At 30.9% G+C, this 56,516-nt stretch carries 64 protein-coding genes (2 of these 64 cut by a window edge); 30 read left to right on the forward strand and 34 right to left on the reverse strand.

Annotated features, from left to right (window positions below; genetic code table 11):
* The 3 genes in view from KCTC32516_RS08815 to KCTC32516_RS08825 are tightly spaced (at most 18 nt apart) and all read right to left on the reverse strand, a layout consistent with a single transcriptional unit that may run on beyond the window.
* On the reverse strand, positions 1-348 hold the 5' portion of the coding sequence (locus KCTC32516_RS08815; protein WP_301400047.1) for a hypothetical protein. 177 nt of this gene lie to the left of the window's left edge; the window shows 348 of its 525 coding nt (coding positions 1-348); the start codon lies at positions 346-348; its stop codon lies off the left edge, out of view.
* 18 nt (positions 349-366) lie between these two features.
* On the reverse strand, positions 367-645 hold the full coding sequence (locus KCTC32516_RS08820) for a hypothetical protein (RefSeq protein WP_301400048.1): 279 nt from the start codon (positions 643-645) through the stop codon (positions 367-369).
* 13 nt (positions 646-658) lie between these two features.
* On the reverse strand, positions 659-1,441 hold the full coding sequence (locus tag KCTC32516_RS08825; protein WP_301400049.1) for a carboxypeptidase-like regulatory domain-containing protein: 783 nt from the start codon (positions 1,439-1,441) through the stop codon (positions 659-661).
* Between the two features lie 136 nt (positions 1,442-1,577).
* Here KCTC32516_RS08825 and pepE point away from each other — a divergent pair, with 136 nt between their 5' ends.
* Complete coding sequence (gene pepE, locus KCTC32516_RS08830; protein WP_301400050.1) at positions 1,578-2,279, forward strand: dipeptidase PepE; 702 nt, start codon at positions 1,578-1,580, stop codon at positions 2,277-2,279.
* Between the two features lie 105 nt (positions 2,280-2,384).
* Here pepE and ribB read toward each other — a convergent pair whose 3' ends face one another.
* Genes ribB through tpx form a run of 6 tightly spaced genes read right to left on the reverse strand, consistent with a single transcriptional unit; the run spans position 2,385 to position 9,011 of the window.
* Positions 2,385-3,530 carry a 3,4-dihydroxy-2-butanone-4-phosphate synthase gene (gene ribB, locus KCTC32516_RS08835; protein ID WP_301400051.1) on the reverse strand — a complete coding sequence of 382 codons (1,146 nt, stop codon included), beginning with the start codon at positions 3,528-3,530 and terminating at the stop codon, positions 2,385-2,387.
* Entirely contained in the window at positions 3,530-4,963 is a 1,434-nt protein-coding gene (locus KCTC32516_RS08840) for an LptF/LptG family permease (RefSeq protein WP_301400052.1), read from the reverse strand. Before KCTC32516_RS08840 ends, ribB begins: the two co-directional genes overlap by 1 nt.
* Before the next feature lie 24 nt (positions 4,964-4,987).
* Positions 4,988-5,647: an outer membrane lipoprotein periplasmic chaperone LolA1 gene (lolA1, locus tag KCTC32516_RS08845; RefSeq protein ID WP_301400053.1), complete on the reverse strand. Its 660-nt coding sequence runs from the start codon at positions 5,645-5,647 to the stop codon at positions 4,988-4,990.
* A gap of 10 nt (positions 5,648-5,657) precedes the next feature.
* Positions 5,658-8,087, reverse strand: a complete 2,430-nt coding sequence (locus tag KCTC32516_RS08850) for an FtsK/SpoIIIE family DNA translocase (protein WP_301400054.1) — start codon at positions 8,085-8,087, stop codon at positions 5,658-5,660.
* A 42-nt stretch (positions 8,088-8,129) separates the two neighbouring features.
* Positions 8,130-8,510, reverse strand: coding sequence for a diacylglycerol kinase family protein (locus KCTC32516_RS08855; RefSeq protein ID WP_301400055.1), 381 nt, complete (start codon positions 8,508-8,510; stop codon positions 8,130-8,132).
* A gap of 3 nt (positions 8,511-8,513) precedes the next feature.
* Positions 8,514-9,011, reverse strand: coding sequence for a thiol peroxidase (gene tpx / locus KCTC32516_RS08860; RefSeq protein WP_301400056.1), 498 nt, complete (start codon positions 9,009-9,011; stop codon positions 8,514-8,516).
* 191 nt (positions 9,012-9,202) lie between these two features.
* Between tpx and KCTC32516_RS08865 the strand changes: the two genes are divergently transcribed.
* The 3 genes from KCTC32516_RS08865 (at position 9,203) to KCTC32516_RS08875 (ending at position 11,745) form a co-directional block, all read left to right on the forward strand.
* Positions 9,203-9,760, forward strand: a complete 558-nt coding sequence (locus KCTC32516_RS08865) for a fasciclin domain-containing protein (RefSeq protein WP_301400057.1) — start codon at positions 9,203-9,205, stop codon at positions 9,758-9,760.
* Between the two features lie 250 nt (positions 9,761-10,010).
* Entirely contained in the window at positions 10,011-11,390 is a 1,380-nt protein-coding gene (locus KCTC32516_RS08870) for an MATE family efflux transporter (protein ID WP_301400058.1), read from the forward strand.
* A 130-nt stretch (positions 11,391-11,520) separates the two neighbouring features.
* Positions 11,521-11,745, forward strand: coding sequence for a DUF8828 family protein (locus tag KCTC32516_RS08875; protein WP_301400059.1), 225 nt, complete (start codon positions 11,521-11,523; stop codon positions 11,743-11,745).
* A 39-nt stretch (positions 11,746-11,784) separates the two neighbouring features.
* Here KCTC32516_RS08875 and KCTC32516_RS08880 read toward each other — a convergent pair whose 3' ends face one another.
* The 3 genes from KCTC32516_RS08880 to KCTC32516_RS08890 all read right to left on the reverse strand — a co-directional run bounded on the left by KCTC32516_RS08880 (position 11,785) and on the right by KCTC32516_RS08890 (position 14,717).
* Positions 11,785-12,231: a KTSC domain-containing protein gene (locus KCTC32516_RS08880; protein ID WP_301400060.1), complete on the reverse strand. Its 447-nt coding sequence runs from the start codon at positions 12,229-12,231 to the stop codon at positions 11,785-11,787.
* Positions 12,232-12,381: 150 nt separating this feature from the next.
* On the reverse strand, positions 12,382-13,884 hold the full coding sequence (locus KCTC32516_RS08885) for a sodium/proline symporter (protein ID WP_301400061.1): 1,503 nt from the start codon (positions 13,882-13,884) through the stop codon (positions 12,382-12,384).
* Positions 13,885-13,991: 107 nt separating this feature from the next.
* Positions 13,992-14,717 carry a hypothetical protein gene (locus tag KCTC32516_RS08890; protein WP_301400062.1) on the reverse strand — a complete coding sequence of 242 codons (726 nt, stop codon included), beginning with the start codon at positions 14,715-14,717 and terminating at the stop codon, positions 13,992-13,994.
* Between the two features lie 375 nt (positions 14,718-15,092).
* On the opposite strand from KCTC32516_RS08890, the gene KCTC32516_RS08895 reads away from it, so the two are divergent.
* From KCTC32516_RS08895 to KCTC32516_RS08955, 13 genes are all read left to right on the forward strand, one after another.
* A complete protein-coding gene (locus KCTC32516_RS08895; RefSeq protein ID WP_301400063.1) occupies positions 15,093-15,275 on the forward strand; it encodes a hypothetical protein in 183 nt (60 codons plus the stop codon).
* A gap of 39 nt (positions 15,276-15,314) precedes the next feature.
* Positions 15,315-16,934, forward strand: coding sequence for a tetratricopeptide repeat-containing sensor histidine kinase (locus KCTC32516_RS08900; RefSeq protein WP_301400064.1), 1,620 nt, complete (start codon positions 15,315-15,317; stop codon positions 16,932-16,934).
* A 1-nt stretch (position 16,935) separates the two neighbouring features.
* Positions 16,936-17,601, forward strand: a complete 666-nt coding sequence (locus tag KCTC32516_RS08905; RefSeq protein ID WP_301400065.1) for a response regulator — start codon at positions 16,936-16,938, stop codon at positions 17,599-17,601.
* Positions 17,602-17,944: 343 nt separating this feature from the next.
* Positions 17,945-18,403, forward strand: a complete 459-nt coding sequence (locus tag KCTC32516_RS08910) for a PEGA domain-containing protein (protein WP_301400066.1) — start codon at positions 17,945-17,947, stop codon at positions 18,401-18,403.
* 98 nt (positions 18,404-18,501) lie between these two features.
* A complete protein-coding gene (locus KCTC32516_RS08915) occupies positions 18,502-18,804 on the forward strand; it encodes an HNH endonuclease signature motif containing protein (protein WP_301400067.1) in 303 nt (100 codons plus the stop codon).
* Between the two features lie 23 nt (positions 18,805-18,827).
* The gene (locus tag KCTC32516_RS08920) at positions 18,828-18,974 is read left to right on the forward strand and encodes a hypothetical protein (protein ID WP_301400068.1); all 147 of its coding nucleotides are present in this window, start codon (positions 18,828-18,830) and stop codon (positions 18,972-18,974) included.
* A 294-nt stretch (positions 18,975-19,268) separates the two neighbouring features.
* Positions 19,269-19,403, forward strand: coding sequence for a hypothetical protein (locus KCTC32516_RS08925; RefSeq protein WP_301400069.1), 135 nt, complete (start codon positions 19,269-19,271; stop codon positions 19,401-19,403).
* A gap of 6 nt (positions 19,404-19,409) precedes the next feature.
* On the forward strand, positions 19,410-19,787 hold the full coding sequence (locus KCTC32516_RS08930; protein WP_301400070.1) for a DUF4236 domain-containing protein: 378 nt from the start codon (positions 19,410-19,412) through the stop codon (positions 19,785-19,787).
* A 3-nt stretch (positions 19,788-19,790) separates the two neighbouring features.
* Positions 19,791-20,159 (forward strand): DUF6804 family protein, encoded by a 369-nt coding sequence (locus KCTC32516_RS08935; RefSeq protein WP_301400071.1) that lies wholly within the window; start codon positions 19,791-19,793, stop codon positions 20,157-20,159.
* Between the two features lie 4 nt (positions 20,160-20,163).
* Complete coding sequence (locus tag KCTC32516_RS08940) at positions 20,164-20,577, forward strand: hypothetical protein (RefSeq protein ID WP_301400072.1); 414 nt, start codon at positions 20,164-20,166, stop codon at positions 20,575-20,577.
* Between the two features lie 30 nt (positions 20,578-20,607).
* Entirely contained in the window at positions 20,608-21,852 is a 1,245-nt protein-coding gene (locus KCTC32516_RS08945; RefSeq protein ID WP_301400073.1) for an MFS transporter, read from the forward strand.
* 2 nt (positions 21,853-21,854) lie between these two features.
* Complete coding sequence (locus KCTC32516_RS08950; protein ID WP_301400074.1) at positions 21,855-22,784, forward strand: hypothetical protein; 930 nt, start codon at positions 21,855-21,857, stop codon at positions 22,782-22,784.
* 5 nt (positions 22,785-22,789) lie between these two features.
* Positions 22,790-23,137, forward strand: a complete 348-nt coding sequence (locus KCTC32516_RS08955) for a hypothetical protein (protein WP_301400075.1) — start codon at positions 22,790-22,792, stop codon at positions 23,135-23,137.
* Between the two features lie 5 nt (positions 23,138-23,142).
* Here the strand turns inward: KCTC32516_RS08955 and KCTC32516_RS08960 are convergent, their stop codons facing one another.
* Positions 23,143-25,377, reverse strand: a complete 2,235-nt coding sequence (locus KCTC32516_RS08960) for an endonuclease MutS2 (RefSeq protein WP_301400076.1) — start codon at positions 25,375-25,377, stop codon at positions 23,143-23,145.
* A 100-nt stretch (positions 25,378-25,477) separates the two neighbouring features.
* On the opposite strand from KCTC32516_RS08960, the gene KCTC32516_RS08965 reads away from it, so the two are divergent.
* Complete coding sequence (locus tag KCTC32516_RS08965; RefSeq protein WP_301400077.1) at positions 25,478-26,149, forward strand: uracil-DNA glycosylase; 672 nt, start codon at positions 25,478-25,480, stop codon at positions 26,147-26,149.
* 297 nt (positions 26,150-26,446) lie between these two features.
* On the opposite strand, the gene KCTC32516_RS08970 is transcribed toward KCTC32516_RS08965, so the two are convergent.
* The 10 genes from KCTC32516_RS08970 to rlmD form a co-directional block, all read right to left on the reverse strand.
* On the reverse strand, positions 26,447-26,611 hold the full coding sequence (locus KCTC32516_RS08970) for a hypothetical protein (protein WP_301400078.1): 165 nt from the start codon (positions 26,609-26,611) through the stop codon (positions 26,447-26,449).
* Between the two features lie 21 nt (positions 26,612-26,632).
* Positions 26,633-27,493: a substrate-binding domain-containing protein gene (locus KCTC32516_RS08975; protein ID WP_301400079.1), complete on the reverse strand. Its 861-nt coding sequence runs from the start codon at positions 27,491-27,493 to the stop codon at positions 26,633-26,635.
* Positions 27,494-28,360: a nucleoside phosphorylase gene (locus KCTC32516_RS08980; protein ID WP_301400080.1), complete on the reverse strand. Its 867-nt coding sequence runs from the start codon at positions 28,358-28,360 to the stop codon at positions 27,494-27,496.
* A complete protein-coding gene (locus tag KCTC32516_RS08985) occupies positions 28,357-29,304 on the reverse strand; it encodes a DUF1835 domain-containing protein (RefSeq protein WP_301400081.1) in 948 nt (315 codons plus the stop codon). The genes KCTC32516_RS08980 and KCTC32516_RS08985 overlap by 4 nt, the downstream gene beginning before the upstream one ends.
* A 60-nt stretch (positions 29,305-29,364) precedes the next feature.
* A complete protein-coding gene (locus KCTC32516_RS08990) occupies positions 29,365-29,688 on the reverse strand; it encodes a translation initiation factor (RefSeq protein ID WP_301400082.1) in 324 nt (107 codons plus the stop codon).
* A gap of 62 nt (positions 29,689-29,750) precedes the next feature.
* Positions 29,751-30,698, reverse strand: a complete 948-nt coding sequence (locus KCTC32516_RS08995; protein WP_301400083.1) for an isopenicillin N synthase family dioxygenase — start codon at positions 30,696-30,698, stop codon at positions 29,751-29,753.
* A gap of 59 nt (positions 30,699-30,757) precedes the next feature.
* Positions 30,758-31,444: a DUF6048 family protein gene (locus tag KCTC32516_RS09000; RefSeq protein ID WP_301400084.1), complete on the reverse strand. Its 687-nt coding sequence runs from the start codon at positions 31,442-31,444 to the stop codon at positions 30,758-30,760.
* The gene (locus tag KCTC32516_RS09005; protein WP_301400085.1) at positions 31,425-31,907 is read right to left on the reverse strand and encodes a DUF6452 family protein; all 483 of its coding nucleotides are present in this window, start codon (positions 31,905-31,907) and stop codon (positions 31,425-31,427) included. Before KCTC32516_RS09005 ends, KCTC32516_RS09000 begins: the two co-directional genes overlap by 20 nt.
* Positions 31,908-31,959: 52 nt before the next feature.
* Positions 31,960-32,322 (reverse strand): four helix bundle protein, encoded by a 363-nt coding sequence (locus KCTC32516_RS09010; RefSeq protein WP_301400086.1) that lies wholly within the window; start codon positions 32,320-32,322, stop codon positions 31,960-31,962.
* A gap of 65 nt (positions 32,323-32,387) precedes the next feature.
* The gene (rlmD, locus tag KCTC32516_RS09015; RefSeq protein ID WP_301400087.1) at positions 32,388-33,842 is read right to left on the reverse strand and encodes a 23S rRNA (uracil(1939)-C(5))-methyltransferase RlmD; all 1,455 of its coding nucleotides are present in this window, start codon (positions 33,840-33,842) and stop codon (positions 32,388-32,390) included.
* A gap of 326 nt (positions 33,843-34,168) precedes the next feature.
* Here rlmD and KCTC32516_RS09020 point away from each other — a divergent pair, with 326 nt between their 5' ends.
* The 4 genes from KCTC32516_RS09020 to KCTC32516_RS09035 all read left to right on the forward strand — a co-directional run bounded on the left by KCTC32516_RS09020 (position 34,169) and on the right by KCTC32516_RS09035 (position 37,019).
* Entirely contained in the window at positions 34,169-34,732 is a 564-nt protein-coding gene (locus tag KCTC32516_RS09020; RefSeq protein ID WP_301400088.1) for an RNA polymerase sigma factor, read from the forward strand.
* On the forward strand, positions 34,722-35,099 hold the full coding sequence (locus KCTC32516_RS09025) for a DUF6768 family protein (RefSeq protein ID WP_301400089.1): 378 nt from the start codon (positions 34,722-34,724) through the stop codon (positions 35,097-35,099). Before KCTC32516_RS09020 ends, KCTC32516_RS09025 begins: the two co-directional genes overlap by 11 nt.
* Before the next feature lie 216 nt (positions 35,100-35,315).
* Positions 35,316-36,560: an ornithine--oxo-acid transaminase gene (gene rocD, locus KCTC32516_RS09030; protein WP_301400090.1), complete on the forward strand. Its 1,245-nt coding sequence runs from the start codon at positions 35,316-35,318 to the stop codon at positions 36,558-36,560.
* A gap of 6 nt (positions 36,561-36,566) precedes the next feature.
* Positions 36,567-37,019: a DUF5362 family protein gene (locus KCTC32516_RS09035; RefSeq protein ID WP_301400091.1), complete on the forward strand. Its 453-nt coding sequence runs from the start codon at positions 36,567-36,569 to the stop codon at positions 37,017-37,019.
* 52 nt (positions 37,020-37,071) lie between these two features.
* Here the strand turns inward: KCTC32516_RS09035 and KCTC32516_RS09040 are convergent, their stop codons facing one another.
* From KCTC32516_RS09040 to KCTC32516_RS09050, 3 genes are read right to left on the reverse strand one after another with little or no spacing between them, the layout of a single operon-like run.
* Positions 37,072-37,395, reverse strand: a complete 324-nt coding sequence (locus KCTC32516_RS09040; RefSeq protein WP_301400092.1) for a CCC motif membrane protein — start codon at positions 37,393-37,395, stop codon at positions 37,072-37,074.
* A gap of 14 nt (positions 37,396-37,409) precedes the next feature.
* The gene (locus KCTC32516_RS09045; RefSeq protein ID WP_301400093.1) at positions 37,410-37,703 is read right to left on the reverse strand and encodes a DUF2752 domain-containing protein; all 294 of its coding nucleotides are present in this window, start codon (positions 37,701-37,703) and stop codon (positions 37,410-37,412) included.
* Entirely contained in the window at positions 37,664-37,990 is a 327-nt protein-coding gene (locus KCTC32516_RS09050) for a YbaB/EbfC family nucleoid-associated protein (protein ID WP_301400094.1), read from the reverse strand. The genes KCTC32516_RS09045 and KCTC32516_RS09050 overlap by 40 nt, the downstream gene beginning before the upstream one ends.
* A gap of 106 nt (positions 37,991-38,096) precedes the next feature.
* Here KCTC32516_RS09050 and KCTC32516_RS09055 point away from each other — a divergent pair, with 106 nt between their 5' ends.
* The 4 genes from KCTC32516_RS09055 (at position 38,097) to KCTC32516_RS09070 (ending at position 43,796) form a co-directional block, all read left to right on the forward strand.
* Positions 38,097-40,262, forward strand: coding sequence for a S9 family peptidase (locus tag KCTC32516_RS09055; protein WP_436410099.1), 2,166 nt, complete (start codon positions 38,097-38,099; stop codon positions 40,260-40,262).
* The gene (gene capA, locus KCTC32516_RS09060) at positions 40,262-41,260 is read left to right on the forward strand and encodes a cysteate synthase (RefSeq protein WP_301400096.1); all 999 of its coding nucleotides are present in this window, start codon (positions 40,262-40,264) and stop codon (positions 41,258-41,260) included. The genes KCTC32516_RS09055 and capA overlap by 1 nt, the downstream gene beginning before the upstream one ends.
* A gap of 84 nt (positions 41,261-41,344) precedes the next feature.
* Complete coding sequence (gene capB / locus KCTC32516_RS09065) at positions 41,345-42,598, forward strand: cysteate-C-fatty acyltransferase (RefSeq protein WP_301400097.1); 1,254 nt, start codon at positions 41,345-41,347, stop codon at positions 42,596-42,598.
* Between the two features lie 187 nt (positions 42,599-42,785).
* The gene (locus KCTC32516_RS09070; RefSeq protein WP_301400098.1) at positions 42,786-43,796 is read left to right on the forward strand and encodes a hypothetical protein; all 1,011 of its coding nucleotides are present in this window, start codon (positions 42,786-42,788) and stop codon (positions 43,794-43,796) included.
* A 132-nt stretch (positions 43,797-43,928) separates the two neighbouring features.
* Here the strand turns inward: KCTC32516_RS09070 and KCTC32516_RS09075 are convergent, their stop codons facing one another.
* From KCTC32516_RS09075 to KCTC32516_RS09090, 4 genes are all read right to left on the reverse strand, one after another.
* A complete protein-coding gene (locus tag KCTC32516_RS09075; protein WP_301400099.1) occupies positions 43,929-44,435 on the reverse strand; it encodes a hypothetical protein in 507 nt (168 codons plus the stop codon).
* A gap of 153 nt (positions 44,436-44,588) precedes the next feature.
* The gene (locus KCTC32516_RS09080) at positions 44,589-45,602 is read right to left on the reverse strand and encodes a hypothetical protein (protein ID WP_301400100.1); all 1,014 of its coding nucleotides are present in this window, start codon (positions 45,600-45,602) and stop codon (positions 44,589-44,591) included.
* A gap of 188 nt (positions 45,603-45,790) precedes the next feature.
* Positions 45,791-47,644, reverse strand: coding sequence for a DEAD/DEAH box helicase (locus KCTC32516_RS09085; protein WP_301400101.1), 1,854 nt, complete (start codon positions 47,642-47,644; stop codon positions 45,791-45,793).
* A gap of 167 nt (positions 47,645-47,811) precedes the next feature.
* Positions 47,812-49,200, reverse strand: coding sequence for a TlpA family protein disulfide reductase (locus KCTC32516_RS09090; protein WP_301400102.1), 1,389 nt, complete (start codon positions 49,198-49,200; stop codon positions 47,812-47,814).
* A gap of 218 nt (positions 49,201-49,418) precedes the next feature.
* Between KCTC32516_RS09090 and KCTC32516_RS09095 the strand changes: the two genes are divergently transcribed.
* Positions 49,419-51,038, forward strand: a complete 1,620-nt coding sequence (locus KCTC32516_RS09095; RefSeq protein ID WP_301400103.1) for an ABC-F family ATP-binding cassette domain-containing protein — start codon at positions 49,419-49,421, stop codon at positions 51,036-51,038.
* 121 nt (positions 51,039-51,159) lie between these two features.
* On the opposite strand, the gene KCTC32516_RS09100 is transcribed toward KCTC32516_RS09095, so the two are convergent.
* Positions 51,160-52,101: a hydrogen peroxide-inducible genes activator gene (locus tag KCTC32516_RS09100; protein WP_301400104.1), complete on the reverse strand. Its 942-nt coding sequence runs from the start codon at positions 52,099-52,101 to the stop codon at positions 51,160-51,162.
* A gap of 104 nt (positions 52,102-52,205) precedes the next feature.
* On the opposite strand from KCTC32516_RS09100, the gene KCTC32516_RS09105 reads away from it, so the two are divergent.
* Complete coding sequence (locus tag KCTC32516_RS09105) at positions 52,206-52,679, forward strand: Dps family protein (RefSeq protein ID WP_301400105.1); 474 nt, start codon at positions 52,206-52,208, stop codon at positions 52,677-52,679.
* 56 nt (positions 52,680-52,735) lie between these two features.
* On the opposite strand, the gene KCTC32516_RS09110 is transcribed toward KCTC32516_RS09105, so the two are convergent.
* From KCTC32516_RS09110 to KCTC32516_RS09120, 3 genes are all read right to left on the reverse strand, one after another.
* A complete protein-coding gene (locus tag KCTC32516_RS09110; RefSeq protein WP_301400106.1) occupies positions 52,736-53,551 on the reverse strand; it encodes a lysophospholipid acyltransferase family protein in 816 nt (271 codons plus the stop codon).
* A 64-nt stretch (positions 53,552-53,615) separates the two neighbouring features.
* Positions 53,616-54,242: an NUDIX hydrolase gene (locus tag KCTC32516_RS09115; RefSeq protein ID WP_301400107.1), complete on the reverse strand. Its 627-nt coding sequence runs from the start codon at positions 54,240-54,242 to the stop codon at positions 53,616-53,618.
* Positions 54,242-54,553, reverse strand: coding sequence for a DUF6787 family protein (locus tag KCTC32516_RS09120; RefSeq protein ID WP_301400108.1), 312 nt, complete (start codon positions 54,551-54,553; stop codon positions 54,242-54,244). The genes KCTC32516_RS09115 and KCTC32516_RS09120 overlap by 1 nt, the downstream gene beginning before the upstream one ends.
* Positions 54,554-54,695: 142 nt before the next feature.
* On the opposite strand from KCTC32516_RS09120, the gene KCTC32516_RS09125 reads away from it, so the two are divergent.
* Both KCTC32516_RS09125 and KCTC32516_RS09130 read left to right on the forward strand, forming a co-directional pair.
* Positions 54,696-56,003: a dicarboxylate/amino acid:cation symporter gene (locus KCTC32516_RS09125; RefSeq protein ID WP_301400109.1), complete on the forward strand. Its 1,308-nt coding sequence runs from the start codon at positions 54,696-54,698 to the stop codon at positions 56,001-56,003.
* Between the two features lie 32 nt (positions 56,004-56,035).
* On the forward strand, positions 56,036-56,516 hold the 5' portion of the coding sequence (locus tag KCTC32516_RS09130; RefSeq protein ID WP_301400110.1) for a sulfurtransferase. Its footprint extends 368 nt past the window's final position; the window shows 481 of its 849 coding nt (coding positions 1-481); the start codon lies at positions 56,036-56,038; its stop codon lies off the right edge, out of view.

The raw sequence follows: 56,516 nt of genomic DNA on the forward strand, positions 1-56,516 counted from the left end.
GTCAAACAGGTTTTTAAGTTTTTCAGGAAATTGTTCTTTAAAGTTTATTTTTTTCCTGTTTGCTCTTTTCTTTATTGATGATTTGTCTGGAATGGCAACACTTAAAATAGTTGTTGCAACATTTTTCATAGTTGGATCTGTAAGGTAAGTAGCATCTCCTTTTTCTTTTATTTTTTTTGCTTGTTTTATAGCATTATCATAGGCGGTAAAATCCATTTTTGAAAAATCGTAAAAGGCTTTATCTATTTTTGGAATCGTATCTTTTGGCTTATCAATTCTATCAAAACGTAAAAAACCGGTCATCTTTTTTTTAATTTCAACTTCATCTAATAAATTGATTATTGGCAAAAGAAAAACACGTAAAAATTATTCTTTTCTAACATCTTCAGTAATTCTAATTTTTTTACTTTGATATTGAATGTTTGTTATTTGCAACCAATCTCCTTTTTGTACTCTAATTGCAAATGAGCCATCATTGTTAGAAATTGTTCCTCTTTTTGTAGATAAATTTAAAATATTCGAATTTCTAATTGCTTTTGATGATGGATTTATAACAACGCCATTGATTTCAACTCTTTTTTCTTGAGAAAAAGAACTTTGAAAGATAAGGTAAAAGAAAAAAAATGAGAGTAGTTTTTTTTTCATTCAGTAAAGTAAATTAATTTTTGGTTAGTAAAGTTTCTTCATTTATTTTTTTAAGAGGAAACACTTTACTTTCTCGTATTAAAATTTCTGTTAGTTTAAGGTGATTTCCTTTTTTAAAATTTGATATGATATTTTTTGACGCACAAAAATTTAGAAATTGATTGATATACGATTTTTGAATTCCAAGTTGTTTTTCAAAAAAGAAATCTGACAGTTTTTCTCTAATTTTTAAAAGATCAGCATCTACTAATTTTATTTTTTTTAACTCTTTTGTTTTTTTAGTTTTTCCGTTAAAAAAGCTAATTAGATTGTCTAAATCTACAGAAATACTTGTTAAAGTTAATTTAGTTATGCGCTTATCTTTTTTAGCAATTGTATTTGCAAAGGGTAATTTTAATGTTGTTGCGTTTACCATATAAGCGGGCATTATTTGCGGATCTAAATAAAAAATACTTCTTCTTTTTTTAAGAACAACCTCCTCTAAAAGAGTTGCTGTTGCTTTACTATTGAATGCTATTTTTTTTGATGCATAGATTTCTTTTGTAATTGTTATTTCTTTATGATCAATAGTTATATGTGAAACAAAAAGGGTATCGGATTTAGAAACCCTAATTTTAAATTCTCCTTTTGCATTTGTAATTACACCTTTTGATGTATTTTTATTTATTACATGTGCATTTTCTAACGGAATTGAATCCAAAGAAATGATTCCATAAATTTCAATTGATTTTTTCTCTTGAGAATTGATCATATTAGAGATTCCAATAAAGAAGAAAAGTAAAGTCAGGTTTTTCATTGTCACAAAGAAAACCGACATCATTCTTAAAACTCTATTAAAGCATTTGTAAATTTTTGTTAAAGAGAAATATAGAAAATGCAAAGTTGTTACTTGTTTTTTGATGCAATAACTTTAGTTTCATTATTTTTGAAACATGAAAAAACTCATTATCGCCAGTACTTCAACCATTCATGGCAACGGATATTTAGAATATCTTTTACCAATACTTTCTGCTCATTTTAAAAATGTTAAAACTTTGCTATTTATTCCGTACGCAAGACCAAGCGGAATTTCATATGACGATTATACAGCAAAAGCAAAAGCGGCTTTTAGCACAATTTATATTGATGTAAAAGGGATTCATGAGTTTAAAAACCCAAAGGAAGCAATTTTAAATGCTGAAGCCATTTTTATCGGAGGAGGAAACACTTTTGAGTTGGTACATCAGCTTTACAAACAAGTCATTTTTGATCTTTTAAAAGAAGTTGTAGAAAACGGAACGCCGTATTTAGGAACCAGCGCAGGAAGTAATATTTGTGGTGTAAATATGATGAACACCAATGATATGCCAATTGTGTATCCGTCGAGTTTTAAAACCTTAGAATTTATTCCGTTTAACATCAATGCGCATTATTTAGATCCTGTTGAAGGCTCAACACACATGGGAGAAACAAGAGCAACACGAATTAAAGAATTTCATGTGTATAATGATATTTCAGTAGTTGGATTGCGAGAAGGAAGTTGGTTAGAAGTTCTTGGAAATTCGGTTACTTTAAAAGGAAATTTATCAGCACGGATTTTTAAAAAAAATGAAATTCCTTTTGAGCTAGAAAGTGGAAGTGAAGTGATTTTTTAAGTTTAAAAGTTTAAAAGTTTAAAAGTTTGAAAGTCTGAAAGTTAGAAAGTTGCAAAGGTTCAAAGGTTTAGAGTTTTGTTGTTTGATTAAAAATTTTCCTAATTCCTAATACTTCACGTAATCAACAATTTCTAAACCATAACCAATCATACCAACACGTTTTTCTTGTGTTGTATTAGAAACTAAACGGATTTTATGAATGTTTAAATCGTGTAAGATTTGAGCGCCAATTCCAAAATCTTTGCTGTCCATTTTTATTTGTGGCGCTTTCATTTCTCCTCTAGATTGCAATTCTTTTAAAATGGCTAAACGGTTTAATAAATTTTGAGATTCATTTTGCTGATTGATAAATAAAATTGCTCCTTTACCAGCATCGGTAATGGTTTTAAACATATCATCTAGCTTTTTATCAGCATTATTTGTGAGCGTTCCTAAAATATCGTTATTTACTAAAGTGGAGTTTACTCTTGTAATTACGGGTTCATTTTCTTTCCAAGAACCTTGTGTTAACGCCAAATGAACTTGTCCATTATTTGTTTGTTGATACGCTCTTAATCTAAAAATCCCAAAACGAGTTTCAATATCAAAATCATCTTTCTTTTCAATTAAAGAATCGTGTTCCATTCTGTATGCCACTAAATCTTCAATAGAAACAATTTTTAAATCGAATTTTTTAGCAACTTTTAACAATTGTGGCAAACGCGCCATGGTTCCATCTTCATTCATTATTTCTACAATAACTCCTGCAGATTCAAAGCCAGCTAAACGTGCAAAATCAATGGCAGCTTCTGTGTGCCCGGTTCTACGTAAAACGCCGCCTTCTTTTGCTTTTAAAGGAAAAATGTGTCCTGGTCTTGCCAAGTCAAAAGGTTTTGTATTTGGATTGATGATAGATTTTACAGTTAAAGCTCTGTCTTTTGCAGAAATTCCGGTGGTAACACCATTTCCTTTTAAATCTACAGAAACGGTAAAAGCAGTTTCCATAGGGTCGGTATTGTTGTTTACCATCATTCCTAACTGCAATTCTTTGCTGCGTTGTTCTGTAATCGGAGCACAAATTAATCCACGACCATGTGTTGCCATAAAATTAATCATCTCTGGAGTTACTTTTTCTGCGGCAGCAACAAAATCTCCTTCGTTTTCTCTGTCTTCGTCATCTACAACAATAATTACTTTTCCGTTTCTAATATCTTCAATAGCTTCTGCAATTGAATTTAGTTGAATCTTGTTTGTCACTTTCGTTTGCTTCATTAGATGTTGTTGTCTTTTTTAGACGTTAATTTTTTAAAAAAAGCTGTAATTGGCTGCAAAAATACATCAATATTAAAGATTCCCATATCTTTTGTAGCTCTTCTTGTTAATAATATGGCAATTGGTATCATTAATAGTGCAGAAATCCAAGAACCCAAAAATGTAGTTATGGAACTTTCTTCTGCTAGATTTCTTCCAAAAGTATTTGCAAAAAAGTACAATACATAAATAGAGATTGCCAAAATCATTGGCAAACCAAAACCTCCTTTTCTAATGATAGAACCTAATGGTGCGCCAATAAAAAATAAAATTAAACAAGACAAAGAAAAGGCAACTCTATTGTAATATTCTGTTTCGTACAAATTCAATAATTTTCTTTTAAATTTAAAAGAACTTTTTTTGTTTTTTATAATGTCTAAAGCAGTTTTGTTTTTTTCTATTGAAGAATTTATCAAACGTAATTGTGTGCTTTCATCAAAATTATTTAAAACTTCTGCTTTTAATTTATTTAAAATAGTATCTTTTTTAGTTGGAATTAATTTTTGTCCATCAGCATTTAAATAAAAGTTTTTTGCTCTTCCTTTTATGTATCCTTTAAAATTCGTATTAAAATAGGGTAATGTATCTTTTAATTGCGTTAAACTTAACATGTGGTAACTCTTTAAGTCTTCTTTATCAGATATATCAGTAGAAAAAGAAGAAAGATCTATAATGATAGAATACTCTTTAAAACTTGCGGTAGAAGCCGGCATGTTTTTTTCCGTTTTTGGACTGATATATTCTTCAAAAAACTGACCGTCGTACAAGACTAATGTCATGTATTTACTTCCTTCTTCATTGATTATTTTTCCCCTTTTGGCTGTAATAATTTTTTTATTCCATTTTTTTTCGGATAAATCATAAATCATTACGTTTTTTAATAAGTTGTCATTTTCTCCATATTTTTCATCAAACTTAATGTGGTAATTTGGAATTTCGGTGTTAAATCCGCCAGGAATTAAAGCCAATGCAGGTTTTTGTTTTTTGATATTTACATACAAGTTTTTTTGTTTAAACATTGCATACGGATACACATTGTTTAAAAATAAAAAATTAACGAAACTTAAAACAATTGTTAAGAGTATTAAAGGTCTTATTAAGCGTTGTAAAGAGATTCCGGCTGATTTGGTTGCGGCAAATTCGTAATTTTCAGAAAAATTACCCAACGCCATAATTGAAGAAAGTAATACGCCAATTGGCAATGCTTGTGGCGTAACAATTAATGCGGTGTAAAAAAGAAATTTAAAAATAAAAATAAGATCGATTCCTTTACCAGCAATATCTTCAAAAGCCAACCATAAAGTTTGCATTACCAAAACAAATAAGACAATTAAAAAAGTAGCCACAAATGGCTTTATAAAACTTTTTAATATGTATTTGTCTAGTAATTTCATAAAAAGTTTGTTATAAAAATAGTATTAATCAATACTATAATTCTTTTTTAAATAGGCTTTTTTATTAAAAACAAAAGTGTCTTTTGGTAGTTTTTGATTGCTTTGTAACGAAGTGATTGTAAACGTAGTTTTAGAAGAGTTTGCTCCAGTCTGAACTAACTTGTAAATGTGTTTTGTTTTAAGCTCGATTCCTAATTCTACTTTTACAATATCAGAATCGCTATCAATTGGCGTTAATTCTACAAACTGAATTTCTTTTCCGTTTACAGTTGCTGTTTTTCCTAATTTAAACGTGTAGCCATCTTGATAAAAGGTTAATAGTTTTGACGGATAAATAAATCCGTCTTCAGTATCAAAATCACCATCATTTATAGCAATTTCTTTTTCATCATGATTAATTACATACAGTTTTTCACCATCAAAGATAAAGTTATTTCCTATGTAATTTAAATTGTATTTCTCTCCTTCTAGAATGATGTTTCCTTTCATTGGTGGTTCATCACCTTCTTTAATTCCGGCAGCTTCATTGCTTAAACTCGAGGTAAATGCAATTTCCATATTTGTATATGAAGTCATGGTGCTAGAAACTTCATCCAGGAGTTTTTTTGCCTCATTATCTTGTGCAAAATTGCTTGTTGAAATCCCTATAAAAAGAAATAAAAAATAGATGGTTATGTTTTTCATAAATTGAATTCTAATTTTGTTCGTTTGCTAATAATTGATCTAAAGCAACTAAATCAGTTACTAAAACTTGTCTGGCTTTACTTCCTTCAAATCCGCCAACAATTCCTGCAGCTTCTAATTGATCAATTAATCTACCTGCTCTATTGTATCCTAATTTTAATTTTCGTTGTAATAAAGAAGCAGAACCTTGTTGTGCGGTAACAATTATTTCTGCGGCTTCTCTAAATAATTTATCTCTGTCTGCAATATCTATATCAAGAGATGTGCCAGCTTCTTCGCCAACATATTCGGGTAATAAATACGCTTCTGGATACGCTCTTTGCGAACCAATAAAGTCCGTGATTTTTTCAACTTCTGGCGTGTCTACAAAGGCACATTGAATTCTGTTTATTTCGTTTCCTGCGGTATATAATAAATCTCCACGACCAATTAATTGATCTGCTCCGCCAGCATCTAAAATAGTTCTAGAATCTATTTTTGAGGTAACTCTAAAGGCAATTCTTGCTGGAAAATTTGCTTTGATAATTCCTGTAATTACGTTAACAGACGGACGCTGAGTTGCTACAATTAAATGAATTCCGATGGCACGCGCTAATTGAGCCAAACGTGCAATAGGCGTTTCTACTTCTTTACCAGCAGTCATTATTAAATCTGCAAATTCATCAATAACCAAAACGATGTACGGCAAAAATTGATGTCCGTCATTCGGATTTAATTTTCGCGCTTTAAACTTTACATTGTATTCTTTTATGTTACGAACCATTGCAGATTTAAGCAAATCATAACGATTGTCCATTTCTATACACAAAGAATTTAGTGTGTTAATTACTTTGGTGGTGTCGGTAATAATTGCTTCTTCGCTGTCTGGTAATTTTGCTAAATAATGACGCTCAATTTTATTAAACAACGTTAATTCTACTTTCTTCGGATCCACCAAAACAAACTTTACTTCTGCAGGATGTTTTTTGTACAATAACGATGTTAAAACAGCATTTAATCCAACAGATTTCCCTTGCCCTGTTGCTCCAGCCATTAATAAATGTGGCATTTTTGCCAAATCGATGACAAAAGTTTCGTTAGAAATTGTTTTTCCTAAAGCAATGGGTAATTCCATTGGTGATTCTTGAAACTTCTTTGAAGAAATCACAGAATGCATCGAAACAATGGTTGCTTTTTTATTGGGAACTTCAATTCCGATGGTTCCTTTTCCTGGAATAGGAGCGATGATACGAATTCCTAATGCCGATAAAGACAACGCAATATCGTCTTCTAAATTTTTAATTTTAGAAATCCGAATTCCAGCTTCAGGAACAATTTCATACAAAGTAATCGTTGGACCAACAGTTGCTTTAATTTTTGCAATTTCGATTTTATAATTCTTAAGCGTTTCTAAAATTCTATTTTTATTTGCCTCTAATTCTTCAGGATCAATAGAAATGCTTTCGTTGTATTGTTTTAATAAATTAAAAGTGGGAAATTTAAAGTTTCCTAACTCTAAAGTTGGATCAAATTCTCCAAAATCTTTGACTAATTTTTCTGATAAATTTTCAGTAGAATGTTCTTCTTCTTCAATTTTATCGATATCTATTTGAACTTCTTTTTCTGTAATTTTTTCCTCACCTTCATTTGTTTCATTTTGTAAAACTACGTCTAATAAACTATCTTCATCTTTATTCGTTGTAGTATGTACATCCGAAAAACGACTAATTGTTGGTTGTAAATTTGTTACAGATTTTTCAAATTCAGATTCTTTTTCGGTAGTGTTTTCAAATTCAAATTCGTTCTCAATAATAGCTTCTTCAATCGATTTATCAATGGTGTCGTCTTCGGTTTTTTCTTTTTTCTTTGATCTAAATTTAGACAAAACACTTTCTGGAGTTACTTTAAAACGGATAACGATATAGGTTAAAAATAAAAAGCTTAACACAATTATCAATCCGGTTTTGCCTAAAAATGTTTGTAAATATTCATTAATTTCTACACCGATAATTCCTGCTAAAACAGCAAATTTACCTGGAACAAATCCTAGGGTAATTGAAAACCAAAGCATAATAAGTAACCCTAAATTCCAAGTTTTAACAACTCTTCTAAAAGGCATTTTAAACAACCAATACAAACCGCTTACAAAAAGTAATATCGGAATGATAAATGCTGCAATTCCAAATCCGTCATAAATAAAAAAATGACTTAAGTTAGCACCAACTTTACCCAAAAGGTTTTTTGTTTCAACCGTTTTATCAGCAAATTGAGTTAATGTACTTTGGTCTGCTTGCCAAGAAAAGAAAAATGAGAAAAAAGCAATGATTAAAAAGAGTGAAAACAAAGCTAAAAACAATCCAAAAACAGTATGAGTTTGTCTATTGTTAAAAAATGCTTTTGCTTTTTGAAACCTAGGTTTTCTCACTGTTTTTTGCTTTGTTGTTTTTGCTTTTTTAGCCATTAATTAATTGTAGATTGTAAAAGTGTAAATATAAGTATTTGCTTAGAATAACTCTAGTATTTTAGGAATGTATATAATTCCGACAACAATTAGCGCAAATATGGCTGCAAAACTTGGTGCTCCAGCAGCAATGTCTTTAATGAATCCTATTTTTTTATGAAATTCTGGATGCACAAAATCAGCCATTTTTTCTATTGCAGTATTACATGCTTCTGCAACTAAAACTAAAGCGATTACGATTAATTGCAACATCCATTCTGTTGCAGAAATATCAAAATAAAAACCAATAAAGAATGAAATAAGACCTATAAAAAACTGTGCTTTTATACTATCTTCTGTTGTTATTAATAACCACATTCCTTTTAAAGCAAACCTCATGCTTCGTAGTCTCCCTTTTAAAAAACCATCATTTGGATTTTTCATGTTCTAGATTGATTTTAATGCGGCTTCATAATTTGGCTCGTCAACAATTTCTGAAACTTGTTCTGTATAAATTACATTTCCGTTTTCATAAACAATAACAATTGCTCTTGAATTTAGATTTGCTAAAGGACCATTTGTAATTTCTAATTGATAATCTTTTCCGAATTTTCCAGTAGCAAAATCTGATAACATAATCACATTTTCAATGCCTTCTGCACCACAAAAACGAGCCTGGGCAAAAGGTAAATCTCTAGAAATACAAGCAACAATAGTGTTTTCTAAATTGGCTGCTTTTTTATTAAATTCTCTAACTGATGCAGCGCAAGTTCCGGTGTCAATACTCGGAAAAATGTTTAAAATTACTTTTTTTCCAGAAAAATCTGATAATTTTTTAGAAGATAAATCGACTGTTGTTAAATTGAAGTTTGGAGCTTTTTCTCCTACTTTTGGTAAATCTCCGATGGTGTTTATTGCATTTCCTTTTAAAGTGATATTTGCCATTTTAGTGTTTTTTTAGAATTTCAAAAATAAGAATAATTAAATTATTTTGGGTAGTTATAAATCTTTAAAACCTAATAATTATTTGATCATATTCTAGGATTAATAAATTTTTTATGATAAAAAAAACCGCAACTTAATTAATTGCGTAAGTATGGTTGAAACAATATTATTAATCAATTAATTTATTTATTATGAAAAATTCAAATTATTTTAAAGCTTCCGTATTCATTTTTACATTATTACTAGGGCAAACTATTTTTGCTCAAAAAACCAAAATGGTTGGCGGTGCAGAAATGTATCCAACTAAAAACATTATTGAGAATGCTGTGAATTCTAAAGATCACACAACACTAGTTGCTGCAGTAAAAGCTGCTGATTTAGTGGGCGTTTTATCTAGCGATGGACCTTTTACGGTTTTTGCACCAACAAATAAAGCTTTTAGTATGTTGCCAAAAGGTACAGTAGAGACTTTATTAAAACCAGAAAATAAGATGAAGTTACAATCAATTTTAAAGTATCATGTTGTTGCAGGGAAATGGAATGCAAAAGATATTATAAAAATAATAAAAAAACATAACGGTAAAGCAGTTATTAAAACAGTTAGTGGTGGTGAAATTACTGCTTGGATGAAAGGGGAAAATGTTTATATCTCTGATGAAAATGGTAGAAAAGCTAAAGTTACTATTGCAGATGTAAATCAGTCTAATGGAGTTATCCACGTAATTGACGCTGTTTTATTACCAAAGTAATCAATGTTGTAATTATTTGAATATGTAACACGCTAAATAGCGTTACAGAAAAAAGCTGCTTTTTTAAAAGCAGTTTTTTTTGTTTAACTTTTTTATATAATACCAATTTTAGTAGTTATAAATGATCATTAAAATTATAAAGTGTTATGTAACATTTCAATAGGGTATTTTACGTGTTTTTTAAATTAAAATATCTCGATGTAGAACTTCAAATTTGTATTTTCGCATTCTGAAAATAGTGAATTTTAGCGTGAACTTATCTTTATACACATCAGAATTTAAATACAATTGGAAACTTGCAGCACCTGTAATGTTAGGGATGTTGGGGCATACTTTTGTGAGTTTTGTAGATAATATAATGGTTGGGCAATTAGGAACAGCAGAATTAGCAGCGGTTTCTTTAGGAAACAGTTTCATGTTTATTGCCATGTCTTTAGGAATTGGATTTTCTACAGCAATAACTCCTTTAATTGCAGAAGCCGATTCGGCAAATAATTTTGATAAAGCAAAATCTACTTTTAAACACGGATTGTTTTTATGTACTGTTTTAGGAATTGCATTGTTCTTATTGGTGTTTTTTGCAAAACCATTAATGTATTTAATGAAACAGCCAACAGAAGTGGTTGAGTTGGCAATTCCGTATTTAGATTTGGTGGCTTTTTCGTTAATTCCGTTAGTTATTTTTCAAGCATTAAAACAATTTAGTGATGGACTATCCATGACTAAATATCCTATGTATGCTACATTACTTGCCAATGTTTTAAATGTTTTGTTAAACTATTTATTGATTTTTGGAAAGTTTGGTTTTCCTGAAATGGGAATGGTTGGTGCAGCTTACGGAACATTGCTTTCTCGTGCAGTAATGGTTGTCTATTTATGGTGGTTATTGTCAAAAAAAGAACGTTCAAAACGCTTGATTGCCAATCTAAAATTCTTTATGCTTGATAAATTGATGATTCGGAAACTCATTAATTTAGGAGCACCAAGTGCAATGCAAATGTTTTTTGAAGTGGCTATTTTTACAGCAGCAATTTGGTTGAGTGGTTTGTTGGGGAAAAATCCACAAGCAGCAAATCAAATCGCATTAAATTTATCTTCAATGACTTTTATGGTTGCCATGGGATTAAGTGTTGCATCAATGATTAGAGTAGGAAATCAAAAAGGATTACACAATTATAAAGAACTTAGAAGAATCGCATTTTCTATCTTTTTTATGGCAATTTTATTATCTGTTTTCTTTGCGATTATCTTCTTTTTATTCCACCAATATTTACCAAGAATTTACGTAGATTTTGATGACTCTGTTAATTTTGTTGATAATATGGAAGTTGTTTCTATAGCATCACAACTGTTAATTGCAGCAGCAATTTTTCAAATTTCAGATGGAATTCAAGTAGTAGTTTTAGGTGCTTTGCGTGGTTTACAAGATGTAAAGATCCCGACAATTCTTACCTTTATTTCGTACTGGTTAATTGGCTTTCCGGTAAGTTATTATTTCGGAAAAGAAGAACATTTAGGCAGTTTCGGAATTTGGCTTGGTTTATTAGCCGGATTATCAACCGCAGCCATTTTATTATATATTCGTTTTAATTATTTAACTTTAAAACTTATTAGAGAGAAAGAAAACTAATGTCTCTTTGAGCGAAGTCGAGAGGTTCTAGGTTAGCAGTTCTTGATACAATTTTCTTATTCTCGACTTCGCTCGAATTGACAGAAAATCACTCGAACTGACAGTACAACATAAAAGAAAAAAAGAAAACATGGAGTTACCAAAATTTTTATTAGCAGACAACAGCAATTTCCCAGATGATATTTTTGTATTACACACAGAATATCCTCGTTTTTTAATCAATTTAAAAGACGACGATGTAGAATGGTTTGAAGATTTGTCTGGAGAAAACGAAGAAGATATTGCTACTGAATTAGCAGATTTAATGGATAAAGCTGGCGAATTTTACGATACAGAAATGAAGCAATTTGAATAATCTGGTGAATTTTTAGAAAAAATCCACCAAATTATATATTTAAGCCATTACAGCTGCTTTCTTTGATTTTCTGTAAATAAAAGAATTGAAAATATTTCTTTTTCCGAAGTTATTCATAGATTTTGCATTTACAAACTTTCCAAAAAGAATACGACTCACACCAAAGTATTCGTAGGTGTTTCCATCCGTAAAAGTAACTTCTAACAACATGCTTTTATGATGCCAATCTGCTACTTGAAATTCTGTAATAGTAGTTTTGTAATCTTCTAAATTTGCAGCTTTCGTTTCTGGAGCAATGCTCACTAAAAAATGATAGCCATCAATAATTTTAGTACTTTCTATTTCTGCAATTTCTTTTTTGTCTTCTTCTAAAAATTTATCGGGATGCCATTGTTTTACCAAATTTCTGTAGGTAGTTTTTAGCTCTTTTAAATCGACAGTTCCTTCAACATTAAATAACTTTTTATATTGGCTGATTCTTTTCATTTTCGTGTTTTCAAATTGGAGTGCAAAACTATTGATATTTAATGGATTAAAAGCGAATTATTCTGCCTTTTTTATATGCACTTTTTTGAAGGTAAAATAGTGATTTTTAAGAAAGTATTTCCCGCTGTTTTATTGCTGTAAAGATGTTTGTTATAGTGAAACTTCTTTTGTATTGTTTTTAGGCGGAAATAGTTTTGAAACAATAAATCCAACCAACATCGCCAAGGCAAAAGAAGGCGCAAGCACATCTAATTCTACAAAATACGCACCAACACTTTCAAGATTTGAAATCACAAACTTGAATATGATTACAGATAAAAAACCAGTAATCATAGATGCAATCGCTCCTTTTTCAGAATAGCCTTTCCAAAAAAGAGAAAGGATAATTACAGGACAAAAAGTAGCTGCGATTCCAGACCAACCAAAAATCATAATCCAAAAAACCTGTCGATCAGGATACAAATTGTATAAAAGAATGGCAATTCCAAGTGCCGCTAATGCCATGGCAACTGTTACGAATCTCGAAAACTTTGTCAAGTCTTCATCTTTTAAATCGGGTCTCAATATTTTCTGATAAAAATCACGTGTAATTGCACTAGAAGCAAGAATTAACAAAGAATCAATGGTAGACATAATTGCAGAAAGTACAATGGCAATAAAGATTGCTACCAGAATTGTTGGTAAAAATTCGTTGGTAATCATGCTTAAAACATTTTCGCCACCGTTTCCTAAAATTGCTTCCGGATCTTGCCCTTCTGATGTAAAATAAATTCGTGCTAAAATTCCAATGGTTACTGCTGCTGCATCTGTCAACAGCGTAAAAAGTAGTGCAACCCATTTCCCTTTATCAATTTCATTTTCGCTTTTAATCGACATAAAACGAACATATACTTGTGGTGATCCTAAAAAACCCAAACCAATCATTGAGAAACCAAGAATGGTAAAAAGGTTCATCAACCAATCGTCGCTTCTTCCCATTATTTGTGTTAACGTTGGATCAATTGCGTTCAATCCAAGAGTAATTCCTGCTCCATGATCCATAGAAAACCACACAACAATTGGCAGTAAAACCAATCCAAAAAACATTAAAATTCCTTGAAACATATCAGACCAAACTGCAGCTACGAACCCTCCAATAAAAATATAAACTAAAACAATGCAAAAGCCAATTAGTGCGCCAATTCGATAATCAATATTAAGCATCGATTCAAATGCAATTCCGGTTACATCCATTTGTGATGCCACATAAATAACGACAAAAATGACCAATGCAGAAGCCGAAATAATTCGCAATGTATTTGTAGATGATTTAAAGTGACTTTGTAAATAATCTGGAATTGTGATTGCTTTAAATTTGTCAGAGCGTCTTTTAAAGCGTTTTGCCATAAATTGCCAAGAAATAAAAACGCCGAGTAATTCTCCAAATACCACCCAATAACCAGAATAACCAGCCATTGCGCCCATCCCTGTTAAACCGATTAAAAGCCAACCAGATTCTCCAGTTGCTCTTGCAGAAAATGCAATTGCCCAAAACCCCATTTTTTTTCCGCCCACATAATAATCACTCATGCTTTTAACTCTCCTCGAAGCTAAAATTCCGATGAAGAATAAAATAGAAACATAAATTGCTAGGACGATAAGTTTTGTAATCATAGAGTTTTTTTTAATTGAATCGTTGAAGTTACAATTTTTCTAATAGAAGGGGATTATAGGATTAGTTAGGTATGTAAACTCTTTAGAAGCTGTGTTAAGCATTTATATTAATCACTACAAATATATTTGCTAACCATATAACCACTTATTGGCTTCAATGTTTTTCCAGTAGTTGGATGTAGACCAAAACTCGTATACAATTCTATTTCATTATTATTTTTTTTCCAGTACCAAACAATGGCTTCTCCTTTCGCATTAAATAGTTTTGTGTTGCAGTCTGGAGCGTTAATTTTCTTAAATTTTAAAATTCGTTCTTTTTTGTAAATTTTTAATTGATCTAGATTATATTTTTCTAAATCAAACTTGACTTCAACATAATGATCTTTTTCCCAAACCATCCAGCGTTGCTTATCAATTGATATTTTTGTTAAGAAAAAAATAACTACCAGTAAACTAAAAACAATCACAATTTTGTTCTTCTTTACCCAAAAACTAATTGATTTCTTTTTGCTTTCTCTTTCCCCAGTTTGGGGAACTGGATTTTCATTTAAACTAGCAATAAAATCTTCATAATCTTTAAATCCTAAATATTTACATAATCCATAGACCACTCTAAGTTGACTAATATTTATATCAATTTCATCATCAATAATTTTTTTTGCTTCAGAATGATAAACTCTATAAGTTTTCTCATTGAGTTTTAAAGTAGTCAATTCATCTATATAGTCAGAAATATCTTCAGATAAACTTACTGTTGATGGCTTGTTGTCTCCAAGTTTTTTACGAGTTTCTTTTGCTTTTTTATAGGCTAAAAGGATTAGTTTTTTATGCATTTAAGTTTGATTGTTGGTGCATTAAATATATAACTATTTAGTGGAATGCATTTGGAAATCAATTGGAAATCTACTTTCCTTAAAGCTTCCAAAAAGCTTCCGTTCTATTTCCAAGTATTATTTCAGATTCTGTATTCTTTTGTGTCAGAATTAATCGATAACGTACTTAAAATCAGACATACAGAGTCGATAAATTCTGCCGAGAGTAGTTTTGTAAAACTGTATAACTAAGGGAAGTTTTATATGATTTTACAACTGCTCTCTAACTTCCCAAAAAGAGAGGCCTCTCTTTAAAATTTTATGGGTTTGCCCTGCAATAATAACAAATTCGAGAAAATCTCGAACGAGACAACTCATGCTAAAATTTAAAGCAAAATGAAACGAATATTTTTAATAATACTTACGGTTTTCCTCAATTTAGGATTATTTTCATGTACATCTTTAGATGACGAGGATGAATTCCAGCAACAACAAGTAGAAACACAAGATTGTTGTGGTGAAGGAGAGATTCCACCACCACCGCCACCACCACCGACAGGTGGAGGAACAGGAGGATAATATATTCTCATAAATAGTTAGTACTTTAGAGGAATGAAATTGAAAAAAATTGCATTCCTCTTTTTATATGCATTAGTTTTATTTACTAATGATATATTTTCACAACATGGTATTGATAGTTTAAACTATTATTCTAGGCTTGTTGTAAATCCTAATAACACAGATGATTTAGCAAAATCATATATCTTTTTTATAAAAGATAAAGAAATCAATTTATCTAATAAAGATATCTCAAGAGCTGTAAATGATCTTTGGTATTTAGCAAGTATAGAATACAAATTGGGAGCTTATTATTATAGCGAAAACTCAGCCGTTGAAGGTTTGAAACTCCTAGATACTCAAATAAAAACAGATTATAATAATCAACTTAGAATTGGTTTATTGAATAAATTAGGGATTATTAAAAGAAATTTAAGAGCTTATAATGAAGCAATAGAATATTATAGAAAAGCAATAAAATTGACTAAAAGTAAATCCGGGATGGCTACTTTGCATAATAATATTGGAAATGCATATTATTATTTAAATAATATTAAGTCAGCTAGATTAGAACTTGAAAAATCATATTCAATTAGTTTAGAAACAGGAGATAGTTCAGTTATTGCTAGGTCATTGGATAATTTAGGGCTTGTTCAGTCCAAATTTAATAACCCCGAAGCATTAGTAAATATGTTAAAAGCATTAAGCATAAGAATAAATAATAATGACTATGATATTTATTCTAGTTATAAAAATTTAACTAATTACTATGGAAGTAAAAAGGAGTTTAAAAAAACATTTTTTTATGCAAAAAAAGGATATGAAGAAGCTAAGGAGTTTAATAGTCTTCCTTATAAAAAGGATGCTTTAGAAAAACTTATTAATTTGGAGCAAGGAAATTACTCTAAAGAATATGTAAAGGTTATTAAAGAGATTGATTCAATTAAGTCTAATAATGAAAACAAGTACGTTGCTGTAAAGTATAATATCACTAGTGAGCAGAAAAAAACAAAAAAAGAAAAATCTGAAAGAATCATCTATCAATTTTTTGGAGTATTAGTATTGTTAAGCTCATTTTTTATATTCTTTATCCTCAAATCCCGCCATAAAAAAGCAAAACTGAAAGAACGTTTTGATGCTGAGCGTCAGTTTTCCAAAAAACTGCATGACGATGTAGGAAACGGATTGTTTCACTTAATGTCTAAACAACAAAACAAACCAAATCCAGATATTGAATTGATTGACGATTTGGAGAAAGCTTATCTTAAAACAAGAGATATTTCTAAAACAAATGCAGTATTGGCTATTTCTGAAAATTTTGATCAAGATTTAAAAGATTTAGTTCTGAATTATAAAATAAATACTGTAAATATATTTACAAGAAATGTTTCTCAAATGCCTTGGGATAATTTGTCTTTGTTGAAGAAGGAAACTATATACAGAGTATTGCAAGAATTAATGACAAATATGCGTAAGCATAGTAAAGCTTCTATTGTCACAATCAAATTTGAAAATGAGCAACGGAAAATAGCAATTCAGTATGTAGATAATGGTGTTGGTTGTGATTTGAAAAAAAGCAATGGTTTACAAAATGTGGAAAACCGTATCAAAGATATTGGTGCAACAATTACTTTTGAATCAGAAATCAACAAAGGTTTCCAAGTAAAAATAATTGTATAATATGTTTCAAAAAGTTTTAATTGTAGATGACCATGCTCTAACCAATGATGGTGTTAGCCTTACCCTTGCTGCTTTAGGAATTAATAATATCCACAAAGCACTGTATTGTGATGATGCCTATTTAAAAGTGAAAAGAGCTGAGTTTGACAAGCAACCTTTTGATTTAATTATTACAGATTTATCTTTTAATAAAGATCATAGAGAAAGAGAGATAACTTCTGGAGAAGAATTGGTTAAAAAAATTCGCTTAGAGAATGATCGTGTTTCTATTATTGTGTATTCACAAGAAGACCATTTTCAAATTGTCAGAGCATTAATTCAAAAGTGTGGAGCTAACGGATTTGTTTGTAAAGGAAGAGAGAGTAATAAAGAATTAGAAAAAGCAATACAGGCAGTATATAATGGAAACCTCTTTTTATCTAGACAAGTTGAAAGAGCATTACAGCAAAAAGAAGATATAGAAATTACGGATTATGATATTGAGTTGGTTAAGCAATTATCACTTGGATTATTACAAGATGAAATTAGTGAGTACTTTAAAGCAAATAATATTTCCCCCTCTAGTGTTAGTACAATAGAAAAGAGACTGAACAAACTTAAAGATCAGTTTAGCGCCAACAACTCTATACATTTAGTGACACTAATGAAAGATGCCAAACTAATTTAATTTTCAATTTATTTTTATCGAATGCGGTTTTCCGTAAGGAAACCAATAAGGCAAGTTTTAATTTTGAGGTATTATTAACCTTAAAATTTAAAATTATGGCGGTTAAACACATACCAACAAATGAAATTCACAAAGGAGTAAAAGGAGGAACAACAGGTTGCGGTACTAATACTAATAAGCATTCAAGTCATTGGGAGAATACTAGTGGGAAAATTACTTGTGAAAAATATGGTTGTAAAGACTAGTTGAACTTATTATTGAAAAAGAAAAAGACCTTACGGATATCCGTAAGGTTTTGTTTTATAATGGTTTTAGGTTTGTACTTAATCATAAAACTTAAAAAATGAATAATTTAAAACTATTTGCACTTTCTGGAATTCTTTTATTGTCTACAAGCTGCGCTTCAATTCTTACTGGTTCAAAAAGAAAAGTTCTTTTTGAAACGAATCCATCAGGGGCTAAAGTCTTTGTAAATGGTTTTGAAAAAGGAAAAACACCTACCACTATTAAAGTAAGAGCTGATGACAGAATAGATTTTAGACTAGAAGGTTATAGAGAAAGAGTTGTTGTTATGGATAGTAAGTTTAACCTAGTTAGTATAATAAATGGCATTAGTATAATAGGTTGGGGTATAGATGCATTAACTGGCTCATTAAAAAGAGTTGATACTAAATATGTAAAAGTAACTCTTGAGCCTTCAAAAAAAACAGCTTTTATAAAGTTTATGAAAGCAGGGAAAATTAAAGAGATTAATATTGATAAAAAAAATAAGATAATCGAGACTATTGTTGTGTTGAATTAATTTTTTTAGTAAAAAGCAGCCTTACGGATTTCCGTAAGGTTTTGTTTTGTAATGGTTTTAGGTTTGGAGTATTATTAATCTTAAAAATTTAAAAAATTATGGCAAGAGGTTCGAATACAAATAGAGCAGGAGGAGGTTGGAACGAAAATGAGAAATTAGCAGTTTGGGATAAAGGAAAAATAATTCCAAATTATTCTCCAGAAACCTGGAGATGGGATAAGTGTGGTAAGCCGATTAAATGGATTGAATATGGAAATAGAAAATCAAATAATGGATGGGAAATAGATCATATAAATCCAGTTTCTAATGGAGGCAGTGACCACATTTCTAATTTACAACCTTTACAATGGGAAAATAATGCAGAAAAATCTGATAGCCTTAATTGGAGTTGTCCAAAATAGTGATTAATTAAAAAACAAAAATTATGTTAGGATTTACATCAATACTAATAGCACTCATTCTTTTCGCGGTAGTGATTTTAATAATGAGATTGTTTGGAGCATGGATGCTTAGAATAAATGAAGTTATTAAAATTCAAAAAGAAACCTTAGAAGAGCTGAGAAAGAAATAATACGTTAAGTTAAAATTATTTTCACCATTGCGTTTTTCCGTAAGGTTTTTTTTGTTATGGATTTAAGTTTGAATAATTATTAATCCTAAAAAATATAAAATATGGGACAAGCAAAATTCGAAATTAAAAAAAGTAGCAATGAGAAATTCTTTTTCAATTTAAAGCAGGAAATGGCGAACCGATTCTAACGAGTGAAATGAAATTTTCAAAATTAAAATAAGGCCTTACGGATTTCCGTAAGGCTATATTATGTAATGGTTATAGGTTTGTAACTAAACTTGTAAAATTATCATTATGGCAAAATCAGTACCAGTAAAACCGCATCGCAGAAGTAAGCCTTCTCCAACACCAAGACCTAATCCAAACAAACCAAAACCTGGACCCAAAACGGTTCCTGTAAAACCTCATAAAAGAAATCCACCAAAATAATTTATCATGGGATTTAGATATCAAAAAAGAGTAAAACTAGGAAAAGGTTTCGGATTGAATGTTAGTAAATCAGGTATCAGACCTAGTTATCGATCAAAAAGTGGTTCAGTAAGTTCTAAAGGTTATAGTGTTAGAACTGGAATTCCAGGTTTAACCTATAAAAAATCATTCTCTAAAGGAGGTTGTATGCTCGTTTTTGTAGTAGGACTTTTTATGTTAACAACAATGACGTATATATCATGTACTACAGACACTGAAGAAGATGAATGGGCATGTGGGACTTATAATAGTAAAACACTATATACTGGACCAAAAGGTGGTTGCTACTATTACACTAGTAATAAGAACAAGACTTATGTTGAAAGGAGCGAATGTAATTGTTAAGCAATGAAAGAATCTACTTATATCTTTAGAACTGTGTCTGTAATTTGTGCATTAGCTCTTTTTATTGCCACACTGAATTTACCAATAGTATATTATTTGCCTTTACGAGTTATTGTTTTTATAGGAGCATTATTATTTGCTATTACTAATTACAAGCACTTATTTATATTAATGACATTCTGTTTAATTGCAGTATTATTCAATCCGATATATCCAATTTATTTATATGTAAAATTATATTGGATTCCCATAGATCTTATTACAGGAATACTATTCTTATTGGCAGCATTTTATAATAGCACAAAAATGGAGGGAAAACAATCAACAACGACTAAAAATAATAAAACATACTCAAGAGATAAAATCTATTAGCCTTATGATACCTAAAGAAAATATTACGATTTCTATTCAATTAAAAAGTCATTTTCTAAGGCTCTATCAAATTGCATTATCAGACGAAAATTTTGACTATTTAGAAATGCAATTACTATATAGATTTGCAGAAGAAAGAGGCGTCTCAAAAATAGAATTAGATGCAATTTTAACTGGTCATGCTGGTGAAATTCATATTCCAATAAATTTAGAAGACAGGATTAGTTATCTGTATGATTTTGCTCAAATGATTTGGGCAGATGAAATCATTACAGATGACGAGAGAGTTGCTTTGAAAAAGTACATTCAAAAGTTTGAATTTAAGGATGAAAATAATGATGCGTTATCTGAATACTTATTAAAAAGTGCTCAGCAAGGAAAAACAAGAGAAGTTATATTGAAAGAACTTAAAGAATAGAAGATGACTATATTAAGAAAATTAGCAGAGTTGACTTCTAAAAGTCAAAATGGTAACGTAACAGTTTCTGAATTAGAAACTCAAGAAAAAATTGAAGTTCCTTCTTTTCACGACCAAGGATATAACATGTCTAAATCATGTACTGGAAATCCGCAAAACTTGCACGCTTCGCTAGATGCTTTATATCAGTCTTTTGAAAGAAGATGTAAAGAAAATTTGAATGAGCAACATCAATTAAAACAACCTTATATAACCGAACAAAAAGGAAAAAAAACAGCTTTGTTAAATAAGGAAGAAGAGTTTCTTCGGCTAGAAAAGAAGGTAGTTGAAACTAATAATGAGATTGAAGAATTAAAGAAAGATTGTAGAAAAATAAGAACAAATCCAGAAGATTATGTAAATGTAGATACGAAAGCAAGTGCAAAATTTTGGATTGGATTAAGTTTTTTAATTCCATTGACCATTTATATTTTCATTTTTTATATTTCAACTTCTTTCTCAGCTTTTTTTAGAGAGTTTGATCCCGGCATTAGTCTGTTTCAAGGAATGTTTGATCCACAAGCATTATCAAAAGCTTATGAAGCGAGTCTTTTAGAACTAGGTTTTGTATTGTTCATTCCTTTCATATTTTTTGCATTGGGCTATTTGATTCATATGTTTCAAGAAAAAAAAGGCATTGCAAATGCCTTAAAGATTGCAGCCTTATTTATCATTACTTTTCTGTTCGACGCTATTTTAGCATATCTAATTGATCAGAAATTATACAATTTAAATAAAACATTTGAGAGTGAGGAATTTGGGGTTTCAGTGGCATTTCAAAGCGTCGGTTTCTGGGTTATCATTTTTGCTGGATTTGTAGCTTATATTGTTTGGGGATTGGTTTTTGATTTTGTCATGAAGGAAAATGCTGATAGAGATAAAATTAAAAAATTCCTCAAAGAGAAAAAAGAAGAAATAGTAGAAAAAGAGTGGAAACTAGTCAAACTTAAAGATGATATATTAACCGTAGAAGAGGTTATTTCAACGATTAAAGTTAGAGTGAGTGAATTGCAAAATATCATTGATGGTTTTATTTTACCAGTAATGAACTACAAAGCTTTGTCAACAGTTTACCTGCAAGGTTGGCAAAAGTACATTGGATCTGAATTAACTGGTGATGAAACAAAAAGAGATGCTCAATTATTGGCATGTAGAAAAATATATGATAAGCACATTAGTGATTTAGATATCAATACGGATACGTATCAGAATAAATTATATACAAAAACACATTAGTTATGAAGAAAGAAAAAAAATTTTCTAAAATAATTATGTTATTCTTTTTAACCTTTTTATTACAAAGTTGTTCTTCTGAAGAGAAGAAAGAAATAGTAGTAAAAGAGGGTTCATCTGGACAAAATTCAAAATGCCCAAAACACATTTTAGAGAATAAGGATCAAAATTTGAATATCAGTATACTTTTAGACCTTTCTGATAGAATTGAACAACCGAAAATAATAAGCAAAGATTCTGCCTACTTATCAAGTTTGTCCAAAGCATTGATTAATCATGTAAAACATAAAAAACTGATTATGTTGGAAGATAAAATGCAATTATTTTTTAATCCTGAACCTAAAGACAGTAAAGTAAATGAAATTGCTAAAAAGTTAAAACTCTCTTTTACTAGAGAAACATCAAAAGCAAGTTTAGAAGATGGAATTTCATTGTACTCAGATTACCCATCACAATTGTACTCACTTTCAAAAGAAGATGCAAAAAAATCTAAAGGATATCCAGGATCTGATATATGGCGTTTTTTTAAAGATCATGTAGAAGATTATTGCATGGATGATTGTCATAGAAATATTCTTGTAGTATTAACAGATGGTTATATGTACCACTATAATACAGTCATGAAATCAGAAAATTTTACCTCATATTTAACACAAAAAAGCCTTAAAAAGCTTAAACTAAATAAAAGTACTTGGAAAAAAGAAATTGAGAAAAGAAAATTAGGGTTTATTCCAGTAGGCAAAGATTTAAAGAACCTTGAAGTACTAGTTATCGGAATAGAAAACCATAATACACGAAACCCTTACGCAAAAGATATTATAGAAAAGTATTGGAGCGATTGGTTTGATTCTATGAATATTAAGAACTATAAGATTAAAAGTGCTGATATTCCTTCAAGTATAGAAAAAGTAATTTTTGACTTTATCAATAAGTAAATGATATGAAATCACTAAAAATTATATTACTATTTATAACAATAATCATCACAGGTAATGTCTCAGCACAAACCAATGTTTTTATTACAAATCAAGGAAAAAGTTACCATAAAAAAGACTGTCGGTTATTGCCAGAGAAACACATCAAAACAACTATCAAGAAGGCAAAGACAAAAGGGTACCTAGCTTGTAAAGTATGTGTGCCAAAAGTAAAAGGAGAACAAAGAAAGGTTGTGTCTAAAAAGGTAACAAAGAAAAATATAGCAACAAGATGTATAGCTACAACACAAAAAGGAACACAATGTAAACGAAGAACAAAAAATACTTCAGGAAGATGTTGGCAACATAATTAAGGCAACTATTTCTTCACTTTTTCAACCAATTCTAATTGCTCTACTTTTGCTTTGGTGGTAAAAATTCCATAATTGATAAAGATGTTGTTTTTCTCAATTTTATCAACTGTTCCAACAGCATTTCCATCAATCAAACGAACACGGTCGTTAATTTTAAAGATATAAGCAGCTTTTTCTTTGGCAATTTTGGAAGCTTCTATTTTCTTTTCTTTACGTACTTCAACTACTTTTTGCAAGACTTCTTTTTCAATTTGTTTTACAACTTCTTTCTTTTTGAAGACTTCTCTTTTCTCTTTTCTTTTTTCTTCTTTTGTCTTTTCTTTTTGCGGATTTCTCTTTAAGTGTTTTGTTTTTTCTGTTTCAATCCATTTTTGTAGTTCGGCATTGAATTGCTTTTTATTATTGGTTTGTAAATAGTGATTTAACAACTCGTTTACTTTTCTTCCAATCGTTAACATTTTTTGATTGCTATCATACAACTCTTGAAAATCGGCTAGTTTATCTTGTACTTTTTGTTCTTTTTCTTGCAAACTATCAACATGTTCTTTTCCTTTAGAAACTTGTTTTTCTAAATTATCTGAATTTTTTTGCAAGCGATTGCGTTCTTTTTGTAGCTTAGAAATGGTTTTATCCAAACGGATTTTTTCCGTTTCTACACGTTTTTTTGCTTGATTGATTAAACTAAACGGAATGCCATTTTTCTGTGCAACTTCAAACGTAAAAGAACTTCCTGCTTGCCCAACATACAGTTTATATAAAGGTTCTAAAGTACGTTCGTTAAACTGCATATTTGCGTTCGTTACATTTTCCAATTCGTTTGCCAACACTTTTAAATTGGAATAATGTGTGGTGATAATTCCGAATGCTTTTTTACTATAAAATTCTTCCAAGAAAATTTCTGCCAATGCACCACCTAATTCAGGATCAGAACCAGTACCAAATTCATCAATTAAAAACAAGGTGTTTTTATTACATTTTCGTAAAAAATTACGCATGTTTTTTAGTCGATAACTATACGTACTTAACTGATTTTCTATAGATTGATTGTCTCCAATATCTGTAAGAATTGTATTAAAAATATAAGTTTCGCTGCGTTCATCAACCGGAATTAACAAGCCGCTTTGCAACATCACTTGTAACAAACCAATGGTTTTTAGCGTGATGCTTTTTCCACCAGCATTTGGACCAGAAATAACAATGATTTGCTGTTTTTCATTTAAAATGATAGACTGCGGAACGGTTTCTATATTTTTCTCTTGATTTTTTTTCCAAAGAATAGGATGGTATGCTTTTTTAAAATCAATTTTCTTTTCTGAAGTTATTTTTGGTAAAACTGCATCTAAACTTTTGCCATATATTGCTTTTGCAGCAATGGCATCTAAATGTGTTAAATACTGTAAATACAAGTGTAACAACGGAACAAAAGGTTTGATTTCTGCCGCTAATTTTTTTAGTATTTTGGTAACCTCTTGTTGTTCTTCGTAGCTTAAATTTTGTAATTCTCTGTCGTAATTTAAAGTAGCTTGTGGTGCAATATAAACGATGTTTCCAGATTTAGAAGATCCTAAAAAATTTCCTTTCACTTTACGTCTGTGCATTGCCATGACAGCCAAAACTCTATGATTGTCAACAACCGACTCTCTAATATCATCTAGAAATCCAGCTGCTGCATACTTGCTTAAATCTCTGGTGAAACTCTCACCAATTTTACCACGGATTTTAGCGATTTCTTTTCTAATTTCTTTTAATTGTGGCGATGCCGTATTGGCAACTTCTCCATACGAAGTAATAATTTTATTGATGGTATTTATAATGACAGGTGTGTACTCAATATCTTGGCTAATTCTTTGTATGGTAGTAAAATAAGTTTCAAATTTTGTAAAGAATTTCAGCAATTCATTTACCGTTTCAGAAACGGTAGCAATTTTTAAAAAAGCACTTGCTTCTAAAAAACTATTTTCAATATTTAGCGTAAATATTTCTTTAGAAATATCTTCAAATCCATGATTTGGAACTTTATTCTCACTAATAAATGAAGATAAATATTCATTTACTAAATTTAATTCTTGCTGCAATAATTCAGCATCTTCAATAGGTTTGATGTTTAGAACATTGGCTTTCCCTAATTCAGAAATACAATATTCTGCTACATGTTGTAAAACTGTAGGGAACTCTAAATCTTGCACCGTTTTTTCTGAAATATTCTTAGCCAAACTATTATCTTTGATTTTCGCTGTCATTCCGACTAAAATGGAGGAATCTGATACTACAGATCTCTCGACTCCGCTCGAGATGACATTTAATTAAATGAACAAACAACGAAAGCAAAAATAAGAAAGTATGCATCTAAACATATCGGATTCTTGGAAAAATATTTTACAAACAGAATTTGAGAAACCGTATTTTAAAAGCTTAACCAGTTTTGTAAAATCAGAATATCAAAATTCTACCTGTTATCCTGATGAAAAGGACATTTTTGCAGCTTTTAATGCGTGTTCTTTTGATGCTTTAAAAGTGGTAATTATTGGTCAAGATCCATATCACGGAACCGGACAAGCAAATGGTTTGTGTTTTTCTGTTAAAGAAGGAATAAAACATCCACCATCATTACAAAATATTTTTAAAGAATTAGAAGCAGATTTACAAATTCCAATTCCAATTCCGATTTCTGGAGATTTATCTCGTTGGGCAGCACAAGGAGTTTTGTTGTTAAATGCTACATTAACAGTTAGAACTCACGAAGCTGGAAGTCATCAAAAACAAGGTTGGGAAACATTTACAGACGCTGTGATTTCAAGAATATCCGAAGAAAAGGAAAATGTTGTTTTTTTGCTTTGGGGCGGGTTTGCACACAAAAAAGGAAAGAATATTGACACAAAAAAACATCATGTGTTTACTTCTGGTCATCCATCGCCATTAAGTGCAAATCGTGGTTATTGGTTTGGTAACAAGCACTTTTCTAAAACAAATGAAATCTTAAAAAGCTTAAGAAAATCAATTATTGAATGGTAATTTGTTTTGCTAATTATTTATGTGTAAAACACTAGATAATCTCGTTCTTTTGTGTTTTCCAATAAAAATAACATCAACCTATTAACATAGGTTAATAGATTTTAGGATAAAGAGATGTATATTTGAATTATAGACAATCCCCTAAATGTCTAATAATTCATCCTCGAATTAATTTAGTTAAAAAAAGACTTCCCAGAAAAGGCAAGTCTTTTTTGTTTATAGGCTTATAAGTGGCATTTTTTAGAAACAAAAACCCGCTATAAAAACGGATTTATTGAATTTGAATAAGACAGTCAACTACTTAACCGTTGCTTTTGTTACAATGGTTGTTTGTTGAAATTTTTGTTGAGTTTGTTTCGTTGATGTGTTTTCTGCTAAGCCACAGCTAGCAGATGTGCTTCTACATGAAGTACTACTCAGAATTCCTACTGTACAAACTGCAATAAATACTACTTTTTTCATTTTGGACTAAAATTTAAAAGTTTAAATGTACATATTTTTAATGAGTTTTTGAGCATTTGCCTTCGAGTCTATGACGCTCAATGCTATCATTTTATTTTGTATTTCAGTAATTAATTCTTTAGAAATTGAATTTTCGCTTTCCCATGTTGTAATCGACAACCACTTTTGAACATCTTCTAGCTTTTGTTGATAGCGTTTAGACAGAATTATATCAATATTTTCTATATTTTTAAAAGTCGCAGTTTTGGTGTTGATGATATTTAAAATCGCTTTTATTTCTTCTGGATGATGCTCTAACACTTCATTTCTAACAGCAATAACAAAACAGGGCCAAGGAGTAGGGCAGTTTCCAATTCTTCGAAAAGTGCTATCGTCAACGAAAGGTTTTGTGGTAAAATGTTCCCACATAAAATAACCTGCTTCTCCATTTTTAAGCGCTTCAATTCCGCCTTCTAAATCACCAACCACTTTAAACTGTAATTTGTTGATGTCCCAACCATTATTATACGCGTTTACAATAGCCATTAAATGCGAACCAGAACCAAATCTACTGATTGCAATAATTGCGTGTTCTAAATCAGAAACGTACTGAAAAGAAGAATTGTTAGCTACATGAATTCCCCAAACTAACGGACTTTTAACATAGGTTTGTACAATTTTAGACGGATTTCCATCGCCAATGTCTTTAATGATTCCTTCTGTTAAAATAATGGCAATATCTATTTCAGAATTTCGAAGAGCAGTATTCATTTCTCCTGTTCCACCAGGAAAATCTTTCCAACGTAAATTGATGTTGTGTTTTGCGAATTCTTTGTTTTTTAGCGCTACGTACCAAGGATAATTAAAATGCTCTGGAACACCGCCAATTGTAAGGTTAATCATTTATTCAGCCAGTTTATCCAAGGTATACAGAATTAAATCATCAACAACTTTTCCGTAATCTTTACTAAAAGTTCCGTTTGCTCTGTTTGCAATAATTGCATTCATAGAACAGGCGTGATGCCCTAATAATTTAGACAATCCATAAATTGCAGATGTTTCCATTTCTAAATTGGTAACTCGTGTTCCGTTAAAATTAAAACTATCAATTTTAGAATTTAAATCAGCATCTTGTAGCGCCAAACGCAACACACGTCCTTGCGGTCCGTAAAATCCACCAGCCGTTGCTGTCATTCCTTTGAAAACTTTTTCTGAAGAGATTTTAGCTTCTAATTCTTTACTATTTTCAACAATAATTGGATGGCATTTTTTAGCGCTCCAATTGGTGTGTTTCACAAAAGCATTTTCTATTGCTGGATGAGAAATTTCATCAACTTGATAAGAAAGTAACATTCCGTTTAAATCTAAGCTAAAAGTGCTCATTAAAAAGCTATCAACAGGAATGTCGTTTTGTAAAGAGCCAGAAGTACCAACTCTTACAATATTTAAAGCTGTGTGAGTTGGTTTTATAGTTCTCGTTTCTAAATCAATATTTACCAAAGCGTCTAATTCATTGATAACAATATCAATATTATCTGGTCCAATTCCGGTTGAAATAACAGAGATTCGCTTGCCTTTATACAAACCAGTTGACGTTTTAAACTCTCGTTTTTGAGTGGTAAATTCTACAGAATCAAAATGTTTTGTAATTTTATCTACGCGATCTTGATCTCCAACAAAAATAATATCTGTGGCAATATTTTCTGGACGTAAATTTAAATGATAAATGCTTCCGTCGGAGTTTAAAATCAGTTCTGATTCTTGTATCATAAAGAGGTAATTTTTAATAACTTTTGAGTGGAGTTATCGTATAAGAAATTGTATTTTTTTGCGCCACCTAAAAACGAAAAATCATCTCGCATATTGGCGTAGGTATTTAATATTTGCTGTTGCACTTTTACACCAGTTTTATTTAATTTTACAGGAGAAAATGACGAAAAATAATCTTTTAAATCGGTTACTTGTTTTCTGTATTGAAGATCGCCAAAACCATATTGATTTTCTTGTTGCAAAATTGCACTGACTAATTCCTCTTGCGAATTTAATTTAGAGTTTACAGCAATATCTAGAACGCTATTCTCTATTTTATTGAGTCCGTTTGAAATTGAAGGAAAACGTTGTAAATGTGCTAACAAGCTATCAATTAAATAAGTAAAAGTGGTGTTTTGTTGATATTGATAAACGTTTTGTAATTTTATTGGATCGTTAGAACAGTACAATTGCCACACATAATCTGCATATGCAATGTCGTCAATTGTTAATTCTATTTTGTTTTTATAATGTTCTTTAAGTTGCTTTGCAGATAATTCTGACAAGCCAAGTAATTTGTTACTTCCTTTAACTTTCCCGCTACAAACCAACGAGATTTTTCTTCCCTTTCTGTATTTTTTTAACCAGCTGATCACAGCAATCATATTTATTTGACAAAACAAATCATACTCGAACCACAACACAATTTCTTCTTGTGATTTTTGATTACATAAATTCCGATATTCTTTTAGTGTTAAATCTATAAATTGCTTTTTGGTAACTTTATATGATTGCTTTAGAAATTCGAATCTGGCTTTCCAAAAATGTTCACTACCAACGTGGACATTTGTTTTTCCTTCACATAACATCTCTCTCCACGTAATAAAATCTCCCTGAATGTTTAGTTTTTTTAAATAATTGGTAGTGCTATCGCCATTGGTGATGTGTAAAATTGAAGTTTTCATAATTAAAAAACGAAGCTAAGTTTTATTTATTTTTTAGTTGCTATACTTTAACGTTTTGTGTTAACCACCAACGCGTTTTACATTAAATCCTTTTTCTTTTAGCAGGGTCATTATTCGGTCTCTAAAATCACCCTGAATAATAATTTTATCATCTTTAAAACTTCCGCCAACAGAAAATTTGGTTTTAATTTCTTTGGCTAACATTTTAAAGTCTGATGTTGCTCCTGTATAGCCTTCTAAAATAGTGATTGGTTTTCCTTTTCGTTTTTCATATTTGCAAATTATTGGTTCGTTTTGTAACCAAATAGTTGATTTTTCTTCAACTTTTTCAGGAACTTCTACGTGCTCTGGAAATAGGTTTTTTAGTTGATCTTTTAAATCCATTTTTTCAATTGTCAATTATCAATAAACAATTATCAATTGATAATTGTTTATTGATAATTGTATTATTTTTTAAGTCCTAATTCTCTTAAACGCTCATCTAAAAACTCACCAGCTGTAATATTCTCAAACTGTTTTGGGTTTTCAGCATCAATACAACTTTCTAACACGTCTAACTTCATATCGCTAATTGGATGCATAAAAAACGGAATCGAATAACGCGATGTTCCCCAAAGTTCTTTTGGCGGATTTGTCACTCTATGAATGGTAGATTTTAGTTTGTTGTTAGAATGACGCGACAACATATCTCCAACATTAATCATCAACTCATCTGGTTCAGCAATTGCGTCAATCCAATCTCCGTTGTGATTTTGTACTTGCAATCCTTTTCCTTGTGCACCCATTAATAAGGTAATCAAATTAATATCGCCATGAGCTGCAGCTCTTTCTGCACCTTTTGGCTCTGTTTTTATTGGTGGATAATGAATTGGACGTAAAATACTATTTCCGTTTTTGATGTACTTATCAAAATAAGTTTCTTCCAGTTCTAAATGTAACGCTAAAGAACGCAGCACAAATTTGGCTGTTTTTTCTAACATTTGATAGGCTTGTTTACCAACTTCATTGAATTTTGGCAACTCTTTTACAGCAACATTTGCTGGATATTCTTCCGCATATTTTGAGTCTCTATCTACATATTGACCAAAATGCCAAAACTCTTTTAAATCTCCTTCTTTTTTACCTTTAGCAGATTCTTTTCCAAAAGAAACATAACCTCGTTGTCCGCCAATTCCTGGTATTTCATACGATTCTTTTACATCTTCCGATAAATCAAAGAAATTTTTAATTTCAGCGTACAAATCAGCTACTAATTTATCGTCTAAAAAATGACCTTTTAATGCAACAAAACCAATGTTTTCGTAAGCATGTCCAATTTCTTTTATAAACTGTTGTTTTTTCTTAGGATCATCCGATAAAAAATCGGACAAATTAACACTAGGTATGTTATTCATTTTATATAAATTTTAATAAAGGGAGATAAAGTTAATAAAAACAAGGAATAAACAAAGGATTACTTGTTAATAAATGGAATTGTATAAGAAATGGTGTAATTAAAACCAAAGCCGGTTTCTGTTTCAAAAACTCTGTTAAAGCCTGGAACATAGAGTGTTTTGAAATTTGTTGGGTGTTTTAGGTTCAGCATAATTTTATACGAAAAACTAAACCCTAAAAATAGATTTTTAAAGGTTTCTACTTTAATTCCCATAACAAACTCTGTCCAATGCGCATTTAAACCTTTTGTGGTTACTGGTGTTGAAATTGTATTTCCAGCAAAATAATCACTTCCGGTATTTGAATTATAACTGTTTAAGGTTTGCTCAAAAGCACTTGTTGCATATCTAAATCCCACAAAGATTTCGTTGTTCATGTCTAGCCAATTTTCATAGGCATTGTAATTGACACCGATTTTATAAAACGAACCTTTTGAGGTTGAATTTGTGTAATCTTCAACCGTAATTTCTTCTTGAGTTCCAAATTCAGTTGCGATGTACCAATTTTTAGAAATTCTATAATCTGCAACAAATTCTAATCCACTAGAATTTGAATCAATCATTCCCATAATTGGTTTGCTGATGTCAATTCCTAAACGCAAACCATAAGCGGTTTTAGTAGAAATAGAATCGTTGACTTCTTTTTCTTGAGCAAAGTTACTTAGCGAAGTAAGTATCAAACAAAAACTAATGAAATATTTGAACATGTGCTTTGGTTTGAGTATCAATTGTTGTTAAAGAAGTTGGTGTAAAAGACTGAATCCAATTATTAGTAGAAGTCATTGTTACATTGTTAAAAATGGTTTTAAAACCACAAGAACGCGAAACATATTCTTCTGTTGTTGTGTAGTTGATGGTAAAAGTATCGGTAATATTATTTGCTGTATTTCCATCAATTGTATTCATTTTAAAATGATAAATAGTTTGAGTGGAATTGATGTTTAACGGAATTGCAACAGAATCTAATGCAACACTTTTATAATTTAATATCGTATCCTTTCCGTTGGCCCAAATAGACAAACGTGCTACCTTTTTTACTGTCGTTGGATTTGCAGCGTCGTAAAAACGCAATACTAATTTTGGAGTTGTTGGCAATAAACAAATATCATCTTTTTCGCAAGCGGAAAACAACAAGGATAAAAAGAGGATGTATAAAAAAGGTTTTTTCATTTAATTATGAGTGTATTCGTTTATGCGTTTATGCGTTTATGCGTTTATTTGTTTATGGGTTTAGTTGCGTTTTTCTTAACCCATTTAGCATGTTTGTAATTTTTTCTAATTTTTCTCGGACTAAAATATAATCTTTTTCAGAAACAAAGTTCAATTCTTTAGAAATTATGATTTGATTTAACACTTCCATTGCAGAACTAAATGCAATTGTTGTAAAATGAGCTTTGTCTTTCGTTGTTTTTCTCGATGTACCTTCTGCTAAATTTGAAGCAATAGATACAGATGCTCTTCTTAATTGACTAATTAATCCAAATTTTTCATTAGACGGAAAACCTTTTGTGATTTTATATATCTCGATTATTAGGTTTTTTGATTCTTGCCAGACAATTAATTTTTCAAATGAATATATTTTCATAGCGTCTTTTTTTAACAAATAAACGAATAAACCATTTAATCCTACATTTACTAAACAAATAAACGTTAACCTTTCTCAAACAACACCACAGTTTCTATATGAGAAGTATGTGGAAATTGATCTACCAAACTAATTTTTTTAATTTGATAACCAGCTTCTCTCAACAGTTCTGCATCTCTTGCTTGTGTTGCGGGATTACAAGAAACATACACCATTCTGTCTGCATTTAAATAGATGATTTTCTGTAATGTTTTTGGTGCAATTCCTGCTCTTGCAGGATCTAAAATAATGGTTTTTATTTTTCCTTTATATGCTGGATGTGCGGTTAAAAACTTACCAACATCTGCAGCATAAAATTGCAATCCGTTAATGTTATTTCTTTTGGCATTTTCTTTTGCATCTTCAATAGCGGAAGCCACAATATCTACACCAACAATTTTTGCATTATCACTTTTAGAAGCTACAATTTGTCCGATGGTTCCGGTTCCACAAAACAAGTCCATTACTACAGTATTGTCAACTTTTGATTTGTCTTCTAACACATATTCTACCACTTTATTGTACAACTTTTCTGCACATTTTGGATTTGTTTGAAAAAAACTTTTCATGCTGATTTCAAAGTTCAATCCTAATAATTCTTCTACAATTTTATCTTTTCCGTACACCAATTCTAAACTACCAGAAGTGGCAATTGTTCTGTCGCCAGTTTCATCGTTTATGGTATGTAATAATCCAGCAACTCTATCTCCAAATAATTCAACTAAAAATGCTGCAAATTTCTGTAAATCGAACTTTTCTAATTCGGGTGAAGTTGTCACCAAATTGAACAATAATTCGTTTGTTTTGAATGATTTCCGAACAACAAAATACCTAAAAAAACCTTCTCTTTTTGGTCCATGCCAAGGTTCTAAACCTGTTTCTTCACAATATTTTCTGATGTCTTTTAAATGGTCTTCTAGTTGTTTGTCAAACAGTCCAGAATCTTTTTCTAAATTATCTCCCATCCACCAAACTCCACGTCTTTTAAAGCCTAAAGTAAACTCGTCTTTATCGTGCTTTGCAACTCTATCGTAACCAATGGCAGAAAAACCATATTCCATTTTATTTCTGTAATGAAATACATTTGGAGACGTTACAAATTCGTCAAATAAATCTTCAATATTATCTACTTTTCCGATTCGTTTAAATAAAGATAGCGTGCTTTCCTTTTTATATTGATGTTGTAAATCGATTGGTAATTTGATATAAGGTGCGCCCGGAATATCTTGAAACGGAACTTCAACTTCATTTTCTGAAGGCTCTATAACATCAATTAATTTTGCTTCAGCATATTTTTTGCTCGATTTCTGAATCTGAGCCTTCACCAATTGTCCAGGTAATGTATTGGGAACAAAAATAACAAAACTTCCTTCTTCAGATTTTATTCTTGCAATTCCTTTTCCACCAAAGGCATAATCTTCGATTTTTAATTCTAAAACCTGATTTTTCTTCACAAATTTATTTCGTTCTCTACGTGGCATTCTAAGTATTTTATGGTTCGCAAAATTAGGAAAAGTTATTGATAATAACCTTACAGGTTTTAAAAACCTCTGAGGTTTTATTTTGGAATCTAAAGACAACTTTTACCTCATTTTTTAAGTAATGTTTGCTATTTGCGTTAGGGATTGAACGGTTTGTTTGAGCTCTTACGCTTTTTGGCGTGAAGCGAGTAGTGAAAGCCCGACCTTTAGGGAACGCCCATATTCTAAATAATGAAAAAAACGATCTGTATAATTAGATTATCTTTAAAAGTTAAAAATAAAATGAACCTTTTTTAAGATGGTACGTCTATAAGATGTAATTAATTATGAAGGATACAACTATTTTGTCAGATTGTGAATTGGTATTGGAGTATCAATCAGGAAATAGAGCAGCACTTTCTGGTTTGGTTAAAAAATGGCATATTCCGTTTTGTAAACTTGCTTATTGGTATGTAAAAGATGCTGATGTTGCGAAAGATATAGTCCAAGAAAGTTGGGTGATTATTTTTAAAAAACTAGACACATTAAAAAACCCGAAGCAATTTAAAAGCTGGAGTATAAGCATTGTAAACAGAAAAGCAATTGATTGGATTAGAGCAAATAAAAGAGAAAGCAATAAACTGAACACCTTTTATAACGAAAAAGACAAAAGCAATACGATTGATGAATCAGAAGAACAAAAAACAAAATTAATATCCATTTTAAAAATTGAAATGGATGTATTGCCAACCAATCAAAAAATGATAATCAAATTATTTTACACAGAGAATTATTCGTTACAACAAATAAGTGAAGCATTAAAGATTTCAGTTGGTACCGCAAAATCGAGATTGTTTCACGCAAGAGAAAAATTAAAAAAATCATTAAAACATAAATATCATGAAGAATAACACAGAAGAAATAGATAAATTGATAAAGGAAACCTTATCGCAAGAAGAAGCAAAGTTTTACGATGAATTAGAACAACAAACTATTTTTGAAATGATTGGCGGATTGTTTCAAGGAAAAAATAAATGGATCATGTTTCTAATGAACTTTATGACGTTGGTTTTCTTCGGATTGTTTGTGTATTGTACCGTTCAGTTTTTTAATACCACAGCTACAAACGAACTTATTAAATGGGGAGTTGGCGGATTGGTTTTCTTATTCGGAGTTAGCATGTTAAAGATTTTTGCTTGGATGCAAATGGATAAAAATGCACTACTTAGAGAGCTTAAACGATTGGAATTATTGATTACATACGCTTCTTCAAAATAAATAGAAAAGGCATTAAAAAAACCTCACAGATTTCTAAAATTTGTGAGGTCTATTAATACTTATTCGTTTTTCTTAATAATTTTTATTTCAAGATATAATTTTACTACTTTTGTATAACTTCGGGGATGATTTCTTTCCCACGCTGAATTTTCGAAACTTTCGAAAGGATAAAGGTAGATAAGGAATGGTTATTATATAAATTTAAAAGTATTAAAAATGGCTGTTTTAGACCAATTAACTTCGCAACAAGCGATCGATTTAGAAAACAAGTACGGAGCGCACAATTACCATCCACTTCCTGTGGTATTGAGTAAAGGAGAAGGCGTGTATGTTTGGGATGTAGAAGGTAAAAAGTATTATGATTTTTTATCAGCATATTCCGCAGTAAACCAAGGACATTGTCACCCAAAAATTGTTGGCGCAATGGTACAACAAGCGCAAACATTAACTTTAACTTCAAGAGCATTTTATAATGACATGCTTGGAAAGTACGAGAAATTTGCAGCAGAATTATTTGGTTTTGACAAATTATTACCAATGAATACTGGAGCAGAAGCTGTAGAAACAGCATTGAAAATCTCTAGAAAATGGGCGTATGAAGTAAAAGGAATTGCAGAAAATGAAGCAGAAATTATTGTGTGTGAAAACAATTTTCACGGAAGAACAACTACCATTATTTCTTTTTCAAATGATCCTGTAGCTCGCAAAAATTTTGGCCCATATACTGATGGATTTATCAAAATTGAATATGATAATTTACAAGCTTTAGAAGAAACGTTAAACTCAAGCAAAAATATTGCAGCATTTTTAGTAGAACCAATTCAAGGTGAAGCTGGCGTGTATGTTCCTTCTGAAGGATATTTAACAAAAGCAAAAGCCTTGTGTACAAAACACAATGTATTGTTTATTGCCGATGAAGTGCAAACAGGAATTGCAAGAACGGGTAAGATGTTAGCAGTAGATCACGAAAATGTGCAACCAGATATTTTAATTCTTGGAAAAGCACTTTCTGGCGGCGCGTATCCAGTTTCTGGTGTGTTGGCAAATGATACTATTATGAATGTGATACAACCAGGAAATCACGGTTCTACTTTTGGAGGAAATCCGATTGCTGCGGCGGTAGCAATTGCTGCTTTAGAGGTTGTACAAGAAGAAAATTTAGCAGAAAATGCTGAGGCTTTAGGACAGATTTTTAGAGCTGAATTGTCTGAATTTGCAAAAGAATGTGATTTGGTACTTTCTGTAAGGGGAAAAGGATTGTTAAATGCAGTGTTGATTAATGATACAGAAGATAGCTCAACCGCTTGGGATATTTGTATGAAACTAAGAGACAACGGATTGTTAGCTAAACCAACACATGGGAATATCATTCGTTTTGCGCCACCTTTGGTAATGACAGAAGAACAATTGATGGATTGTATTTCTATTATTAAAAAAACAATATCAGAATTTAAAAAATAAATAAGTATGGAAGATCATTTAACTCAAAACACTAATTCAACTGGATTAAAATTAAACAATCAGGCGATTGATTTCTTAAAAGAAACAGCAAAATGGGCCAATTTTTTAGCGATTATGGGTTTTATAGGAATAGGTTTATTGGTGATAATAGCACTTTTTGCTGGGACACTTTTTGGTAGTTTGCCAGAGTCTAATGCTTATGCTGAAGTTGGTAGTGGGTTAATTATGCTCGTTTATTTATTAATGGCAGTTTTATATATTTTTCCGGTGTTGTATTTGTATCGTTTTGCCGATAAAATGAAAACAGCATTGGCAAGAAAAGATGAAGATGTTTTATCGGATGCACTTATGAATTTAAAATCTCATTATAAGTTTATTGGGATCTTAACAATTGTAATGCTAGCTTTCTATGCTTTAGGAATTTTACTTGCTTTAATCGGCGGATTAGCAGCAATGTAATTTTTCAATTTATGATATAAAAAAAAGCCTGCAAATGCAGGTTTTTTTAGTTTTAAAATTCTAACATTTTTTCTTGTAATAAAGTAGGGTCTTGCAGTGCTTCCCAACCAATAACAGTAAGAATATAAACGATAAACCCTAAGTAAATAAGATTTAAAATAATACCGATAATACTAAGTATTTTACCTGTGGTAACATTAGAATATCCGGTGTAGTTTTCTGGAGTTTCTAAGTAAATTTTCTTTGCGCTATTTGCTAAAACTAACGCGATAATTCCTAGAATTAACCCTATAATTCCATAGCAACAGCAGGTTATTATTGAGATAATTCCTAATACTAAGACTGTTGTTGAGTTTGGTAATTTTTGTTTTTCCATAATGTATAAAGTGGTTAAAAGAGTTGATTCATTTTTATAAAATAGCTAATCACAATAATTAAAACATTTATTGAAGCTAAAGTAAGAATAATTTTTCTTCCGTTTTTAAACGTGTATTTCCAATGCAATAAAGCAAAAACAGCAAGAATTATTAAGGTATAAATTGCAGGATACATTTTAAAAGCTTCTGCAAAATCGCCTTTTAGTAAAAATAAAAATGCGCGCTGAAATCCACAACCTAAACAATCAACTCCAAAGAGTTTTTTGTTTAAACAGGGCAATAAGTAATCTTCTGTTTGTAAGTACATAAAAGTTGTTTAAATAAATCCATTCCAGGAATAGTTGGCATTCCGCTTTTAGCAGCATTGGCTAATTCTTGTTCATTTATTTCGGATGCTTTTTTAATAGCGTTATTCAGCGTAACAATTAAATAACCTTCTAATTCTTCTGCATCATTTAGCAAACTGTCATCAATTCTAATCGCTTTTAGTTCTCTATTAGCTGTAATTGTAAGGTGTATTTTTTCGTTTGATGAGGTTTCATCAATCAACATATGATCTAAGCGTGCTTTTGTTTCTTCAACTTTTTGTTGCACTTATTTTAATTTACCCATCATTCCAGACATATCTCCAAACATAATTCTATAATTTAGTATTTGACACAAATTTACTACTTTCACAGGAAGTAAAAAATTTAAAAAAATGAGAAAGATATTGTTTTACACTACAGCATTTAGCCTTATTTTTGCAACCGCTTGTAAAAATGATTCCATGAAAAATAAAGGTATTACACCACCAATTGCAGAAAAAATTCCAGTAGAAATTGAAACGCATGGTGATATTAGAATTGACAATTATTTTTGGATGCGTTTGTCTGATCAGCAAAAAAACGCCAAAGTAAAAGACGAGCAAACTACAAAAACGCTTGATTATTTAAATGCAGAAAACGATTATTACGATCAAATAACATCTCATACAAATAATTTTAAAACGTCTTTGTTCGAAGAAATGAAATCTCGAATTAAAGAAGATGACGAATCTGTTCCGTATAAAAAGAATGGCTATTTTTACATTACGAAATACGAAAAAGGACAACAATACCCAATTTATACCCGTAAAAAAGCATCTTTAGATGCTAAAGAAGAATTGTTGTTTGATGTAAATGAATTGGCAAAAGGACACGATTATTTCCAATTAGGCGGATTAAATATCAGCCAAAATAACGAGTTGGCAGCTTTTTCGGTTGATACAATTAGTAGGCGACAATATGTGCTTCACATTAAAAATTTAAAAACAGGAAAAGTTTACAACGATGTAATTACCAATACAAATGGTGGTTCAGTTTGGGCAAACGATAATAAAACCTTGTTTTACACAAAAAAAGATCCTGTTTCTTTAAGAAGTTATAAGGTTTTTAAACATGTTTTAGGAACGAATGAATCTGATGATGTTGAAGTGTATCACGAAAGTGATGAAACATTTGGAATTGGAGTAGCAAAAACAAAATCAAATGATTTTATTGTAATTGCCTCTTATTCAACTTTATCAACAGAATATAGAGTGTTAGATGCAAATAACCCTAACGGAAGTTTTAAAATTATTCAACCAAGAGAACGTAATTTAGAATATAGTGTTTCGCATTATGGAGATCATTTTTATCTGTTAACAAATAAAGATGGCGCTAAAAATTTTAAATTGATGAAAACTCCAGTCGATAAAACTTCTAAAGAAAACTGGGTAGATGTAATTAAGCATAGAGAAGACACGCTGTTAGAAGATGTTTCTATTTTTAAAAACTATTTAGTACTAGAAGAACGTACTAATGGATTGAATAAAATTAGAATTAAACGTTGGGACAATACCAAAGATTATTATTTACCTTTTGATGAAGAAACCTATACGGCAGATGTATATTCAAATCCAGATTTTGATACCAATACAATTCGTTATTCTTACAATTCAATGACAACGCCAAGTTCTGTAATTGATTTTAATATGGATGACCAATCAAAAGAAATCAAAAAAGAACAAGAAGTTTTAGGAGGAAAATTTGATAAAAATAAGTACACGAGCAAACGTGTTTGGGTAGCCGCAAGAGACGGAAAAAAAATAGCGATTTCTTTAGTATACAGAAAAGATATTGAGATTAATGAAAACACACCAGTATTGCAATATGCGTACGGTTCTTACGGTTATACAATTCCTGATGGATTTAGCACCACAAGATTAAGTTTGTTAGACAGAGGATTTGTGTATGTTTTAGCGCATATTAGAGGAAGCGAATATTTAGGAAGAAATTGGTACGAAGACGGAAAACTATTAAAGAAGAAAAACACGTTTAACGATTTTGTAGATTGTTCTAAGTTTTTAATAGAAAATAACTATACATCGGCAAATCATTTATACGCAATGGGCGGATCTGCTGGCGGATTGTTAATGGGAGCAATTGCAAATATGAATCCAGAATTGTACAACGGAATTATAGCGCAAGTTCCTTTTGTTGATGTAATTTCTACCATGTTAGATGAAAGTATTCCGTTAACAACGGGAGAATTTGACGAATGGGGAAATCCGAAGAACAAAGAATATTACGACTACATAAAAAGTTATTCTCCGTACGATCAAGTAAAAGCAAAAGCATATCCAAATATGTTAATTACAACCGGTTATTGGGATAGTCAAGTGCAATATTGGGAACCTGCAAAATGGGTTGCTAAATTAAGAGAATATAAAACAGACGATAACATTTTGTTATTGCATACAAATATGGACGCTGGCCATGGTGGAGCATCAGGAAGATTTGATGCCTTAAAAGAAGTAGCTAAAGAATACGCATTTATGTTAGATTTAGAGAATAAAATTGAATAATGACAAGAAATCAAAACACAAATAAAAATATTTTAGAACTCGTTGGGCAAACACCATTAGTTCAGTTAAACACCATTACAAATCACTTAAAAGGTTCTTATTTTGCAAAATTAGAATCGTTCAACCCAGGTCATTCTGCAAAAGACAGAATAGCAACGTATATTATAGAAAACGCAGAGAAAACAGGACTTCTAAAACCTGGAGATACCATTGTAGAAACTACTTCTGGCAATACAGGTTTTTCACTGGCAATGATTTCTATGGTAAAAGGCTACAAATGCATTTTAGCAGTCAGTTCTAAAACATCTCAAGATAAGATTGACATGTTAAAAATAATGGGAGCAGAGGTGCATTTATGTCCTGTAAATGTTGCCGCAGACGATCCTCGCTCTTATTACGAAGTAGCAAAAAGAATTCATAAAGAAACTCCGAATTCCATTTACATCAACCAATATTTTAACGAATTAAATAGTGAAGCACACTACCATTCTACAGGACCAGAAATTTGGAAACAAACCGAAGGGAAAGTTACACATGTAGTTGTTGCAAGCGGAACAGGAGGAACAATTTCTGGAATTGGGAAATACTTAAAAGAGCAAAATCCAGCAATTAAAATATTAGGTGTAGATGCGTACGGTTCTATTTTAAAAGGGTTTCACGAAACAGGAGAAATAGACGAAGAAGATATTTATCCGTACAGAATAGAAGGTTTGGGTAAAAATTTAATTCCTACTGCAACTAATTTTGATGTAATTGACTGTTACGAAAAAGTAACAGATAAAGATGCTGCGCTTAGAGCTCGAGAAATTGTAGCCAAAGAAGGAATTTTTTCTGGATACACAAGCGGTGCTGTTCTTCAAGCGGCAATTCAGTACAACAATAAAAATATGTTTGCAACTAATAGTGTTGTTGTATTGGTTTTTCCTGATCACGGATCTAGATATATGAATAAAATTTACAACGATTCTTGGATGCAACAGCAAGGGTTTATGGAGTAGTGCTTGTTATATAGATGCGCATTTATTTGATTAACTCCTAAAAAAACAGTTAATTTGCACTCTCAAATTTGAAGAACAAAACATATGACGAAAGATTTATTTGAAAGAATAAAAGGTGATAAAGGACCATTAGGAAAATGGGCTGATAAAGCCGAAGGATATTATGTTTTTCCGAAGTTAGAAGGACCAATTTCTAACAGAATGTCTTTTAACGGAAAGAAAGTTATTACGTGGAGTATTAATGATTACTTAGGATTGGCAAATCATCCAGAGGTGTTAAAAGTTGATGGAGAAGCTGCTAGAGAATACGGAATGGCGTATCCAATGGGCGCAAGAATGATGTCTGGTCATACTGTTTTTCACGAGCAATTAGAAAAAGAATGTGCAGAATTTGTTGAGAAAGAAGCTGCTTATTTGGTCAACTTCGGTTACCAAGGAATGGTTTCTGCAATTGATGCGTTGGTCACTAAAAACGATATCATAGTATATGATATGGATACGCACGCTTGTATTATTGATGGAGTTCGTTTGCATGCAGGAAAACGTTTTGTGTACAAACACAACGATATGGAAAGTTTTGAGAAAAACTTACAACGTGCTACTAAAATGGCTGCTACAACAGGCGGCGGAATCTTAGTAATTTCTGAAGGAGTTTTTGGAATGCGTGGAGAACAAGGAAGATTAAAAGAAATTGTTGCTTTAAAAGAAAAATACAACTTCCGTTTATTAGTAGATGATGCTCATGGTTTTGGAACTTTAGGGAAAGACGGAAAAGGAACCGGATTTGAACAAGGAGTACAAGACGGAATTGACGTTTATTTTGCAACCTTTGCAAAATCGATGGCTGGTATTGGTGCTTTCTTTGCAGGAGATGAAGATGTAATACAGTATTTACAATACAATATGCGTTCTCAAATGTTTGCAAAATCTTTACCAATGGCAATGGTAAAAGGAGCATTAAAACGTTTAGATATGTTGCGTACAATGCCAGAATTAAAAACAAAACTCTGGGAAAACACCAATGCTTTACAAGGTGGTTTAAAAAAGGCTGGTTTTGATTTAGGAACTACACAAACGTGTATTACACCAGTGTTTTTAAAAGGAGAAATTCCTGAAGCAATGGCAATGGTCAATGACTTACGTGAAAATTACGGAATCTTTTGTTCTATTGTGGTGTATCCAGTAATTCCAAAAGGATTGATCATCTTAAGATTGATTCCGACTGCAACACATACGCAAGAAGATATTGATGAAACAATTGCAGCATTTTCTGGAATTAGAACCAAATTAGAAAATGGTACCTATAAAAAGATTGCTGTTTCTATGATGGAAGAATAGTTTTTCTATAGATCCTTTTTACACATCTAGCTAAAGAACAAAATTGATATTTACGTTTTTCTGTAAAAGTTGTTTTTCATCTTTTTAAAAAGGATTGATTTTGCTTGTTAAGTAATTTTTTAAATTCCAATTTTATTTTATTCCAGCGATGAATTCTAAGTAAATTTGGCAAAGGAAACTGAAGCTTATGCCTATATTTGCAAAAAATAAAACCCTAATTATGATGTCCCAATTGCTTTATAATCCTTTTAAAGAATTGATTTTTGACGAACATTTTTGCTTCCTTTCTGGAGTTTTAACGACCGAAAGCATGACCGTTTTTCCGAAATGGTTGATGGATCATTTTAAATTTGGTGATGAAAAAATTGAGATGATGGACAAAGCGAAATCATATCACTACGAAGATCTTAGATTGCCGTGTTCTGTTGAAGTAAAAAATGCTTTTGAAGAACTAGATGTTAAGGTTGAAACCGCATATCAAAAAGGTTTTGAAGGAATGGACGCACTCGAAGAGGAATTGCTTTTTCAATGGACAGGCAGAATGGTTTATGGCTTGTTGTATTACGAAATGATTTACGAAAGAGACACGCAGCTAGCGCAAAACAAAACTTTTGAACTTTCTGAAACGCTTAGAAAACGTTTTGGGTATTTTCATTTGATGCTGCAATCTATTGTAGAGCCAATTACTTTTGTTGGACAAAAACCGTGGAGTATTGCCGTTTTTCCGCTTAAATATTCTTCAGATATTTTTAGCTATCGCGATGATGCTATCAATTTAATGTTTTCGTTTGGAGTAAATGGTTTTGGTTTTATAGCCTGTTTGCAAGACAATGGAGTAATAGCTGAGAAGCACAAAGAAATTCTCGATAAAATGAAAGGACATGTGTTGCATCCTGTGCAATTTGAAGAATTGTACGCACGCTTTCATTATTCAGATTATATCTTACAACACCAACCAGAATATAACGTTGAAAGCTTAGACGAAAACATTAGCATAGAAGTTGCAACCACTGGAGTGCAACCTGTTTTTGGGTTTTGGGACGAGAATATATTTGCCCAATTGCTTTCTAATTATTGGCAAGTGTACGGAATAGAAAAAGAAGATATCCTTCAATTTCAAAAGCCGCCAGTAAGTTTTTTAGAAAACCCGTATTCTAAAGATTTTATACAACCAGAAGCGATTAGTTTGCCGTTTTAAGAAACGTGTTTGTATATGGGTTGTTGCGGCTGGCTAGCGATAAATTTAGTTAATTAAAAACCAACATTGAATAATCACTGGATTTTTTCACCGGAAAAATTCGCCAGCAATGATGCATACACGTTGTTTTTATTATAATCCAGAAATTTTATAAATTCTAGAACAGATCATTGATACATTTAGTAAAAGTCTAAAATGGATTCCATTTATCGTTGTTTTTTCTGTTTTGCTTAGATCGTATTCAAACTTGTGTTTAGTACTCATCATTTCAACACCATTTTTTCCTCTAATCTTTTGAATGTAAGCTTCTTTAAAAAAAGTATCAAGTGTTTTGGTGTCATATTCAACATTGTGAGCAATTGAATTTCTTAATAAGTTTAGAAGTTTTAATAAACGATAAAGTTGTGAATTTCCGTTTTCAAAAAGTCCAAGTAGCTTTGCAATTTCTATTTTATTGGAATATGTAAATCTAACTTTTTTGAAATTTACTTTCTTTTTTGCATATTCATTAATATAAAATTGAAGAGCCCTTTCAGTCATTAAGTGACCTTTCAAAATAAGGTTATCCATATCTTTACAAACCAAAAGATGGTCTACATATAAATCAATTCTAGATGATTCTTGGGTTTCTTTCTTCATTTAATAATTATGCACAACGTGTTTGTATATGGTTTGTTGCGTGTTTCAAGCAACTAATTTAGTAAATAATTAACGACCAAGAAAGTCCGCGAGGACTTTCGTAAGTAGGCAAGAAGCCAGCAATAAATTATATACGGTGTTGTAGGTAGTACTTTATAATTCATTCGGAAGTATAAATTGTTCTAAATCATATTTTGGAATTAATTCAATATTTTCCACGTCGTCTTTAATAGCTTTAAACCTTTCTATTAATATTTCTGCATCTGGAGCTTGAAAATAAACTCTCTTCAAGTTTTTCATTCCACCAATTATTTTTCTATCAATGTCTCTGTTGAAAAAAGGAAATGAATAGCCAATAACAACTAAAGCAACAGAATCTTTAGATGCTTCGATTGCCATTTCAACAATGCTTTTTTCAGGATTTTCCCTTTCCCAAGCAAATGAAAAATTCGAATAAATATTATTTAAATATATAGCTGCAGTATAATTTCTAACAATTTGATTTATAAAGTTTATGTCAATTTCTACATTTAAATTTGTTGCGTACATATATTGTCTCCAACCATTGTCAGAGTATAAACCAGTTGTTCCGTTTAATTTATATATTCCAAATTTATCTCTTTGATGATTGTCACCATATTTGTGATTAATATTCAATGATGTTTGAATATTTGAAATTTCACTTTGACCTGAATATTCAAGATAGGATAGTTCAAATTGGTAGTCATAATTCCAAGATAATATTCTTATGTTTTCTGGAAAATCATATAATTCATTATGAATTGAAGCAAAAAATGAATCATATCTTTTATCAGGTTGATTTATAGTTTGTTCGAAAATAAAGAAAATTGATAGAGCCACTTTAAGTTTGTCTAACTTTTTACGTTCTCTTTTTATAGTAAGTTTTTTTGCAAAAGTGTCCACACTTGCGTGTTTAGAACTCTCATCTAATAACCATTGTAAATCAGTTATCAATTCCTTTTGATAAACATTTTTTGATTCTAAATTTTTCAACCCAATATCTGTAAATTTATCTTCAGCTGATAGTTGTAATTTTTCGCTATTTAATAAATCAATTAAACTTTTTAATCTGGATGGAATTTCATTTACTATTGGAAGAGCATTTCTACTTGCTCCGGCTCCAAATAAATATGCAATTTTATTCATAGTTTTTTCTCTTTCAGGGTATTTTACCTACAACTCGTTATAAAGTAACTAAAGCTCTCTTTATCAATTTTTACATTAAAAATAAAACAAGTTACTGTTTTGTTTAGCATCTCAAATATAGCAAAATAAAGGCATAAAAAAAGCGCATCCATGATGGATGCGCTTTTGTAGTATAGTTTAAAACTATTTTATCTTTCTCTACGTCTTCTTCCGAAACCGCCAGATTGTCTGTCTGCAGAACCTCTATCAGGTCTGTCTCCGCCAGCTCTTGGTTTTCTGTCAGAAGAACCGCTTCTTCTTGGAGAAGATGAAGAAGAGCTTCTATCGCTACGTTTTCTTCCGAATCCACCGCCATCAGATTTTGGTGATCTTCTTCCGCTTCTATCACCGCCACGACCTCTTCCGCCGCCAGAACGTTCTTTCTTCGTAATTTCTATATTTACGCCACGTCCGTTAAATTCTGGATCGTTTTCTTCAAAAGCACTTAATGTTTGTCCTTCAAAGTTTTTATCCAATTCAAAGAATGAAAAAGTGTCTAAAATATCAATTGCGCCAATTTCTATATTGTCTGTAATACGTTGGTCGTTAATTAAACCAATTAATCGTGCAGGATTTAAATCGTCTTTTCTACCTAAGTTGATAAAGAAACGCGTCATGTTTTCGTCTCTTGGTCTTCCTCTTCCGCCAGAATCTCTAGAGTCTCCTCTAGATGCTGCTAAATCGTTTAAATCTTTTGCATTTTCGTAATAGGCTAAGAACGTATTGAACTCTAAAGAAACAAATTTCTGAATCAATTGTTCTCTGTCTAATCCTTCTAGTTTTTCGTAAATACTTGGTAAAAATTCTTCAATTTGATTGGTATTTACTTCTGCATTTTGCACTTTATCAATTAAATGCATTAATTGATTTTGACAAATTTCTTTTCCGCTAGGAATATTTGCTTGTACAAATTTCTTATTGATAATTCTTTCTATAGAACGTAATTTTCCTTTTTCTTTTCCGTTGACCAAGACAATCGAAATTCCTTTTTTACCAGCTCTACCAGTTCTTCCAGATCTGTGTGTGTAGTTTTCTATTTGGTCTGGTAATTTATGGTTGATAACATGTGTTAATTCAGTAACATCCAAACCACGCGCCGCAACATCTGTTGCTACTAAAATCTGAATACTTTTCTTTCTGAATTTATCCATCACGCCATCACGTTGCCCTTGAGATAAATCTCCGTGCAACGCATCTGCGCTATAACCATCTTTTATTAAGTTATTTGCAACTTCTTGTGTTTCTCTACGAGTTCTACAAAATACAATTGCGTAAATATCTGTATTTACATCTGCAATTCTTTTTAAAGCTTCGTAACGTGTACGTTCGTTAACTACATAATATTCGTGACTTACGTCATCAGAACCTTCGTTCTTTTGCCCAGAAGTAATTTCTATAGGCTTGGTCATGTAGTTTTTTGCAATCGCTTCAACTTCTCTTGGAAAAGTTGCAGAAAATAACAAAGTTTGTTTTTCAGCAGGAGTTGCTTCTAAAACTTTATCCAATTCGTCTTTAAAACCCATGTTTAACATTTCATCGGCTTCGTCTAAAACGATCCAACGAATGCTTCCTAGTTTTAAGGCTCTACGCTTAATTAAATCTACTGTTCTACCAGGAGTTCCAACAACTATTTGAGAACCTTTTTTTAATGAACGAATTTGTTCATCAATGTTTGCTCCACCATAAACGGTTGTAGTTCTTACACCTTTTAAATATTTTGCAAACTCTTCGATGTTTTTTCCAATCTGAACTGCTAGTTCTCTAGTTGGAGATAAAATAATTGCTTGTGTGTCTTTACTATTTACATCTAATTGTTGTAAAATAGGCAAACTAAAAGCGGCTGTTTTACCAGTTCCGGTTTGTGCAAAAGCCTTTAAATCTTGTGTGGATGCAATTACTTGTGGAATTGCTTTTTCTTGAATTACTGTAGGGTTTTCATAACCCAAATCTGTTAGCGCTTTAGAGATTTCTTCTCTAAGCCCCAACTCTAAAAATGTTGACATGCTGTGAACAATTGTGAATCACAGACGCCAGTATCTGTAAACTCGGTTTATAAACGCTTTAGAATCTGTTACTTATTAAACTGGGTAACAACGATCTAATCTTCTTAATTCTTATAATTAAGAGCGTGCAAAGGTACGTAAAATAATATGGATTTACCTAAGAAGATTTAGTCTTTCTGTAAAGTCTTTAATTGTTTGTAAATTTTAGAGCTGGTAATAGAAGCGTAGCCGTTTACAATTTCACCTTTTTTATTGATCAATAAAGTTCTTGGTAATTTGCTCGTTAAAAACTCGTTTATTTTACTTTCTGGGCCGATAAAAAACTGTTGCTTAATATCGATTCCTTGTACCGCTTTTTCTTTTGTAGAGGCAGCAATTTTTACACCGATAAAATTAAGTTTTGGAAATTTTTCTGATAAATAATTAATTCTTGATGATAAATATTCGCCACTGATATAATTAGGATTCCAAAGATAAATAACACTATTTTTATTTTTTGTTAATTTTTTGATACTGTGTTTGGCATTGTTAAAATCTAACACATCAAAGGCAGGTAATTGATTTCCAGCATGTACTTTGTTTACATCGTTAATTAAACGTTGAATTTCTTTTTTATCCTCTATGTCAGAACTTAATTTAAAATAGGTAAAGAAAGCTTCTTTATTAATGCTACAAGATGATTTATCTAAAAAATCATTGATAACGATTTGTCTTAAAAAAGTATTTTTTAATTTTTCGCTAGTAATGTTTTTATCAATCGTATTTAATAAAGCCACCGTAAATTCATTTGATGTATTCGAATAGCCTTCTTTGTACACATTGTTGTAAAGTCTATTTACAATGTATTGTGTGTAAGATTTTAAATACATTAAATCGCTATTGTTTAAATCGATGTTTTTTCTGTAGCTATAAAATGCAGCATCTATTTTAGGAAAATCAGCTGCCTTGTTGATTTCTTTATATTTGGCTGGATATCTTTCAAATCGATTGTAAATAGGATATTTGGCAACCACTTCTAAAACTTTAGAATAGTTTTCTGGCAAGTCGGTTTGTCTAGATTTAAAAGCATCAATTTTTAACTGTCTTAAATTTAATAAAGAATCTAATTTTGCTTTAAAAGCAGTTGGTTCTAAACCGTAAAATGAATAAATATAATGGTTATAGCGTTCTTTTTCGTTTTCTAAAAAGCAATCAATAAGGATGTTGTTTTTCTCAGCTCCAATTCCGCTAAAAACCAAAGATTCATCAAAATCCCAAGTATTTAAACGAATAGAAATACTATCATTTGGTTGAAAATAAATGTATTGATTTTCGTTGCCATGAATAAAGTAGTAGAAACCTTCGTTAAAATCTTTAAAAGATCCTAAAAACTTATCTTCTTTGTCTAAAAACAAACTATCAATCAGCTTGTCATTTTGGTACAGCAACACAAAATCAGATTTTGGATGTATAATTTTACCACCAAAATAAGTGCGTTTTTCTTTGTTAGAAGTTGTACAACTACCAATTAAAACAATAGTTGTAAGTAAAAAACAATATTTAAAAAATCGATTCATTTATTCATTTTAGACTAGAAACAAAATTACATATACATCTTGCAACAACTTGTTAATACGTTGTTAAAGTATTTTATAAAAGTAGCATTTTTAAATGAGTATTTTACTTCTGTATTTTATTGATTTATAAAAGATGTTTATTCTATTTTTAAAGCAAAAAACACCCAAAACTCCTTATAAATTTTATACTTTTGCCAAAAATTTAAAATTATAGAAAAATGCTTTCAGTTTCAAATTTATCCGTTCAGTTTGGTAAAAGAATATTATTTGATGAAGTAAACACAAAATTTTTACAAGGCAATTGCTACGGTATTATTGGCGCAAATGGTGCAGGAAAATCTACCTTTCTTAAAATAATATCTGGAGAGCAAGATCCAACTTCTGGTCATGTGCATTTAGAAACAGGAAAAAGAATGTCGGTTTTATCTCAGAATCACTTTGCTTTTGATGAAATTCCAGTATTAGAAACTGTTATTATGGGAAACAAAGAATTGTTTGCCATCAAAAAAGAAATGGATGCTTTGTATGCTGATTATACGGATGAAAATGCAGAAAAAATTGGCGAATTACAAGTAAAGTTCGAAGAAATGAATGGTTGGAATGCAGATTCTGATGCCGCAGCAATGTTGTCTAACCTTGGAATTAAAGAAGATTTGCATTATACATTGATGAAAGATTTAGACGGAAAACAAAAAGTGCGTGTGTTATTGGCACAAGCAATTTTTGGAAATCCAGATGTTTTAATTATGGATGAGCCAACAAACGACTTGGATTTTGAAACCATTAATTGGTTAGAAAATTTCTTAGCAAATTATGATAATACGGTAATTGTAGTTTCGCATGATAGACACTTTTTAGATGCGGTTTGTACACATATTTCTGATATCGATTTTGGTAAAATAAACAACTATTCTGGGAACTATACTTTTTGGTACGAATCGAGTCAGTTAGCAGCAAAACAAAGAGCACAACAAAACAAAAAAGCCGAAGATAAAAAGAAAGAATTAGAAGAATTTATTCGTCGTTTTTCTGCAAACGTTGCGAAATCGAAACAAGCAACTTCGCGTAAAAAAATGATTGAGAAGTTAAATGTTGATGATATCAAACCATCAAGCAGAAGGTATCCTGCAATTATTTTTAAAAGCGAGCGCGAAGCTGGAGATCAGATTTTAAACGTAGAAGGATTGGCTAAAAAGTTTGAAGGAGAATATTTATTTAATGATATCAACATCAACCTAAATAAAGGTGATAAAGTTGCTATTATTTCTAAAAACTCTAGAGCAGTTACTGCTTTTTATCAAATTTTAAATGACAGAGAAAAGGCAGATGCTGGTTCTTTTGATTGGGGAGTTACAACAACACAATCTTATTTACCGTTAGAAAATGCTGAGTATTTTACAAATGCAGAATTAGATTTGGTAGATTGGTTACGTCAATATGCGCAAACAGAAGAAGAAAGAGAAGAAGTTTTTTTAAGAGGATTTTTAGGGAAAATGATTTTTAGTGGAGAAGAAGCATTGAAAAAATGTAATGTGTTGTCTGGTGGAGAAAAAGTCCGTTGTATGTTGTCTAGAATGATGATGACAAGAGCAAATATTTTACAATTAGACGAACCAACAAATCACTTAGATTTAGAATCGATTCAGGCTTTAAATAACTCGTTAATTAACTTTAAAGGAACCGTATTGCTTTCTACACACGATCATGAATTTGCACAAACGGTTGCAAATAGAATTATAGAAATTACTCCAAAAGGAGTGATTGATAGATATGCTACTTTTGATGATTATTTATCTGATCCAAAGATTAAAGAACAACGAGAAAAAATGTATTCATAAAACATAAAAAAAGGAAGCTGATTAGCTTCCTTTTTTTATGTCATTCCTGTGAAAACAGGAATCTTACCAATCTTATTTAAATTATTATGTTATTCCTGACTTTGTAGAAATAACAGTAAAATTATTTCTTCTGCAACGGACTGATAATTTTTACATCAGAAAAAGAAATTGCACCTCTAATAACAGCATCAATGGTAGTTTTTAATGCTTCTATCAATTGCATTTTTAATAGCGATTTATGATAAATTAAACTCACTTCCCTTGCTGGTGGCGGACTAATAAATTCACGTAAATGACTTTTATCGACGTCGTTTAAATCTAAGGTATGTAAATACGGAAGCAATGTCATTCCCAAACCTTCTTTTGTTAATTTTATAAGTGTATCAAAACTTCCACTAGCCAATTGAAACGATTTTTTATTATCAGTTTTGTAGGTTCTACATAAGTTGATGACACTTTCTTTAAAACAATGTCCATCTTCTAATAACAAAATATCGTCCATTTCTAATTCATCAGGATTAATCACTTTTTCTTTAAAAAGACGATGATTTTCTGGGATCAAACCTACAAAGGGTTCGTAATATAAAGGTCTTTCTTTAATTGCTTCGTTTTCTAACGGAGTTGCAGCAATCGCAGCGTCTATGTGTCCGTCAGTAAGTTTTCGTATGATTTCTTCGGTGGTTAATTCCTCAATAATCAATTTTACTTTCGGGTATTTTTTAGTGAAATTATTTAAGAACATTGGCAATAAAGTTGGCATCACCGTTGGGATGATTCCCAGTTTAAATTCGCCACCAATAAACCCTTTTTGTTGATGCACAATATCTGTTATTCTATTGCTTTCATCCACAATAATTTTTGCTTGCTCCACAATCTTTTTTCCAATATCTGTTAGTTCAATTGGTTTTGTAGAACGATTAAATATTTTAGCTTTTAGTTCGTCTTCTAATTTTTGTATTTGCATACTCAATGTGGGTTGTGTAACAAAACTATGCTCAGCAGCGATTGTAAAATTCTGATATTCTGCTACAGAAAGTACATATTTTAATTGTGTAATAGTCATTTCATCAATATTTTTGATAAAGATATTAAAACTATCAATATTACTTATAGTTTTTGATTAAAATCTTTTTGTAATTTTGAAATGAACAAAAAAATAGACTAAAAATGAACAAAACAGTATTAGGATTAGACAGAAAAGAAACGGAAAACTTAGTGAATGAATTAAATGTTTTGTTAGCTAATTTTCAAGTATATTACCAAAGTTTAAGGGGTCTACACTGGAATATAAAAGGGAAGAATTTTTTTGAATTGCATGTAAAGTTTGAAGAGTTGTATAACGATTCACAATTAAAAATTGATTTGATTGCAGAACGAATTTTAACCTTACAAGGAAAACCATTACATACTTTTAGTGAGTATATTTCGTTGGCAAAAGTTCCTGTTGCAAAAGATGTTTCTAACGATATTGAAGCTGTAGAAGTAGTTGTACATTCACTTTCAGAATTGTTGTCGATAGAACGAGAAATTTTAAATAATTCTGGAGATGCAAATGATGAAGGAACAAATGCTATGATGAGCGATTTTATAGCAGAACAAGAAAAAACAATTTGGATGATGAATGCTTGGTTAGGGAAATAACCACCATTAGTTTACATAAAAAAAGAGCAACCATGGTTGCTCTTTTTTTATGTTGTTTAATTCCAAAACTCTCGTTTTTTGTTCAGTTCTTCTTCTTCTTTTGTCAATTCCTCTAATTCTTTTACAGAGAGTACTTTTAAAAATGAAGGATGTTGCTCTATAGCAAACTCAATTTTGGTAACAATATCTGCTACAGATTCATTTTCGTAATCGATTTCTAAAGGTTCTTTAATCACCATAGATTGCAACACATTTCGTTTTTTTATCACCAATCCTTTTTTATCAAAAGAACGTCTAAATCCATCAATAACAACAGGTACAACTGTTGGTTTATAGGTTTTAATAATATGCGCAGTTCCTCTTCTAATTGGTTTAAATGGCGTTGTTGTTCCTTGAGGAAATGTAATCACCCAGCCATCTTTTAATGCTTTTCCGATATTAGAAATGTCTGAATTTTTTACTTGTCTGTTTACATTTTTCCCGTTGCTTCTCCAAGTTCTTTCAATAGAAACGGAACCAGCATACGCAAAGATTTTAGGTAATAATCCAGAACGCATGGTTTCGCCAGCAGCAACATAATAAAGGTTTAATTTAGGTTGCCAAATATAACCGATGTTTTTAATGTTATTATCTCTGCCTTTTAAGGAAGCATTAAATACGTGAAACATGGCAGTTACATCTGCAAAATACGTTTGATGATTAGAAACAAAAAGTACATTATTCTCGGGTAAATTTCTAATAATTTCTGAACCTTCGATGTGTAAATTATTAAATCGTCTATATCTACCATGAGAAACGGTAGCAAAAATTCTAATCACCCATTTTTTTAAAAACAGAATATGTCCAAAAGGATTTCTTTTGAATAAAGGCATTAATAGTTGGTTTTAATTTTACTAGTTAGTTACCTGCTAAAATACAAAAGAATATAGTAACAGGCTATTTTAATAATTCTTTAATTTCATTTAGAATCATTGCAGTTGCTCCCCAAACAATGTAATTATTTAGTTTAAAGCAAGGTACATCAATATTTTTTGCATAAGAAGTTGTAATATTTATAGATGTAATATTAGCATCGTCTAAAAGGTCTTTTAGCAAAACATCAAAAGTCTGTTCTACTTCATGATTTGTATTAAAAACAGGTTTCTCTTCTGTATATGCAATAAATGGAGTTGCTAAAAAATTACTTGGCGGAATGTACACATCTGTGATTTCTCGAAGAACGGTAATGCGTTCCTTTAAAACTCCAACTTCTTCAAAAGTTTCTCTTAACGCAGTTTCCTTTAGGTTTTTATCCGATTTTTCTATTTTTCCTCCAGGAAAACTAATCTGTGCAGAATGTGTTCCTTTATAACTTGCTCGCTCTGTAAGTAAAAAACAAGTTTCGCCATTTTTATTTGGATAAAATAATGCTAAAACTGCAGCTCTTTTTGGATTGCTAGCAGCAATTTTTTCGGCATTATAATTTAAACGCATTTTTGGAGCCAATCTAAACTGAGATTCTAAGCCACCAATTTTTGCAGACTGTATATGATTTATCGTATTTAAAAATGCAGTAAATTTCATTATTCTATACTTTTTAAAAATCTTTTAAAACCTAATCTACGCAACATTTTCTTTTCAAAATTCCAGAAAAAGGTAAACTGCCCAAAAAGCCAACCGTTACAAACAATTAAGATTTGGTAAAAAGGGAAAATCAATAAAATCCGTAAAGGTCTGTATATCCAAGGATTTGTGGTTGCTTGACCTAAGCCAATAAAATTTAAAATAGGTTTTGCAATCACTAAAGAAGTATAACCTGTAATAGAAAACACTAATAAAATAACAAACACTTGCCAGTTAGAAGTTACATTCCAACGCTTTTTTAATTTCTCCATTTTTAAAAGTATGCCGCAAAAATACAACATGATTCTAGTTATAGAAAATTTAAACAAGTACATTTCTAAAATAACGTTCAGAAATTTGGAGGATGGATTTTATTTTTTTTACCTTTCAAAATTATAATTATAATTCTATTAAATGAAAAAATTAGCACTACACTGGAAAATATTATTGGGAATGTTATTAGGAGTTGTTTTTGCCCTAATCATGACAAATTTTGATTTTGGAAAAACCTTTATTAAAGATTGGATAAAACCATTTGGAACCATCTTTATCAACTCGTTAAAATTGATTGCAATTCCACTTATTTTAGCAGCATTAATTAAAGGAGTTTCAGATTTAAAAGATATTTCTAAGCTTTCAAAAATGGGAGGAAGAACCATTGGTATTTATATTGTAACCACTGTAATGGCTGTTTCTATTGGATTGGTGTTAGTAAATATAGTAAAGCCTGGAAAACAAATTTCTGAATCTACAAGAACAGAAATGGTAGAAAGTTATAGCACAAATACTACAAAATATAAAGATGAAGCCGCTAAACAAAAAGAAAGCGGACCCTTACAAGCTTTGGTAGATTTAGTACCAGAAAATATTTTTGCAGCAGCAACCAGTAACAGAAATATGTTACAGGTAATCTTTTTTGCAGTGTTTTTCGGAATAGGTTTGATTTTGATACCAGAAGAAAAAGGAGCAACGGTTAAGAAATTTTTTGACGGATTTAATGAAGTCATCCTTAAAATGGTCGATTTAATAATGCTAGCAGCACCTTATGGTGTATTTGCTTTATTAGCAGCTTTGGTGGTCGAATCTCCAAGTTTAGATTTGTTTAAAGCTTTAGGTTGGTACGCAATAACAGTTATTGGCGGTTTAATGTTAATGATTGTCATCTACAATATATTGGTGGTTGTTTTTACAAAAAAAACACCAAGCTTTTTTATGAAAGCAATGGCTCCAGCACAATTACTAGCATTCTCTACAAGTTCAAGCGCAGCAACACTTCCGGTTACAATGGAAAGAGTTACAGAACATATTGGTGTAGAAGAAGAAGTTGCAAGTTTTGTGTTGCCAATTGGAGCAACAATTAATATGGATGGCACAAGTTTGTATCAAGCAGTTGCAGCAGTATTTATTGCACAAGCATTTGGAATGGATTTAACTTTTGGAACTCAATTAGGAATTATTGCAACAGCAACCTTAGCATCCATTGGTTCAGCAGCTGTTCCTGGTGCAGGAATGGTAATGTTGGTTGGAGTTTTGGGTTATGCTGGAATTCCAGAAGCTGGTTTGGCGTTGATTTTTGCGGTTGATAGACCGTTGGATATGTGTAGAACTGTAGTAAATGTAACTGGAGATGCAGCTGTTTCTATGTTGGTTGCAAAATCAGTTGGTAAATTAGGTGAACCTAAAATTCAAGATTGGGACGATAATTACAAAGAGGTTAAATAATATTAAAAAAACTTAATATAAGATTATAATTAATGGAGAATTTATTACAAATAGAAAAACCATTAGTTTCTGTAAATTGGTTGTATCAACATAAAGATGCAACCAATTTAATAGTTTTAGAGGGTACAATTCCTAAAGTTTCTCTGAGTAAAATTGATGGTGTTACTGCAGAAAATCAAATTCCGAATACTCGTTTTTTTGATCTTAAAAAAACATTTTCTATTCAAGGAGCAGCGTTTCCAAATACAGCAATCAAACCAAAAGATTTTGAACGAGAAGCAAGAAAATTAGGAATCAATAAAAATTCTTGTATTGTGGTGTACGATATGCACGGAATTTATTCTTCGCCTAGAGTTTGGTGGTTGTTTAAATCGATGGGTTTTGATAATATTGCTGTTTTAGATGGTGGATTTCCTGCATGGGAAAAAGCAAGGTATCCAATAGAGAAAAAACAAACTCACAATGTTGAATTAGGAGATTTTGAAGCAAAGTATCACCCAGAAAAAATAATTG

The organism is Polaribacter huanghezhanensis (assembly GCF_030444335.1).
GTDB lineage: Bacteria > Bacteroidota > Bacteroidia > Flavobacteriales > Flavobacteriaceae > Polaribacter > Polaribacter huanghezhanensis.

What these genes read in the sequence shown, in the direction of transcription:
- KCTC32516_RS08935 (WP_301400071.1), top strand. Translation starts at nt 19,791, where the DNA reads ATGAAAGAATCTACTTATATCTTTAGAACTGTGTCTGTAATTTGTGCA.
- KCTC32516_RS08895 (WP_301400063.1), top strand. Translation starts at nt 15,093, where the DNA reads ATGAAACGAATATTTTTAATAATACTTACGGTTTTCCTCAATTTAGGA.
- KCTC32516_RS08840 (WP_301400052.1), bottom strand. Translation starts at nt 4,963, where the DNA reads ATGAAATTACTAGACAAATACATATTAAAAAGTTTTATAAAGCCATTT.
- KCTC32516_RS08955 (WP_301400075.1), top strand. Translation starts at nt 22,790, where the DNA reads ATGAAATCACTAAAAATTATATTACTATTTATAACAATAATCATCACA.
- KCTC32516_RS09005 (WP_301400085.1), bottom strand. Translation starts at nt 31,907, where the DNA reads ATGAAAAAACCTTTTTTATACATCCTCTTTTTATCCTTGTTGTTTTCC.
- KCTC32516_RS08950 (WP_301400074.1), top strand. Translation starts at nt 21,855, where the DNA reads ATGAAGAAAGAAAAAAAATTTTCTAAAATAATTATGTTATTCTTTTTA.
- KCTC32516_RS08980 (WP_301400080.1), bottom strand. Translation starts at nt 28,360, where the DNA reads ATGATACAAGAATCAGAACTGATTTTAAACTCCGACGGAAGCATTTAT.
- KCTC32516_RS08885 (WP_301400061.1), bottom strand. Translation starts at nt 13,884, where the DNA reads ATGATTACAAAACTTATCGTCCTAGCAATTTATGTTTCTATTTTATTC.
- KCTC32516_RS08990 (WP_301400082.1), bottom strand. Translation starts at nt 29,688, where the DNA reads ATGGATTTAAAAGATCAACTAAAAAACCTATTTCCAGAGCACGTAGAA.
- KCTC32516_RS08970 (WP_301400078.1), bottom strand. Translation starts at nt 26,611, where the DNA reads ATGAAAAAAGTAGTATTTATTGCAGTTTGTACAGTAGGAATTCTGAGT.
- rlmD (WP_301400087.1), bottom strand. Translation starts at nt 33,842, where the DNA reads ATGCCACGTAGAGAACGAAATAAATTTGTGAAGAAAAATCAGGTTTTA.
- KCTC32516_RS09040 (WP_301400092.1), bottom strand. Translation starts at nt 37,395, where the DNA reads ATGGAAAAACAAAAATTACCAAACTCAACAACAGTCTTAGTATTAGGA.
- KCTC32516_RS08915 (WP_301400067.1), top strand. Translation starts at nt 18,502, where the DNA reads ATGGCAAGAGGTTCGAATACAAATAGAGCAGGAGGAGGTTGGAACGAA.
- rocD (WP_301400090.1), top strand. Translation starts at nt 35,316, where the DNA reads ATGGCTGTTTTAGACCAATTAACTTCGCAACAAGCGATCGATTTAGAA.
- KCTC32516_RS09080 (WP_301400100.1), bottom strand. Translation starts at nt 45,602, where the DNA reads ATGAATAAAATTGCATATTTATTTGGAGCCGGAGCAAGTAGAAATGCT.
- KCTC32516_RS08975 (WP_301400079.1), bottom strand. Translation starts at nt 27,493, where the DNA reads ATGATTAACCTTACAATTGGCGGTGTTCCAGAGCATTTTAATTATCCT.
- KCTC32516_RS08940 (WP_301400072.1), top strand. Translation starts at nt 20,164, where the DNA reads ATGATACCTAAAGAAAATATTACGATTTCTATTCAATTAAAAAGTCAT.
- KCTC32516_RS09070 (WP_301400098.1), top strand. Translation starts at nt 42,786, where the DNA reads ATGCCTATATTTGCAAAAAATAAAACCCTAATTATGATGTCCCAATTG.
- KCTC32516_RS09115 (WP_301400107.1), bottom strand. Translation starts at nt 54,242, where the DNA reads ATGAAATTTACTGCATTTTTAAATACGATAAATCATATACAGTCTGCA.
- KCTC32516_RS08850 (WP_301400054.1), bottom strand. Translation starts at nt 8,087, where the DNA reads ATGGCTAAAAAAGCAAAAACAACAAAGCAAAAAACAGTGAGAAAACCT.
- KCTC32516_RS08985 (WP_301400081.1), bottom strand. Translation starts at nt 29,304, where the DNA reads ATGAAAACTTCAATTTTACACATCACCAATGGCGATAGCACTACCAAT.
- KCTC32516_RS08930 (WP_301400070.1), top strand. Translation starts at nt 19,410, where the DNA reads ATGGGATTTAGATATCAAAAAAGAGTAAAACTAGGAAAAGGTTTCGGA.
- KCTC32516_RS09100 (WP_301400104.1), bottom strand. Translation starts at nt 52,101, where the DNA reads ATGACTATTACACAATTAAAATATGTACTTTCTGTAGCAGAATATCAG.
- KCTC32516_RS08820 (WP_301400048.1), bottom strand. Translation starts at nt 645, where the DNA reads ATGAAAAAAAAACTACTCTCATTTTTTTTCTTTTACCTTATCTTTCAA.
- KCTC32516_RS09090 (WP_301400102.1), bottom strand. Translation starts at nt 49,200, where the DNA reads ATGAATCGATTTTTTAAATATTGTTTTTTACTTACAACTATTGTTTTA.
- KCTC32516_RS09120 (WP_301400108.1), bottom strand. Translation starts at nt 54,553, where the DNA reads ATGGAGAAATTAAAAAAGCGTTGGAATGTAACTTCTAACTGGCAAGTG.
- KCTC32516_RS08855 (WP_301400055.1), bottom strand. Translation starts at nt 8,510, where the DNA reads ATGAAAAATCCAAATGATGGTTTTTTAAAAGGGAGACTACGAAGCATG.
- KCTC32516_RS09075 (WP_301400099.1), bottom strand. Translation starts at nt 44,435, where the DNA reads ATGAAGAAAGAAACCCAAGAATCATCTAGAATTGATTTATATGTAGAC.
- capB (WP_301400097.1), top strand. Translation starts at nt 41,345, where the DNA reads ATGACGAAAGATTTATTTGAAAGAATAAAAGGTGATAAAGGACCATTA.
- KCTC32516_RS09125 (WP_301400109.1), top strand. Translation starts at nt 54,696, where the DNA reads ATGAAAAAATTAGCACTACACTGGAAAATATTATTGGGAATGTTATTA.
- KCTC32516_RS08910 (WP_301400066.1), top strand. Translation starts at nt 17,945, where the DNA reads ATGAATAATTTAAAACTATTTGCACTTTCTGGAATTCTTTTATTGTCT.
- KCTC32516_RS09000 (WP_301400084.1), bottom strand. Translation starts at nt 31,444, where the DNA reads ATGTTCAAATATTTCATTAGTTTTTGTTTGATACTTACTTCGCTAAGT.
- KCTC32516_RS09045 (WP_301400093.1), bottom strand. Translation starts at nt 37,703, where the DNA reads ATGTACTTACAAACAGAAGATTACTTATTGCCCTGTTTAAACAAAAAA.
- KCTC32516_RS08925 (WP_301400069.1), top strand. Translation starts at nt 19,269, where the DNA reads ATGGCAAAATCAGTACCAGTAAAACCGCATCGCAGAAGTAAGCCTTCT.
- capA (WP_301400096.1), top strand. Translation starts at nt 40,262, where the DNA reads ATGACAAGAAATCAAAACACAAATAAAAATATTTTAGAACTCGTTGGG.
- ribB (WP_301400051.1), bottom strand. Translation starts at nt 3,530, where the DNA reads ATGAAGCAAACGAAAGTGACAAACAAGATTCAACTAAATTCAATTGCA.
- pepE (WP_301400050.1), top strand. Translation starts at nt 1,578, where the DNA reads ATGAAAAAACTCATTATCGCCAGTACTTCAACCATTCATGGCAACGGA.
- KCTC32516_RS09110 (WP_301400106.1), bottom strand. Translation starts at nt 53,551, where the DNA reads ATGCCTTTATTCAAAAGAAATCCTTTTGGACATATTCTGTTTTTAAAA.
- lolA1 (WP_301400053.1), bottom strand. Translation starts at nt 5,647, where the DNA reads ATGAAAAACATAACCATCTATTTTTTATTTCTTTTTATAGGGATTTCA.
- KCTC32516_RS09095 (WP_301400103.1), top strand. Translation starts at nt 49,419, where the DNA reads ATGCTTTCAGTTTCAAATTTATCCGTTCAGTTTGGTAAAAGAATATTA.
- KCTC32516_RS08960 (WP_301400076.1), bottom strand. Translation starts at nt 25,377, where the DNA reads ATGACAGCGAAAATCAAAGATAATAGTTTGGCTAAGAATATTTCAGAA.
- KCTC32516_RS09010 (WP_301400086.1), bottom strand. Translation starts at nt 32,322, where the DNA reads ATGAAAATATATTCATTTGAAAAATTAATTGTCTGGCAAGAATCAAAA.
- KCTC32516_RS08965 (WP_301400077.1), top strand. Translation starts at nt 25,478, where the DNA reads ATGCATCTAAACATATCGGATTCTTGGAAAAATATTTTACAAACAGAA.
- KCTC32516_RS08905 (WP_301400065.1), top strand. Translation starts at nt 16,936, where the DNA reads ATGTTTCAAAAAGTTTTAATTGTAGATGACCATGCTCTAACCAATGAT.
- KCTC32516_RS08890 (WP_301400062.1), bottom strand. Translation starts at nt 14,717, where the DNA reads ATGCATAAAAAACTAATCCTTTTAGCCTATAAAAAAGCAAAAGAAACT.
- KCTC32516_RS09020 (WP_301400088.1), top strand. Translation starts at nt 34,169, where the DNA reads ATGAAGGATACAACTATTTTGTCAGATTGTGAATTGGTATTGGAGTAT.
- KCTC32516_RS08865 (WP_301400057.1), top strand. Translation starts at nt 9,203, where the DNA reads ATGAAAAATTCAAATTATTTTAAAGCTTCCGTATTCATTTTTACATTA.
- tpx (WP_301400056.1), bottom strand. Translation starts at nt 9,011, where the DNA reads ATGGCAAATATCACTTTAAAAGGAAATGCAATAAACACCATCGGAGAT.
- KCTC32516_RS09035 (WP_301400091.1), top strand. Translation starts at nt 36,567, where the DNA reads ATGGAAGATCATTTAACTCAAAACACTAATTCAACTGGATTAAAATTA.
- KCTC32516_RS08875 (WP_301400059.1), top strand. Translation starts at nt 11,521, where the DNA reads ATGGAGTTACCAAAATTTTTATTAGCAGACAACAGCAATTTCCCAGAT.
- KCTC32516_RS08825 (WP_301400049.1), bottom strand. Translation starts at nt 1,441, where the DNA reads ATGAAAAACCTGACTTTACTTTTCTTCTTTATTGGAATCTCTAATATG.
- KCTC32516_RS09105 (WP_301400105.1), top strand. Translation starts at nt 52,206, where the DNA reads ATGAACAAAACAGTATTAGGATTAGACAGAAAAGAAACGGAAAACTTA.
- KCTC32516_RS09025 (WP_301400089.1), top strand. Translation starts at nt 34,722, where the DNA reads ATGAAGAATAACACAGAAGAAATAGATAAATTGATAAAGGAAACCTTA.
- KCTC32516_RS08920 (WP_301400068.1), top strand. Translation starts at nt 18,828, where the DNA reads ATGTTAGGATTTACATCAATACTAATAGCACTCATTCTTTTCGCGGTA.
- KCTC32516_RS09085 (WP_301400101.1), bottom strand. Translation starts at nt 47,644, where the DNA reads ATGTCAACATTTTTAGAGTTGGGGCTTAGAGAAGAAATCTCTAAAGCG.
- KCTC32516_RS09055 (WP_436410099.1), top strand. Translation starts at nt 38,097, where the DNA reads ATGAGAAAGATATTGTTTTACACTACAGCATTTAGCCTTATTTTTGCA.
- KCTC32516_RS08995 (WP_301400083.1), bottom strand. Translation starts at nt 30,698, where the DNA reads ATGAATAACATACCTAGTGTTAATTTGTCCGATTTTTTATCGGATGAT.
- KCTC32516_RS08880 (WP_301400060.1), bottom strand. Translation starts at nt 12,231, where the DNA reads ATGAAAAGAATCAGCCAATATAAAAAGTTATTTAATGTTGAAGGAACT.